This window comes from Actibacterium lipolyticum (genome assembly GCF_900184935.1).
Classification (GTDB): Bacteria; Pseudomonadota; Alphaproteobacteria; order Rhodobacterales; family Rhodobacteraceae; genus Actibacterium_A; species Actibacterium_A lipolyticum.
Genome location: NZ_FXYE01000004.1, coordinates 57,672 through 113,828, shown reverse-complemented (window position 1 = coordinate 113,828; position 56,157 = coordinate 57,672). Strand labels below are relative to the sequence as shown.

Genomic DNA, 56,157 nt, shown 5'->3' with positions numbered 1-56,157 from the left:
TGATAACGACCGTCTGAACATTCTGGCCAAATATACGTTCCTGTATGACATGGCCGGGCAGACAGTGAACGGCGTTGCCAACTCTGGCCCGCTGCAGCGCAGTCATGTGTTCAGCTTGGACGGCAGCTATGACCTGTCGCCGAAATGGACGCTGGGTGGCAAGATCGGTGGCCGTTTCTCTGAACAGGCGGCATCCGGAACGAACTCCTTCCAAAGCAACGATGCATGGCTGGCAACGGCCAACGTGCGCTACCACGCTGTGCATAACTGGGATGTTCTTGTCGAAGGCCGCGCCCTGCGCGCTCAAGACATCGGAACAACCGAATATGGCTTGGTTGCCGCCGTTTATCGCCACGTCGGGGACAACGCAAAAATCGGTGTCGGCTATAACGCCGGTTCCTTCTCGGACGATTTGCGTGATGTTGTTTACGACGACAAAGGCTTCTTCATTAACGCTGTTCTGAAGTTCTAAAATCACGACGCGCCCGCAAGGATGCGGGGGCACCGTCGGCAGGCTTAACCTCAAACCGCGCAGTTTCATGCTGCGCGGTTTTCTATTTGTGCCCGGTGTCTGTGCTTGACAGTCGTGAAGAGATATCATCTCATCATACCAGTTGACGCGGAGGAGAAGACGATGGGCCAAAAACTGGCGCTTTTGGGTGCGGGCGGAAAGATGGGGGTGCGCAGTGCGACGAACCTTCTGAACACCGACTTTGACGTGGCCCATGTGGAAATTTCGGACGAAGGACGGGCCCGGCTGAAAGACGCGATCGGGGTTGATTGCGTTGATCTGGACACGGCGCTGGAAGGGGCCGATGTGGTTCTATTGGCCGTCCCGGATACGGCGATCAAGGCCGTTGCGGGCGCGATTATCGACAAGGTGCCAAGCGGCGCGATGGTGGTTTGCCTTGATGCGGCCGGGCCGTTTGCGGGCCATTTGCCCAACCGCGATGATGTCAGCTATTTTGTGACGCACCCGTGCCACCCGCCCATCTATAACGATGAAACAACCGCCGAAGGGCGCAAGGATTACTTTGGCGGGATCGCCGCGCAGCAGGGCATTGTTAACGCGCTGATGCAGGGGCCGGATGAACACTATGCCTTGGGCGAAAAAGTTGGGCGCGCGATTTATGCCCCCGTCGCACGCAGTTATCGCGTGACCGTCGAACAAATGGCGTTGTTAGAGCCGGGCTTGTCCGAAACTGTCTGCGCTTCGTTGTTGGACGTGATGCGCGAAGCGATGGACGAAGTCGTCGCCCGTGGCGTGCCAAAAGATGCCGCACGGGATTTTCTGTTGGGGCACATGAACATCTTGGGTGCTGTGATCTTTGACGAAATTGACGGGGTGTTTTCTGATGCCTGCAACAAGGCGATCACGTTCGGCAAACCGATGCTGATGCGGGATGACTGGAAGCGCGTGTTCGAACCCGACGAAATTGCGGCGAGCATTCAGCGTATTACCTGAATGTTAGACCGTGTCCGGAATGCTGGCAGAACGATCCAAGTGGATGGCCATAACCTTGGCCGCCGCTTCGGCGTCGCCTGCGGCGATGGCGTCAACGATGTGGGTGTGTTCGGCCAGCGTGGTATCTTCGTTGCCCGACCAATGCAGCAGGGTGTTGTGGTGCTGAAAAATCCATTTCAGCATAGCATCTGCCAGCGCCGAGATGATCGGGTTGCCGGAAATCGCCATGATCCGTGCATGAAAGGCCATGTCGGCGGCGACAAACGCGGTAACATCCGCGCGCGCGTCCGTTTGTTGTTGAACCAAGTCCCGCAGATCGGCGACGTCCTTTTCGGTGCGGCGGGTGGCGGCGACGCGGGCAAGCCCGACCTCAAACATTTTGCGGGCTTCTTTAAGGTGGTCCAGGTTTTCTGGTGCCACGGACAGCAGCGTTTGAGCTATACCGTCCAGTTGTTGCACCGCTGTTTCCGGGGTCAGCGCGTTCACCCGGCTGCGTTCGCCGTGGCTGACGGTGATCAGGCCCATGTTATGCAACGCCTGAAATGCCTCGCGCACGGCGGGGCGGCCAACGCCCCAGCGATCCATCAGTTCGCGTTCCGACGGAAGGGGGTCGCCCGCGTTCAGCTCGCCGCTGCAAATCATGGCGTGCAGGCGATCAAAAATCGCGTCCGACAGTTTGCGCCGTGTGATCCGGTCAGGGCTTGCGCTTGGCATTGTGTCCTCGGGGTCAACTTTGTTGCCGCTGGTATGATGAGATAACACATGACAGGTCAAGAGCAGATAGGCCCCCCCGTTCTGGCATGGCTGGGCGACGATTTCACCGGCGCCGCCGCCGTGATGGAGGTGCTGGCCTTTTCCGGTTTGCCCGCCGTGTTGTTCTTGGAACAGCCAAGCGGTGAGCGGCTGGCCGCGTTTCCCGGAATGCGCGGGATCGGCATCGCAAGTATGGCGCGAACTCAATCGCCTGAATGGATGGATGAGCACTTGCCGCCCCTGTTCGACGCGCTGGCGGCGACGGGTGCGGAGTTGGTGCAGTACAAGGTTTGTTCGACCTTGGATTCCGCGCCCCACGTGGGGTCGATTGGCCGCGCGATGGATATTGGCGCGGCACGGTTTGGCGGTGCGGTGCCAATCTTGGTCGCGGCCCCGCAGATGCGCCGGTATCAGGTGTTCGGGCAGCTTTTCGCGGGCACTGATGCGGGGGTGTTCCGGCTTGACCGTCACCCGGTGATGGCCCGCCATCCCGTTACCCCAATGGCCGAGGCTGAAGTTGCCCGCCATCTGTCGGCGCAAACCCCCATGCCGATCCGCTGTTTGGATGTGGAAATGCTGCCCGACCGGGCGCGCGCGGATGCCGCTTTGGTTGAAGGGCAGGGCGTGACCATCGACCAGATGACCCCGGCGGACGAGGCGGCGGCGGGCCGATTGTTATGGGAACACCGCGGCGCGAACCGGTTTATCGTCGGATCACAAGGGACGGCATACGCCTTGGTTGCGCATTTCCGGGCCTTGGGATTGTTGCCAGATGACGCGCCGGTTCAAGGCATCGGACGGGCGGAAAAGATGGCGGTGGTGTCGGGGTCAGTCTCTCCGACGACGGCAGATCAAATTGAGTGGGCCTGTGAAAATGGGTTCGAAGGGATCCCGTTTGACGTACTTGCGGCCTGTGGCAAAGGCCTGCACGCGGCCGAGGATACCGCGATTGTAGCGGGCCTTGCCGCCCTCAAGGCCGGGCGTGTGCCGCTGATATTCACCGCCAAAGGGCCGGATGACCCGGTGGTATCACAGCTTCGCCAAGCGGCAGGCGATGACATGGCCACGGTCAACGATCGGATCGGCGGGGCCTTGGGCCGTGTGCTGGGTGCGCTGATATCGCGGGGTGGGTTGGACCGTGCCGTGGTTTCGGGCGGCGATACTTCGGGTCATGTGTGCAAAGCGCTTGGGATCGACGCGTTGACCGCACTTGCGCCAACGATCCCCGGTGCCGCGATTTGCAGGGCACATGCAGACGGGCCGATGGATGGGCTGACATTGGCGCTGAAAGGCGGCCAGATGGGCAGCCGCGACTATTTTGGGTGGGTTCAAGAAGGGGGCGGCGCACGATGACTCGGCTGCAAGCAACATATGATATCGAAAGCCCGCTTGGCATTGCCCATGCGGCGGCAGTGATCGCAGGGGAACAATCCACCGGCACGTTCATCCGGCTGGCGGCGGAAACCGACGCCCTGCGCGACCGATCCGCAGCGCGGGTAGAGGCGGTTGAGGTGACGGCAACGTCTGCCCGCCCGGCGCTTCCGTGTCGGTTGAAGGGCGACAGTTACGAACGGGGTAGGGTGACGATCAGCTGGCCGGTTGAAAACTTCGGCCCATCGCTGCCCAACATTCTGGCGACCGTCGCGGGCAACCTGTTTGAACTGGCCGAGGTTTCGGCGATCCGGCTTCTATCGCTTGATATTCCAGACAGCATTGCGGGCGCATGCCCCGGCCCGCAATTCGGCATTTCCGGAACGCGGCGGTTGATGGGGGTGGAAACCGGCCCGATGATCGGCACCATCGTAAAGCCCAGTGTTGGGCTTTCGGCACAGGAAACCGGCGATCTGGCCGGTGATCTTGCCCTTGCTGGGATCGACTTCATCAAAGACGACGAATTGCAGGGCAACGGCCCGGCTTGCCCGTTAGAGGATCGCGCCAAGGCCGTGATGCAGGCGCTGGACGGTGCCGCGCAAAAGACCGGGCGCAAGGCGATGTATGCGTTCAACATCACGGACGAAATCACCGACATGTGGCGGCATCTAGAGATGTTGGAAAAGCTGGGCGCGACCTGCGCGATGGTGTCGTTGAACTCCATCGGGTTGGCGGGGCTGCGCGCGGTGCGGGATCGCAGCCCGCTGCCGATCCATGCGCATCGCAACGGTTGGGGGCTCGTGTCGCGTTCGCCCGATATCGGGGTCGCCTATCCCGCGATGCAAAAGCTGTGGCGGCTGGCAGGGGCGGACCATCTGCACGTCAACGGGCTGGCCAGCAAATTCACCGAACCTGATGACGTTGTGGCCGAAGCAGCGGTTTCGGTGCAGGCACCGGTCAGCGACGGTGCGGCGCATCAGGCGTTGCCGGTGTTTTCGTCCGGCCAAACCGCGTGGCAGGTTGGCCCGTCGGCGGATGTGCTGGGTAACGATGATTTTCTGATCTGCGCAGGCGGCGGCATCATGAGCCACCCTGGCGGCCCCGCCGATGGCATCACCAGCCTGCGCCAAGCCGCAGAGGCGCACCGGCTGGGCCTTGATGTAACCGAACACGCGAAACAACGCCCCGAACTGGCCGCCGCGCTGGCCACATTTAAGGGGGCGGTTACACGCGGTTGACACGGGCGGGTTTTGCCACGACAAGATGGTATACCATTTAACGGAGGAGTTGCCCGCATGACCGCTACGCTCGCTATCGGCCCGTATAACCAGTCCGAGCGCCCGGCGCTGGAAGAGTCATTCAACGCCCATGTCGTGGCTGACCCGTCCGAAGCGGCGGGGATGGACCCGGCCGCGCGCAGCACGATCAAGGCAATCGCCTATAAGGGTCATCTGCCTTTTGGCGGGGCTGAAATGGACCTGTTCCCGAACCTTGGGCTGGTCGCAAATTATGGCGTGGGTTACGACGCAATCGATGTTGACGCGGCGAATGCCCGCAACATCCGCGTCACCAACACACCGGACGTTTTGAACGATGACGTGGCCGATTTGGCCATCGCCATGTGGATTTCGCAGGGGCGCGAAATGCGTCAGGCAGAGGCATGGGTGCGCGACGGTAAGTGGGCCAGTGACGGGGCCTATCGCCTGAACCGCAAGGTAAGCGGCGGCAAGGTCGGCATCATGGGTATGGGCCGGATCGGGCGCGACATTGCCGACCGTTTGGCCGCGTTCAAGACCGATGTGCACTATCACGCGCGCAGCGAAAAGCAGACGCCGGGTTGGACGTACCACGCTGACCCTGTGGCGCTGGCAAATGCGGTTGATTTCCTTTTTGTGGCTCTGGTCGGTGGGTCCGCCACTGAAAAATATGTCTCGAAAGAGGTGATCGCCGCGCTTGGGAAGGATGGCGTTGTCATCAACATTTCGCGCGGAAGCACGATTGACGAAGACGCGTTGTTGGATGCGTTGGAAATCGGTGCAATCGCCGGTGCAGGGCTGGACGTGTTCGTGGGGGAACCCGATTTGAACCCACGTTTTCTGGCGCTGGACAACGTTGTTTTGCAACCGCACCAAGGGTCGGGCACCGTGGAAACGCGGGCCGCCATGGCCAAGTTGCAGCGTGATAACGTGGCTGCGCACTTGGCCGGTGGCGACCTGCTGACGCCCGTTAACTGACGGGTTTGTCGTCCTCTAGGTAATAGCGGACGTTGTCTTCGAAACTTTCATCGGCGGTAAGGCCAAGGCGTTCGGCCTTATCCGCGTGAATGTCCCATTTCCAGCCTGAAACGATGCGTTTGATTTCGGGCTGGGGATCCCAACGGATCAGTTTGGCGGGCTCAGGCCCTGCGACTTTGGTCATCGCGTCGATCAGTTGCCCGATGGACCATGTGCGCCCCGGCATCTGCATAACGCGGTTTTCACCCAGATCATCGGCGTTCAATTCGGCCCCTTTAATCAGGTTTTCAACGCATTTGCGTGGCGACAGGTAATAGTGCAGGAAATCAGGCTCGACTGGGCAGATTGCCTCTTGCCCGTTCAGAGGTTCGCGCAGGATCGACGACATAAAGCTGGACGCCGCCCGGTTCGGTTTGCCCGGACGCACCGAAATGGTCGGCAAGCGGAACCCGCGCCCATCGACGAACCCTTTGCGGGAATAGTCGTTCAACAAAATCTCGCCAATCGCCTTTTGCCCGCCATAGGATGTCTGCGGGTTGGGGTAGGAGTGATCGCCCAGCGGATCCTGCGCCTCGCCACCATAAATCGCGATGGAGGAAGAGAAGACCAAGACCGGGTTCGTACCCAGTTTGCGGCACCGTTCCAGCACGTTGTAGGTGCCGAAAAGGTTGATATTCATCCCGGCCTCAAAATCCTCTTCGGCGTGGGCGGAAACGATGGCGGCAAGCAGATAGATAACGTCGGTGTCTTCGGTGATCGTCTGCGCGACCGAAGCGGTATCAGCAATGTCGCAGCGGGTGGTTGCAACGGGGAACGTGGCCTCCACCGGGGCGGGGTCATTGATGTCGGCCAAGGTCAGGCTGCTGATCGGTTTTCCACGTAACGTGCCCTTCGCGGCCAGCGCATGGGCCAGCTTTTGGCCAACGACACCGCCGCCGCCTATGATCAAAATGTTCATCTCTCTCCCTCTTCGTCTTAGTCGCCGGGTGGCAGTAATTTGCCCGGATTCAAAATATTCTGCGGGTCAAGCGCGGCCTTGATCGCCCTCATAAAGGGCAACGCGGTGCCGTGTTCTGCTTGCATGTATTTCTGCTTGCCCAGCCCGATGCCGTGTTCACCGCTGACAGTGCCGCCAAGGCGCAGCGCGGTTTCGGCCAGGGCTTTGGAAAACGACTCGGCCCGGGCCATTTCATCGGCATCGTTGGGATCAACGCAGATGCCCGCGTGAAAGTTGCCGTCGCCGACATGGCCAACAATGGTGCTGGTCAGGCCATGGCGCACCGCGTCGTCCTGTGCCTGAACCACCGCCGTCGCAAGCTGTGAAATTGGCACGCACACATCCGTCGGCCACAGGTGTTTCCCTTTGCCCAACGCCGCACTTGCGTAATGCGCTTTGTGCCGCATCGCCCACAGCGCGGTACGGTCTTCGGTGGTGGTTGCCTGCTCCCAGTTGGTCGCGCCGAAATCGTCGGCAATTTCGCGAAAGCTTTGCGCCTGTTCGGCGGTTCCGGTGGGGGTGCCGTGGAATTCCAGAAACAAGTGCGGCTTTTCGGGCAAGCCGGCGTTTGCATAGGCGTTAAAGCCGCGCACCATCATGTGATCCAACAGTTCAATCCGCGCCATGGGCAGGCCAGACTGGATGGTCAGGATCACGCAATTGACCGCGTCTTCGACGTTTTCGAAACGGCAGGTCGCGGCAAGCGTGCTTTCGGGAATACCCTGAAGCCGCAGCGTCAGTTCCGTGATAATCCCCAGCGTCCCCTCAGACCCCACCAACAGATGCGCCAAATCATACCCGGTGGAGCTTTTGCGCGCCTTTGATCCAGTGCGAATGATCGACCCGTCGGCCATCACGGCCTCCATCGCCAAGACGTTGTCGCGCATCGTGCCATAGCGCACGGCGGTGGTTCCGCTGGCCCGCGTTGCCGTCATCCCCCCAAGCGAGGCATCGGCACCGGGGTCGACGGGAAAGAACAGGCCCGTGCTGCGCAATTCTTCGTTCAGCGCCACGCGGGTCAGGCCGGGCTGTACGACGACGTTCAGGTCTTCGTCATTCACGGCCAGAACGCGGTTCATCCGGTTCATATCAAGGCTGACGCCGCCTTGCGTCGCCAAATGCTGCCCCTCAAGCGAGGTGGCGGCACCCACAGCCACAACAGGGCAGTGATGGGCGGCGCAGATGCGGACGATCTGAGAAACCTCTTCGGTGGTTTCGGGATAGGCGACCGCATCTGGCGGCGTGTCGGGGTAATAGGTTTCGTTGCGGCCATGTTGGGCGCGGTCGGCGTCGCTGGTGACAAAACGGGTGCCAAGAAGGGTGGCCAGTTTGGTCGCGGCCTCGGGTGCGATCATCGTTGTATTCCTGCGAAAAGTGCCAAGGCAACGACGGCAAGCATCGACGCGGCCATGAAATAGTTGATGCGCCGTTGCGCAGCGTCGCTCAGGTTCAGCCGGTGCAAACTAGCCCCGGCCCAAAGCCAGCCAAGGTGGATCGGAATCCAGATGATGTTCACGATCAACAGCTTGGCGATCACCTCGAACCCAAGGTTGTCAGGCGCGAAAGGAAAGCCGGTGAAAAGGGTTGTGTTCACGGCGTAACTCTTTGGATTGATCGCCTGCAAAAGGATGCCTGCGCTGATGCCGGGGGCGATGGTGGCGGCGATAAAGGCGATTTTCGATCCGGCAAAGGCAATCCGCGCTGCCAGGTACAAAAGATAAAGGATCGATGCGCCCATCAGAACCCAGCGAATTACCGGAACGGAAAGCACAATCGCGGCGACACCGGTGATGACGCCAAGCGCCACGGCGTTGGTGCCGATGAACAGCCCCACAAGGTATTTAAGCCCTGCGCGAAACCCAAAACCCGCACCCACACCAGCCGTTGAAAGCACGCCGGGTCCCGGCGTGCCGATCAGGAATAAAACGGCCAGCGCGAAGGTAATCACGAGTCAAACACCAGCTGCACCTTCATCGCCCGGCTGCGGTCGCATGCGGTGGTGAAGGCCTTGGCATATTCGGCCAGCGGGAAGCTGTGGGTTAGCAGGGGGGACACGTCGATTAACTGTTTCTGCATCATCTGAACGGCCAGCGGAAAGGCGTCGTGGAACCGGAACGAACCCTTTAGGGCCAGCTCTTTCGCGGTGATCTGCATCATCGGAAGGGACATGTCGCCAGATAGGCCAAGCTGTATCACCTGACCACGGGGCCGCAGCGCGCCGATGCCTGCGGTCAACGCGGTCTCGGCCCCTGAACACTCAAACAGGATGTCCAAGCTGCCCTTGCCGGTGCTGTATTTGGCCAACGCATTGGGGTTTTCGGCGGTGTTCAGGACGACATCAGCGCCGACTGATTGGGCGATCTTTAACCCGGCTGGCGCAATGTCGGTGGCGATAACTTCGCCTGCCCCGGCGCGGCGGGCGGCAAGGATTACAAGGATGCCGATCGGTCCGCATCCGGTGACCAGAACACGGCGGCCAAGCATGTCGTCAGCGCGCGATACCGCGTGCAGCGCTACGGCAAGCGGTTCCGCCGTGGCGGCCTGTGCCGCGGTCAGCCCGTTGGCGATTACACATTGGCTGGCATCCGCGATCAGGCTTTCGCGGAACGCGCCCTGAATGTGGGGGAAGGGCATCGCCGATCCGTAAAATCGCATGTTTAGACACTGGTTTGGCAATCCGCGCAGGCATTCGGCACAGGCGGAACAGGGGCGCGATGGTGACACCGCGACCAGATCGCCGATGGCCAAATTTGATACGCCTTCGCCCAGTTCCGCAACTTCGCCTGAAACTTCGTGGCCAAGGATCATCGGTTCGCGCAGTCGCACCGCGCCAAAGCCGCCGTGGTTATAATAATGAAGGTCCGATCCGCAAATCCCCCCGCGGCGCATCTTGATGCGAACCTGACCGGGTGCAAGGGCATCAACGGGCACGTCTTCAAGGCGCAGATCACGGGCTGCGTGGGCGAAAAGGGCTTTGGTCACGGTTGTCCTTTCGGCGAGGCTTGCATCGCCACTCAAATGGTATACCATTTCATCAAGGCGGTTCCGGCGGGTTTTGTCAATGCCCGACACGGCAACGCATTTCAGGGAGAGAGAATGGACCTTTTCAATTTGACGGGGCGGACGGCGCTTGTGACGGGTTCCTCGATGGGGATCGGATTTGCCTTGGCACGGGGGCTGGCACAGGCCGGTGCGCGGGTTGTGCTGAACGCGCGGAACGCTGACCGGCTGGCCGAGGCCGCAAAGACATTGCGCGACGAAGGCGCGCAGGTTGATACGCTTGTCTTCGACGTGACCGATGCCGAAAGCGTGCGCAAAGCGGTCGATGATTACGACGCGCAGCACCCAATCGATATACTGGTGAACAACGCCGGGATGCAGCATCGCGGCCCGCTTGAAGATTTTGAGGTTGAGGCGTTTGACCGCCTGATGCGCACCAACGTGAATTCAGCGTTTTATGTCAGCCAAGCGGCGGGTCGGCACATGATTGAACGCGGGCAGGGGCGGATTATCAACATCGCCTCGGTCCAGACGGCGCTGGCCCGGCCGGGGATCGCGCCATACACCGCGTCAAAGGGCGCGATTGCGAACCTGACCAAGGGCATGGCGACAGATTGGGCCAAGCATGGGCTGAACTGTAACGCCATCGCGCCGGGGTATTTCGACACTCCGCTGAACGCGGCCTTGGTCGCGGACCCGGACTTTTCCGCATGGCTGGAAAAACGCACGCCCGCCGGGCGCTGGGGCAGGGTGGAAGAATTAGTGGGGGCCTGCATTTTTCTGTCGTCCCCCGCATCAAGTTTCGTCAACGGCCAGACCATTTTCGTGGACGGGGGCATTACCGCAAGTCTTTGAGGGAGAGAAAAGATGGGCGATCTGAATATAGGTTTCATCGGTGTTGGTTATATGGGCCACGGTATGGCCAAGAATTTGGTGCAAAAGGGGTATCCCCTTTGGATCAAGGGCAACCGCAACCGAACGCCCGTCGATAGTTTGGTCAGCATGGGCGCGACCGAGGTGAAGACGCCGCGCGAAATGGCCCAAGTCTGTGATGTCATTCACCTGTGCCTTTCAAATTCCCCTCAGGTAGAGGCAATCATGCGCGGCCCTGACGGCATCTTGGCGGGCGCGCGCGACGGGTTGATCGTGATCGACACGACAACGGCTGACCCGACATCGACAGACGCGCTGGCCCAAGAACTGGCTGAAAAAGGCGGAACGCTGGTGGACGCCCCGCTTGGCCGCACCCCGAAAGAGGCAGAGGCCGGAACGCTGGACGCCATGGTGGGTTGCGACGATGCGACCATGGCCAAGGTCAAGCCAGTGCTTGAATGCTGGGCGGGCAATATCACCCACGTCGGGCCGACGGGCAGCGGCCATAAGATGAAGCTGCTGATGAACTTCATCTCGATGGGTTATGCCTCTTTGTATGCCGAGGCGACGGTGCTGGGCGCCAAGGTCGGTATCCCGCCCGCCAAAGTGCGCGAGGTGATCGGATCAAGCCGCCTGTCGAACGGGTTCTTTGAAACGTTCATGACCTATGCGGTGGAACGCGATCGCGAAATCCACAAATTCACGATTGCTAACGCCGCCAAAGACCTGCGGTACGTCAATGCGATGGCGGATGCGTCTGGGATCACGACCATTATGGCCGGGGCGGCCAAGCACTATTTCACCCATGTCGAAGGGATCGGAAATGGCGGCGACTATGTCCCGATGATTACCGACCATGTCGGCCGTCTGAATGGGCTTGATATGGAAGAGGAAGCCAAAAAGGGGCGCGACTGATGCTGAGCTCTGCGCAGAAGGCGTCTTATGACCAGAACGGGTTTTTGATGGTCGAAGATGTGGTGACGCCGGATCAGTTGAAACGGATGCAGGATGTGACGGCGGGGCTTATCGAAGCCTCGCGCCACATTTCGCAAAGCGACGATGTTTATGATCTGGATAAGGGGCACAGCGCCGAAACGCCGCGTCTGACGCGTATCAAGCTGCCGCATAAACGCGACCCGGTTTATCACGAGGTGCTGACCCAATCGGGCGTTACGCAGGTTCTGAACGATCTGTTGGGGCCGGATACGACGCTGATTACGTCGAAGTTGAACACCAAAGCGCCAGGTGGCGGGGCGGCGGTGGAATGGCATCAGGACTGGGCGTTTTACCCGCATACAAACGATGACCTGCTGGCCTTCGGCCTGTTGCTAGAGGACGTGGAGGAGGATAACGGCCCCCTGATGGTCATCCCCGGAACCCACAAAGGGCCGGTGCTAAGCCACCATGCGAACGGAGTTTTCTGCGGGGCGATTGACCCGGATGATCCGTTGTTCGAACCCGAAAAGGCGGTAACCCTAACCGGTAAGGCGGGCAGCATGTCGGTGCATCATGCCCGGGTATTGCACGGCTCGGCCCCGAATGTTTCGGATCGCGCGCGCAAGATCCTGTTCTTTGAGGTTGCCAAGGCGGATGCGTGGCCCATTCTTGGGGCCAGCAGCTATATCCATGCCCTTGGTCAGCGGCGGTTCTGGGATGACTTGCAAGATCGCACAATCACCGGTCAACCATGCCTGACACCGCGGTTGGAAAACGTGCCCGTCACCATGCCGCTGCCTCCGGCGAAGGATAACACGTCGATCTTCAAGATGCAGGAATCGGGCGGCGCGAAAAGCGCGTTCACCTAATCGATGATCACGGCGCTGCCGTCGGCCAACATCTGTTCGACCAAGGGCATGTCGGCGGCACCGGATTTTACCTTTGCCTCCAACGCATCTTCGGCGGCTTGAACGTTGGCAAGCTGGGCGATGACGGCTTCGATGCGGTTGAACGGTACGACAACCACGCCGTTGACGTCGGCCACGACGATGTCGCCGCTGTTGACGGTCTGGCCGCCCACAACCGCGCCGAAACCGACCCGGCCCGGGCCGTTGGAATAGGGCGAATTCGGGTTCAGCCCGGTGCACCACGCAGGCAGGCCTACCTCGGCTATTCCTTCGTAATCCCGCATTGGGCCATCGGTCACGAACCCAGCCGCGCCTTTGTTTTTCAACATGCCCATGAACTGATCCCCAGCGGCCGAGCAGTTGGCCCCGCCGCGCACGGCCGACACGATCATGTCGCCCGCCTGCATGATGTGAACCGCGCCCATGGTCGCCAAAATCTCTTCTGGTCCGTTGTCAGCGACCAGCGCGACGCCGACCGCATGTGGGGGAAGGTCGGGACCAACAGGGGCGATCGCCGTGTCCATCGCGCCGCGCCCGTCCATTGCATCGCAAATAAAACCGGTGGGAAGGTTGCGAAATGCATCGACCTGCGCCGGGGTGGGGCGCGCGAAATTGCGACGGATCGTCAGGCGAATTGGTTCTTCGATCATGGGATGGCCCTTATGGATTCTGACGCGCGCGCAAGAACAGGCGCATATAGGCCAGCCCCGACGCGGTGGACTGACAGCGCGATTTTTGCATCGCAATTTCCTCGCCCGGAATGTCAGACGCGGCGATGGAAAGTTCCTCAATCCGGTCGCATTGGATCAGGCTTGAAAGCAGATCGTATTTCGTTTCGATCTGCGCGACGGCGGCCAACGTCTCATCCGCGTCGGCGACGAAAGATTGGATGCGGCTGCCAAGCGCGCCTGACCAGCTATCTTTTGCGTTGTTAAAACAAAGCGTTGCAACGGCGGGTGTTTCCTGTGCGTCGATCATGCACAGGCTTTGCGCGGCATCGATACAGGGGGCGGGGTTTGTGTTGTCGGTGACCGCTTTCGCAAAGCAAGCTTCGGCATCGGCGATATCTACCTGCGCGGATGCTCCCGACGATATGAAAAAGGCCGCCATCAAAAGTCCGATCCGATGTAACATGCCAGCCCCTATTTGATTTCTCTTGCATTTGGTATACCAAATTGACAGCTTACGACAAGAGCCTGCGCTATCCGCTCAGGGGAAGGGGGAGAACACCATGTCAAACACGCGTGCAAACAAACGATTCCGGTCTCAGGAATGGTTCGACAACCCCAACAACCCCGGCATGACCGCGCTGTATCTGGAACGATATCAGAACCAGGAATACACCCGCGGCGAATTGCAGGGCGAACGGCCGATCATCGGGCTGGCGCAAACGGGTTCCGACCTTGCGCCGTGCAACAAGATCCACGTTTTTCTGGCCGACCGGGTTAAAGCGGGCATTCGCGACGCGGGCGGGATTCCGATGGAATTTCCGGTGCACCCCATTCAGGAAACTGGCAAACGGCCAACGGCGGCTTTGGATCGGAACCTTGCCTATCTGTCGTTGGTTGAGGTGCTGCATGGTTATCCCATCGATGGTGTGGTGCTGACCACCGGCTGTGACAAGACGACCCCGGCCATGCTGATGGGCGCTGCCACCGTGGACCTTCCGGCGATTGCGCTGAACGGTGGCCCGATGCTGGATGGTTGGTGGAAAGGTAAACGCGCCGGGTCTGGTACGATCATCTGGGAAAGCCGCCGTTTGCTGGCCGAAGGCGAGATCGATTATGACGAATTTATCAGCCGCGCCTGTGCCTCGGCCCCTTCGTTGGGTCACTGTAACACGATGGGCACCGCCAGCACGATGAACGCCATGGCCGAGGCGTTGGGCATGACCCTGACCGGTTCGTCCGCCATCCCCGCGCCGTTCCGTGAACGAATGAATATGGCCTATGAAACGGGCCGTCGGATCGTTCAGATGGTGCTGGACGATCTGAAACCATCCGACATTCTGACCCGCGCCGCGTTTGAAAACGCGATTGTCGTGAACACTGCCATCGGTGGGTCCACCAACGCGCCGCCCCACCTTCAAGCCATCGCACGCCACGCAGGCGTCGATCTGACCGTGAAGGATTGGGAGACTGTGGGCTTTGACGCCCCGCTTTTGGTCAACATGCAGCCTGCCGGTGAATTCCTTGGCGAAAGCTTTTACCGTGCTGGCGGTGTGCCAGCGGTGATGGGTGAATTGGCCAAGGCAGGTCGGTTAAAGGGTGACGCGCTTACGGCGACGGGTCAGACGATGGCTGAAAATCTGGACGGATGGGAAAGCGAAGACACCAACGTGATCCGCCCGGTTAGCGACCCAATGCGCGAACGCGCCGGGTTCTTGGTGCTGTCGGGCAACCTGTTCGATTCAGCGTTGATGAAAACCTCGGTTATTTCGCCTGATTTCCGTCAGCGGTTCCTGTCAAAACCGGGTGCCGAAGGCATTTTTGAAGGCCGTGCCGTGGTTTTCGAAGGGCCCGAGGATTACCACGACCGTATCAACGACGACAGTCTTGGCATTGATGACGAAACCGTCCTGTTCATTCGCGGCGTTGGGTGCGTTGGCTACCCCGGTTCCGCCGAGGTGGTGAATATGCAGCCGCCGGACGCGTTGATCCGCAAAGGCATCAACCACCTGCCCACTGTGGGCGATGGGCGGCAATCGGGTACATCGGAAAGCCCGTCGATCCTGAACGCCTCGCCCGAGGCTGTGGTGGGTGGCGGCCTTGCCCTGTTGAAAACGGGTGATCGGGTGCGGCTTGATCTTAACGTCTCGACCCTTGATGCAGTGGTGGATGATGCGGAATGGCAGGCCCGGCGCGATGCTTGGGTCGCGCCCGAGATCAAACACCAGACCCCGTGGCAAGAAATCTATCGCACGCATGTCGGCCAATTGGCCGAAGGTGGCTGCCTTGAACTGGCCACGGCGTATCAGCGCATCGCGGGCGATTTGCCGCGCGATAACCACTAAGGAGAATTCCGATGCCATCGATTATTATTACCGGCGCTGGCAGCGGCGTAGGCCGCGCCACGGCAAATGCATTTATCGAAGCTGGCTGGCAGGTTGGGCTTGTTGGCCGCCGCGAAGGGCCCTTGGCTGAAACCGCGGGTGACAGTGACGCGCTGTGCCTGCCCTGCGATGTGACGGATGAGGCGGACGTTGACGCCGCCTTCGCCAAGGCCGCCAACCACTGGGGCCGCATTGACGCGCTGTTCAACAACGCAGGTGTCAGCCTTGGTGGCGCGCCGATTGATGAACTGGCCGTGGCTGACATTCGCAACCTGTTGGACGTGAACGTAATGGGGGCCTTCATCGCCGCACGTGCCGCGTTTGGGCAGATGCGCAAACAGGACCCTCAGGGTGGGCGGATCATCAATAACGGGTCGGTGTCTGCCTATGTGCCGCGCTGGGGTTCGGCGCCTTACACGGCGTCCAAACATGCGATCACCGGGCTGACACGTTCGCTTTCGTTGGATGGGCGCCCGTTTAGCATTGCTTGCGGGCAGATCGACATCGGTAACGCGCTGACGGACATGGCGGAAAAGATGACCAAGGGCGTGCCACAGGCCGACGGGTCAACGGCAATTGAACCTGTGATGGATGTGAAGCATGTGGCCAATTCGGTGCTGCAAATGGCCTCGCTTCCTCTAGAGGCGAACGTGCAGTTCATGACCGTCATGGCAACCAACATGCCCTATATTGGGCGCGGATAACCGGCAAACGGGGGGCGGCAAATGGAAGGTCAAGTTGCGGTTGTGACCGGGGGCGCGCAGGGCATCGGCTTTGCCGTTGCTCAGCTTTTGGTCAAACGAGGCGTGCGGGTTGTAAGCTGGGACATTGACCCAGCGAACGATGCCGCAATGGCCGGGCTGAATGGCAAGGGCACCGCGATTGAATGCAACATTGCCGACCTAGCATCGGTTCAGGCGGCTTATTTGGCGACCTGTGATCAGGTCGGCGTTCCAACGATTGTTGTGAACAGCGCCGGGATCGCGGGCCCCAACGCGACCGTCGAAGATTACGACATCGACGCCTGGCACAAGGTGATCGACATTAACCTGAACGGCACATTCTATGTGAACAAAACCTGCGTACCCGGGATGAAATCACAAGGGTATGGCCGCATTGTAAATGTCGCCTCTATCGCCGGGAAAGAGGGGAACCCGAACGCCTCTGCCTATTCCGCATCGAAGGCTGGGGTGATCGGGCTGACGAAATCGCTGGGCAAGGAACTGGCCGGGTTGGATATCGCGGTGAACTGCGTGACACCTGCCGCCGCCCGTACCCGCATCTTCGATCAGATGAGCCAAGAGCACATCGACTATATGCTTTCAAAAATCCCCCGTGGCCGGTTCTTAGAGGTCGAAGAGGCCGCAAAAATGATCGTGTGGATCGCGTCCCCTGAAAATTCGTTCACCACGGGCGGGGTGTTTGACCTGTCGGGTGGTCGCGCGACGTACTAAGCGCCAATCGCGAACCGTTTCAACATCGCCGGGTCAGGCGTGACGCCAATACCGGGTGCGTCGGGCACCGCCACACGTCCCGAGCGCGCGACTTGCCCCTGAATGTCCAATGGGGTGGTCAAAAGCTCATCGCGGAATTTGTTATCGGTGGTGTCGAATTCCAACATCGGCTCTTGTGGGTGCAGCCCGCCGGGCAGGGGTGGCATCGCGGCAAGCAGTTGTAGGTTCGTCGCCACGGCGACCGCTGACCCCCAGACGTGGTTGATAACAGGCGTGAAATGCGCGTGGCACAGCGCCAGCACCCGCAAGTATTCGGATATTCCGCCAAGCGCGCAAACCTCTGGCTGAGCGATGTCGAGCCCGCGGTTTTCAAGGATCGCACGCCAGCCCCAGCGGTTAAATTCAGCCTCGCCGCCTGAAATATTCACGCTTAGCCCCGCACGAAGGTCGCGATATCCATCCAAATCTTCGGGCGCGACGGGTTCTTCGAACCAATAGGCGCCCAGTTCATCTAACGCGCGGCCAACATAGAAGGCGTCGGGCGTGTTGTAGCAGTGGTTGGCATCCACCATGAAATCGAAATCGGGGCCGATGCCGTCGCGCACAGCGGCGCAAAGTTTCACGTCATCGCGTGCGCCCAGCCCAACCTTCATTTTGGTGGCCGCAAAGCCCATGTCGCGGATCGCTGCGGCCTCGTCCTTGAAGCGTGCGATGTGGTCGGCAAGGCTTTCACGTTTCAGCATCATCCCATAGCCATATGCCGGGACAGAGGTGCGATGCGCGCCGCCAATCAGCTTGTGCAATGGCAGCCCGGCAACCTTGCCCGCAATATCCCACAGCGCAATATCGACGCCCGAAAGAGATTGCAGCGGCATCCCCTTTTGCCCGTGATCTCGCATCAGGTTGTAGGCCTTGTGCCAGATCACATCCCGATCAAGCGGGTCCATCCCAAGGATCATCGGCTGAATGACCCCTTCGACGATGCCCTTGTTCGCAACCGCAATCGCGCCAGGGCCAAAACATTCGCCCCATCCGGTGACGCCTTCGTCGGTTTCAACCTTTACCAGATGGGCGGTTCGCTTGGCGTAATACTGCTGCGAATATCCCAGCTCATCGGGCATATCATATTGAAGAACATGGCTTTTAACGCGTGTGATCTTCATCTTGGATGCCTTTCGAAACAGTGGTCTGGGGTTAAATCCGCGCTGCGTAAAAACGAAATCATCTTCACGCTTAGCTGCTTGGCTTGCAAGTTTTTTTGGTATACCATTTTTCACGATCAGAGTGGGGGGAGCACATGGCAAACACGACAGTTGCGATTTTTGGCCTTGGGGCGATGGGGTTTGGCATGGCTGGCGCGTTGGTTCGTGCGGGGCTGACAACGCATGGGTATGACGTAAACCCAGATGCCGTGGCGCGCTTCCGTGCCGCTGGTGGGGCTGAGGGCGAATTTGACGATGTCGCCGCAACTTTGGACGCTGTTGTTGTGGTTGTCGTGAACGCGGCGCAAACGGAATCTGTGCTGTTTGGCGAAAACGGGATCGCTTCGCGCCTGTCGCCCGGCACTGCGGTTGTGATCTGCGCGACGGTTGCCCCGGAATTCGCCCGTGAAATGGCGCGCCGGTGCGAAGAGCTGGGCCTGCACTACCTTGATGCGCCTGTTTCTGGCGGCACGATCCGCGCGGGCGATGGCTCGCTTTCCATCCTTGCCGCGGGTTCGCCCGCTGCATTTGAAAAAGCTGGCCCTGCGTTGGAGGCGATGTCTGAAAAGGTGTTCGACATGGGCGATCAGGTTGGGGCCGGGTCTTCGATGAAGGCGGTCAACCAGATGCTGGTCGGCATCCAAATCGCGGCCATGGCCGAGGCGATAACCTTTGGCATCTCGCAAGGCGTCGAACCTGCAAAATTCCTAGAGGTGATCCGCCAATGCGCGGGCACCAGTTGGGCGCTGGAAAGCCGCGCGCCGCATGTGATTGCAGGCGATTACACACCGCTAAGCGCGGTTGATATCTGGCCCAAAGACCTTGGGATCGTTCTTGATATCGCCAAAGACGCGAAGTTCAGCGCGCCGATCACGGCGGCGGCGTTGCAGCAATATCTGGCGGCGTCGGGTTCCGGTCTGGGGAAAGAGGATGATGCGGCGGTGGCAAAGGTTTATGCCCGCAACGCTGGTCTGACCCTTCCGGGCGAGGGCTGATCCATGGCTCTATTTGGCGCGATTGCCGATGATTTCACCGGCGCGACAGACCTTGCCGGGTTGCTGGCCCGCAGTGGTGCGCGCGTTTCCCTGCGTATCGGCGTGCCCGACGGCCCCGTTGACGCCGCCGCCCCGTTCGAGGTGATTGCCCTGAAAATCCGCACCGTGCCGGTTGCGGAAGCCGTTGAACAGGCGCTGGCGGCTTTGGAATGGTTGCAGCAGGCCGGGGCCAGCCGGTTTTTTTGGAAATACTGTTCCACCTTTGATTCAACGGCGGAAGGTAACATCGGACCGGTGGCCGAGGCTTTGATGGCGCGGCTTAAGGCGGATCAGACCATCTATTGCCCGGCTTTTCCGGAAAATGGCCGCTCGATCTTTATGGGCAATCTGTTTGTCGGGCAGCAGCCATTGGCCGAAAGCCCGATGCGCAACCACCCCCTGACGCCGATGCGCGACAGCAACTTGATGCGGCTTCTGGAACCTCAGGTCACCGGCGATGTCGGCTTGGTGGACCGCTTGACGGTCGCCAAGGGGCCGCAAGCCGTGCAGGGCAAGTTGGCGGATTTGGGTGCCCATGTGATCGTAGATGCCGTTGCGGATGAAGACCTGACAACCATCGCGACCGCCTGTCAGGACATGCCGTTGATGACGGGCGGCAGCGCAATCGCAATGCCTTTGCCCGACCTGTACCGGGCGGCGGGCGTGTTGGATGACGATGGCGGCAACGCTGCGTGGCAGGTTCCGGAGGGTAACGGCCTGATCCTTTCCGGATCGTGTTCTGCGATGACGCAGGCGCAGGTCGCGGCCTATTCGAAGACTGCGCCGTCCTATCAACTCGACCCGCTGACCTTGGCGCGGGATGGTATTCAACCGGTGTTGGACTGGCTGGTGCAGCAATCCGGCGTACCCCTGATCTATGCCACCGCTGCCCCCGATGCCGTTCGTGCCGCACAAGAGGCATTGGGCCGCGAAAAAGCGGGCGCAATCGTCGAAGATGCACTGGCGGAAATCGCGTCTGCGGCGCTTGGTAACGGTGTGCGCCGGTTTGTTGTTGCGGGGGGCGAAACCTCGGGCGCGGTGACGCAGGCGTTAAAGGTTGATCGGCTTGATATCGGGCCAGAAATCGCGCCGGGCGTGCCGTGGTGTTTTTGTAAAAGCGGCAAAACCCCGATTGCCTTGGCGTTGAAGTCCGGCAACTTTGGCGACGAAGGCTTCTTTGCCACCGCCCTAGAAAAACTGGATAAGATATGAGCACCGACGCCACCCTGCGGGAGCTGATCTGCACCCTGGCCAAATCGATGTTTGACCGTGGCCTGACTGGCGGATCCAGCGGTAACATTTCGGCCCGGACAGCTGATGGCGGGCTGTTGGTTACGCCGACTGGGTCTAGCTTTGGCCGGTTGGATCCGGGGCGGTTGTCGTTGTTCGATGCGCAAGGTCGCCATGTTGGCGGTGACAAGCCGACCAAGGAAATGCCGCTGCACAGTGCGTTTTACGAAACGCGCAGTACGGCAGGGGCGGTGGTGCATCTGCATTCGTGTCATTCGGTTGCCCTATCGATGCTGGAAGATACCGATCCAGATAATTTCCTGCCTCCGCTTACGCCTTATGCAATCATGAAGCTGGGTAAGGTCAAGCTGCTGCCCGTGTTCCTGCCCGGTGATCCGGCGATGGGGGATGCGGTGCGCGGGTTGGCGGGCAAACGCAGCGCGGTGATGCTGGCCAACCACGGGCCGGTGGTCGCGGGCAAGGATGTCGAAGCGGCCTGTTACGCCATCGAAGAATTGGAAGATACCGCGCGGCTGGCACTGTTGACGCGCGGCCTTCCGCGCCGAGCGCTAAGCGATGCCCAGGTCCAAGATATCGTCACGCGTTTCGACGTGGATTGGGAGTAAACGCATGAAAACCATTCGGTTGTCAGACGTTGATAACGTGGTGACGGCGGCGGTTCCGTTGCAAGTAGGCGACGATAGCGCGGCAGAGCTGATCTCGCGTGGCCACAAGATGGCGACCTGTGACATCGCCAAGGGCGAACCGGTGCTGAAGTATTCGACCGTGATCGGCTATGCGTCCAAAGACATCGCGGCGGGGTGCCATGTGCATACCCACAACCTTGAATTCCGCGCGGTCGATGTCGCCTATGAATACGGCACCAACCTGCGTCCGGTTGCGCCTGCGGAAACGACCGACACCTTCATGGGCTACCGTCGCGCGACAGGGCGGGTTGGAACGCGTAACTATATCGCTGTGCTGACAAGCGTGAATTGTTCAGCTACCGCGGCCCGTCAGATCGCGGCGCATTTCACGCCCGAGCGGTTGGCGGCCTATCCCAACGTTGATGGCGTCGTTGCCTTTGTGCATGGCACGGGTTGTGCGATCGGCGGCGACGGCACCGGGTTTGAGGTGTTGCAACGCACCCTGTGGGGCTATGCCCGCAATCCGAACTGCGGGGGCGTTCTGCTGGCCGGGTTGGGGTGCGAGATGATGCAAATCGACTGGTTGGTGGAGGCTTACGGCCTGACACCCGGTCCTTTGTTCCAGACGATGAACATTCAGGATGTGGGCGGGTTGCGCCGCACCGTGGAGATGGGCATCGACAAGATCAACGCGATGCTGCCTGTCGTGAACGACGTTAAACGTGAACCTTGCCCCGCCGGCGAACTGATGGTCGCACTTCAATGCGGTGGGTCGGATGCGTGGTCGGGGATCACTGCGAACCCCGCCGTTGGCTATGCTTGTGATCTGTTGGTTGCGCAGGGCGGGACCGGCGTTCTGGCCGAAACGCCCGAGGTTTACGGCGCCGAACACCAACTGACTGCCCGCGCAACCAATCGCGAAACCGGCGACAAACTGATCGACCTGATCCACTGGTGGGAGGATTACACCGCGCGCAATCGCGGCTCGATGGATAACAATCCAAGTCCGGGGAACAAAAAAGGCGGGCTGACCACGATTTTGGAAAAGTCCTTAGGTGCGGTGGCCAAGGGTGGCACGACGCCGTTGATGGGGGTCTATAAATACGCCGAACCAGTTACGGCCAAGGGTTTCACCTTTATGGACAGTCCCGGATATGACCCCGCATCCGTCACGGGGCAGATCGCCAGCGGGTGCAACTTGGTGTGCTTTACGACAGGGCGCGGGTCGGCCTTTGGCGCAAAGCCGTCGCCATCGATGAAGGTCGCGACGAATTCGGAAATGTTCAACCGATTGTCCGAAGATATGGACGTGAACGCCGGGCGTATCTTGTCCGAAGGGGCCTCTGTCGAAGAGGTGGGCCGCGAGATTTACCAGATGTGGCTGCGCATGGCGTCGGGTGAACAGTCTAAGTCTGAACAGCAGGGGCTGGGTGATTATGAATTTGTGCCGTGGCAAATCGGGGCGGTGATGTGATGCGGTTTTCAGCGAACCTTGGGTTTTTGTGGGCGGATCGCCCGTTGCCGGATGCCATTCGCGCGGCCAAAGCTGCCGGGTTTGACGCGGTCGAATGCCATTGGCCCTATGACTTTCCTGCCACTGATGTCGCCGCTGCATTGCAACAGACTGGCCTGCGAATGCTGGGCCTGAATACCCGTCGCGGGAACCCCGGTGAAAACGGTTTGGCGGCTTTGCCCCGTCGCGGGTCAGAGGCGCGCGCGGCTGTAGACGAAGCACTGGCCTATGCCGCCGCCACGCAGACGGCGAATATCCACGTGATGGCCGGCTTTGCCGAGGGGCCAGAGGCCGAAGCGGCATTTATCGAAACGCTGCGCTATGCGTGTCAGCGGGCGAGCGACAGGACGATTTTGATAGAGCCGCTTAACCACTATGACGCGCCGGGGTATTTCCTTTCGACGACCACGCAGGCCGAAACGATCATCGAAAAGGTTGGCGCACCGAACCTGAAACTGATGTTCGACTGTTATCATGTGCAGCTGATGGAGGGCGACGTGACCCATCGGTTGGAACGTCTGTTGCCGCTGATCGGGCATGTTCAGGTGGCGTCGGTCCCCGACCGTGGCACCCCTGATCATGGAGAGTTAAACTTCCCCCACATCTGGCAAACGCTTGACCGCTTGCAATGGTCCGCGCCCGTAGGCGCGGAGTATAAGCCGGTGGGCGACACGGATGCATCGCTGGGGTGGATGTTAGCCGTCTAAGAATGCCTTTTGCGCATCGCGCAGGGCAAAAATGTCTTTGTCATCAACGATCTCGACGTCATCGAGGCTGACGATCTGGTCCTTCACGATCGGCTTTTTCAGCTTGATGTGATGGGCAAGGCCGATGGGCAAGGCGTTGTGCTTGGCCGACAACTTCGCCGGAATCGCCTTAGCCCAGACTTTGAATCCTCCCTCGCCGTCAAGGTATTCCCCTGCTGCGAAATCCGCCTTGGCCGTGGCCACAGCATCGCCGCGCCAGCGGGTGGAACTGCCCGTTGCCTCGCCCCGTAAGCAGGCCGACAGGACTGAGACACTTGTCTCAAGACCAATAAGGTGGAAAGGGCGCCACATCGAACCGTACCAACCCGATGGGTCGGTCAGCAGGCCGTATTGTTCGAAACAGGCGCGGGTGTATTCATCGGGGGCTTTGAAGGTGACGAACATTCCGTATTGGATGTTGTTCAGAACCACGCGCCCGTCCGGTTCGCGGCTGGCGGCGATGTCGACAAGGCCGGGTTTGGCCATCCTCCCACCCTCGCTTTCGGGGCGGAACACGGTGGCGAGGTCTTGAAGGCCGGCCGGGTGAAACGCCAAGCCATCGTCGGGGCAATCCATGCCGGTGGCATTCGCGACCGCGGCCATTTCAATTGCCGCTTTGGTGCCATCGGTGAACGAATTGTACATCTTGGGGTTAAAGTCGCCTGCGGCCACTTCCTCATCGCTCCACCCGAAATAGCCCCAGACGGTATCGGGGGTGGAATAACGATAGGGCGGAGCAAAGTTCATGCCCTTACCGGCGGCGACCAGTTCAAAGCCACAGGAATGGACCCAATCCACCAGTTCACAGATCGCGGCGGGTTGGTCACCATAGGCCATCGAATAGACCACGCCCTGCTTCGCGGCCCGGTCGGCCAGAACAGCACCGCACAGCACGTCGGCCTCTACGTTGACCATAATAACGTGTTTGCCGGCGTCGATGGCGGCAAGCCCGTGGCGCGTGCCTGCAAGGGGGTGGCCGGTTGCCTCGATTATGCATTCGATGGCATCGCAGGCCAGAAGGTCGGCGGCGTTATCGGTGACGCAGGTCGTGCCGTTTTGCACCGCGTCCGTCATCGACGTTGCGCTGTATTGCGCGGCGTCCCAACCGGTGCGGTTTAGGGATGCTTTGGCCTTTTGCACGTCCAGATCGGCAATGCCGACGATGTCATAGCCTTTGATGTATTTCGCTTGCGCCAAGATCATTGATCCGAACTTGCCAGCGCCGATCAGGCCAATGCGGATGGGCCGCCCTGCGTCGTGACGCGCGGCCAGAAGTGACGATAAATTCATTGCTCTCCCCCCGATTAATTGGGGTCAGGCTAGCATGGCTTTTGGGGGCTAACATTGAAGCATTTCTTAAGAGATCGTTAAGTTATTTTGATTGATCTGGTGGCGATCAAGTGGTCCCCTAATCCAACTAAATTTTGGGGGGATCATGAATACCGCAACACCAAAAGGTGGATCAAACGTCAGCCTTGCACGGCGGGCTTGGGCAATCCGGCGCAATGCTTTGCGCATGGGCGAGGTTCAGGGCCAAGGCTATATCGGTCAGGCACTTGGCGTCGCAGATGTGCTGGCGGTTTCGTATTTTCACGCGCTGAACTATCGCGCGGCAGAGCCAGAGTGGGAAGGGCGCGACCGGTTTCTTCTTTCGATCGGCCACTATGCCATCGCGCTTTACGCAGCGATGATCGAAGCCGGGATTTTGCCCGAGGATGAGATCGGCACCTATGGCATGGATGACAGCCGGATGCCGATGTCAGGCATGGCGGCCTATACGCCGGGGATGGAAATCACTGGCGGTTCGTTGGGCCACGGGCTGGGTATCGCCGTTGGGATGGCGCTGGGGCTGAAGCGGAAGAAGAACCCCGCGTTCGTTTACAACATGCTGTCGGACGGCGAATTGGGCGAAGGGTCCACGTGGGAGGCTGTGATGTCTGCCGTTCAGTGGAAGCTGGATAACCTGATTGCCATCGTCGACTTCAACGATCAGCAGGCCGACGGCAAAACCACAGCGGCCTTGGCGAACGTTCCCGAAGCTGGCCGTTGGTCGGCCTTCGGTTGGTTCGCGCAAGAGGTCGACGGTAACGACATGGACGCCGTCGTTGCCGCCTTTGACGCCGCTCGCGCCCACAAGGGTGACCAGCCGCGCGTGATCATTTGCAACACCAAGATGTGCAAAGGCATCCCGTTCCTTGAGGACCGCGAAATCACCCATTTCGTGCGCGTTGAACCCGAAGAATGGGCCCGCGCTTTGAACATTCTGGACGAGGGAAAACCACAATGAGCGATCAAGAACTTTCCCGTCGCAGCTCCAAATACACCCCGCGCAAAGCCCCCGAGGGGGAGCGGTTGGCGACCTCGGCCATGATTGCCTCGCTTGATTCAGAAGGGCGTGACACGATTGCTGCGCCCTTCGGTCACGCGCTGGTCGATATGGCGAAAGACCGGGACGACATCGTTGGGTTAACGGCGGATCTGTCGAAATACACGGATCTGCACGTCTTCGCCAAAGCCTATCCCGACCGGTTTTACCAGATGGGCATGGCAGAGGCGGTGATGGTGTCTGCCGCCGCGGGTCTGGCCCGTGAAGGGTTCACGCCTTTTGCCACGACCTATGCGGTTTTTGCCTCGCGCAGGGCGTATGATTTTATCATCATGGCGATTGCCGAAGAAAACCTTCCCGTCAAAATCGTATGTGCCTTGCCGGGGCTGACCACGGGCTATGGCCCCAGCCATCAGGCGACCGAAGATCTGGCCATCATGCGCGGGATGCCGAACCTGACGATCATTGACCCATGTGACGCGGTCGAAATTGATCAGGCCACCCGCGCCATCGCGGACCATCCCGGCCCCGTTTATATGCGGCTTCTGCGGGGACAGGTGCCCAACGTTCTGGGCGAATACGGGTATCAGTTCAAAATGGGCAAGGCCCAGATGCTGCGCGATGGGCGCGATGTGCTGTTCGTGTCGTCGGGCTTCATGACGATGCGGGTTCTGGACGCGGCGAAACAGTTGCAGGCGGATGGCGTAGATTGCGGCGTGCTGCACGTGCCGACGATCAAACCGCTGGATGTTGAAACCATCGTGGCCGAGGCAAGCAAAAGCGGGCGTTTGGTTGTGACTGCTGAGAACCATTCTGTCACCGGCGGGTTGGGCGAGGCTGTCGCCGCAACGCTGATGCGGGCGGGTGTGCATGTGCCGTTCCGCCAGATCGGTCTGCCGGATGCGTTTTTGGACGCGGGCGCATTGCCCACACTTCACGATCAATACGGAATTTCTGTCGATGCGGTTACCGCGTCGGTCAAATCCTGGCTGTAAGGGAACGACATGAAACTGCTTGAGGGTAAGACCGCAATCATCACCGGCGCCGCCAGCCCACGCGGGCTGGGCAAAGCCACCGCAATGCTTTTCGCCCAACACGGCGCGCGCGTTGCGATCCTTGATCTGGACGTTGACGAAGCGGCCGAGGCTGCCGCCGACCTTCCCGGCGAAGGCCATGTTTCGCGCGTGTGTGATGTGACAGACAAAGCCGCGTGTGAGGCGGTCGCCGCTGATCTGATCAATGCGTTGGGCGCGGTCGATATCTTGGTGAACAACGCCGGGATCACGCAGCCATTGAAGTTGATGGATATCGCGCCGGAAAACTATGACGCGGTGTTGGATGTAAACCTGCGCGGCACGCTTTATATGTCTCAGGCGTTGATCCCGCATTTGCGGTCGCGGGGGCAGGGGTCAATCGTCAACATGTCATCCGTTTCTGCGCAACGCGGCGGCGGCATTTTTGGCGGACCGCATTATTCAGCCGCCAAGGCGGGTATTCTGGGTCTGACCAAGGCGATGGCACGTGAACTGGCCCCGGATGGCGTGCGTTCAAACGCCATTTGCCCCGGCTTCATCGCCACTGACATCACCGCCGGAAAGCTGACGGATGAAATGCGTGCGCAAGTGTTGGAAGGAATTCCAATGGGCCGCGCGGGCACAGCGGATGATGTTGCGGGCTGTTGCCTGTTTCTGGCGTCAGACCTGTCGGCCTATGTGACAGGGTCCGAGGTCGACGTAAACGGCGGTTCGCTTATTCACTGATTTGGCGGGTGAAGGGTTTGCGTTTCGGGCGTAATGTCTGTGGTGCAAAGCCCATGTTTTGAAATCAAGGCCGCAACCTCTGTTTCATGGGTTGCGGCCTGTTTTTCGGCCCAATCCAGAAACAGCCGCACCGGGCGGCGTTTGGTGAAACGCGCGGGGCACAGCGCCCAATATGCGGGAAAACGCAAAACCGGGATGTCGGGCGTGACGGGCACCAACCTTCCCTCGGCCAGTTCGGCACTGGCAAGGGCTAAGGATTCCAACACCACACCGGCCCCATCAAGGGCAAGTTGGATCGCCATAGAGGATCGATCCATCAAAATGGTTTTGCGGTTCGCGACGGTGGTAATGTTGTTGTGCCACAGCCAATAATCCCATTGGGTTATTGCGCGCGCGCTGTCGATCAGACGCGCGGTTGAAAGGGGATCATCGGCGGGCAACCCGGCAAGGTAATCAGGGCTGGCCAGTGGCAGAACATAGTCATGAACCAGCGGCTGCGTGTGCAGGCCTTTCCAATTTCCGGTGCCATACCGAACGTCTAAATCCATAACCTCGCGGTCGAAATCCGTGGGGTCGGGGGCGGCGTCGACGCGCAGATCCCAATCTGGATATTGGGCGACAAAATCAGACAGGCGCGGGCCAAGCCAGCGCACCCCAAAGCTGGGTGAAACCCGCAGGTTCAGCCGCCGGGCGGTGCGGGTGCGGCCAAGGTTTGCCTGCGCATCCGTTATCATGCGCAATGCGGTTCCGACGGTCTGGGCCAGCAACTCACCCTCTAACGTCAGGGTCAGCACGCGGCCCGTGCGACGGAACAGTTTCACACCAAGCTGCTGTTCCAAAAGTTTGATCTGCTGACTGACCGCCGAGGGCGAAACCGAAAGTTCCTCTGCCGCGCGCGAGATGCTTCCGCGCCGCACCACCGATTCGAAATAGGGCATTGCGTTAAGGTTCGGCGTGCGTGGCATTAGATGGCTACTTTCCGCCCGCGTCAGCACCGTTCGTTGCGGCGGCAATTTCCTGTTCGATCACATGGGAAATGTCTTCGGCAAGGCGATCAAGGTGGATGCCAATGGCCACGCGGATTGCGTGTGGATCACGTGCCTTTAGGGCGTCGACAATCAATCCATGATGATCAATCACGCGTTCCCGGTTGCGGCGTTTTACTGCGGCCAGAAACCGTGCGCGCCATAGCCGCGCAAGAAATGTTCCATGGATTTCAGCAAGGGGCTGATTGTGCGCGGCTTGTGCAATTGCGGTATGAAATTTCATGTCGGTTTCGAACATGTCGACGGGATCGGCCGTCTCGAAATCTTGCGACATTTCGTCGACAATCGCTGAAATGGCTGCAATTTCGGCGTCTGTGGCACGTTCACACGCCAATTCGCCCGACAGCTTTTCAACCGACAACAAAACTTCAACTTCGTCCGAGATTTGTTTGACCGAAGGCATCGACACAATCGGGCTGCGTGCGGGGCGGAGTTCGACCAGACCTTCCTTTGCTAAGATACGAATCGCTTCTCTTAGCGGGGTGCGGCTGACCCCCATTTCGGCTGCGTTGTCGCGCTCTTTTATGGATGCGCCGGGGGGTAATTTTCCGCGAAGAATATCGCGGCGAAGTTGGCCGGCAATCTGTTCCGCAAGGTTCTTTTCCATCATTCGAATGGGGTCCGTCCGTGATTGATCCCGATGCCTTAACCCGCCCATGGCATAAGGTAAATTTGGTATACCGAAATTTATTGATTGTCGAGGTTCTACTCGTTATCGTCAGGGAAGATGGTATACCATCTGAGTTCACGCCGTAGGAGGTGGTGTGGGATTTGAAAGGTTGGTCGAAAAAGACCGACACAGGGAGGATAAAAAACAATGAAAACGAAATCACTTTTAATGTCTGCCGCAGCTGCGACCATGCTGGCGGTGCCAGCGCTGGCGCAAGAAACGACGCTGCGTATTCAGACGCACTACGCAACTGAGCATCCAACAGGCAAGGCGATCGCCACATGGATCGACGACATCCAGACAATGTCCGGCGGCAACATCGCGATCGAGATGTTCTATTCGTCGTCTGTTGTTGCGACGGTTGAAACCTTTGATGCGGCCATCAACGGCATTCTGGATTGCGACATGACAGGCGGTGCTTACCAGACCGGTAAGAACCCTGCGTTCCAATTCGTGGGTGACCTGATGGGTGGCTACGACACACCGTGGCAGATGCTGTCTTGGCTGTATTACGGCGATGGCCTTGCCGCAGCGCAGGAACTGTATAACGAACAGAACATGCAGCTGATCGGCTGGTCTGTATACGGTCAGGAATCCATGAGCTCGTCTGCCCCGATTGCTGGACCTGAGGATCTGAAGGGTTGGAAATTCCGTTCCCCACCCGGCATGGAAACAGAAATCTTCGACGAACTGGGCGCTTCCCCAATCGTGATGGACTTCACCGAGATCTTTACCGCGCTTGAAACCGGTATCATCGACGGTGCCGATGCATCCGGTCTGGCGAACAACGTTGGTCTTGGTCTTTACGACATCGTTAAGCACGCCACTTACCCTGGCTTCCACTCGATGCCAGCTGACCACCTGGCGTGTAACAAAGACGTCTGGGATGGCCTGAGCGAGCAGAACCGTCGCATCATCGACACCGCAATGCAGAAGCTGACGCTTCACATCGGTCTTGCGAACCTGAAGGCAAACGCCGAAGCCGCAGCCAAGCTGCAAGCTGAAGGCATCACCCTTTACGACTGGTCCGCAGAAGACCGTGCAGCATTCCGCGCTGGTGCGCGCGTTGCATGGGAACGCTGGGGTGACAAGAACGAGCAAGCACGCAACATTCTTGAAAGCCACAAGGCATATCTGGCCCAACTCGGCCTGCAATAAGCGAACGTTCCGGCCATCTATGGTGGCTTTTTGACGACAACAAGCGGGCCCCACGGCGCGGGCCCGCTTTCTTGAACGTACAAAACGGAACGTTTGCAGGTGGGGAGGCCTGAAATGAACACAAATTCCTTATGGCTTGGGCGAATGCGCGGCCCAGTCAAAAATGCGATGATCGGTTTCATCGCGCTTTCAGCGCTTCTTTATCTCTGGCTTCTCGCTCAGCAATTTCTTGTCGAAGATGCCTATGGCATGTTCGAAATGATCCGCCCCGCAGGGCGCCCTTTGGTGCAACTGGCACTGGCCAGCTTTGGCTTGGCGCTGTTGTTCGGATCACTGTTCCTGTCGGACACGAAAGGGGCGATTGAAAGCGAACCGGACGGTTTCTTTGACCTTGTGTCCATCGTTCTGGGACGCATGGCGATGGTTATGGTCGCCTTCGTCGTCCTGGTGATGTTTTACGAAGTCGTCTCGCGCTATGTCTTTTCCAAGCCCACGCTTTGGGCAAATGAGCTATCCCTTTGGGTCGCCTCGTTCGTGTTCCTGCTTGCCGGTCTTTACGCCATGCAGCAGCGCAGCCATATCCGGATTTACATCATCTATGACATGATGCCGCGTTGGATGCAGAAAGTATCGGATACGATCTCTGTTCTGCTGATCGTTGCTTTCACCTTCTCGCTTGTTTGGGGCGGTTATACCGATGCCAAGAACCGCTTTATGCGGATGGAGACCTTCGGCACTGCGTGGGATCCACCCATTCCGGGCATCATCAAGCCAGCGTTGCTGATCATCGTTGTCTTGGTCTGTATCCAAGCCGTGTCAAACCTGATCGCGGATTGGAACAAAGAAAAAGAACACCACACCCCAATGGACGAAATCGACGAAGTCGAGATCGAAAACATCCGTCGCACACTTGAGGAGAAGTGATCGTGGTCGATATCGGCACCCTTAGTCTTATCATTCTCCTGGGGATGTTTGCCTTGTTGGCAATCGGCATGCCGCTGGGGTTCGCGTCTGCGTTCCTTGCGGTTGTCACCCTGATGTTGAAGTTTGATGCATCCCTTCTGTTCGGTGACTTCGGCCGCGGCCCCTTGTCGGTGCTGGGGCAGGCGGTTTACCGGCAGATGACGAACTATGTTCTAATATCTGTCCCGTTATTTATCTTTATGGCGGCATTGCTGGAACGATCTGGCATCGCAAGGGATATGTATTCGTCACTGAACGTCTGGCTTAGCCGCACGCGTGGTGGCATCGCGATTGTGACCTCGATCATGGCTGTGATCATGGCCGCCATGTCGGGCATCATCGGGGGCGAGGTGGTTCTGTTGGGCCTTATCGCGCTGCCGCAGATGTTGCGCTTGGGCTATGACCGCAACCTTGCAATCGGCACGATCTGTGCGTCGGGTTCGTTGGGCACGATGATCCCACCGTCGATCGTTCTAATCTTCTATGGTCTGGTCACGGAAACCTCGATCAAGGCGTTGTTTACGGCGTCGTTCTTGCCCGGTTTCATGCTGGCGACGTTCTTCATCCTGTACATCGTGATCCGTACGCGGATGAACCATTCGCTTGCGCCACTTCCACCGGCAGAGCCGGGTGACCCAGACGGCAGCGACAAGGGCCTGATGTTCCTTGGCTTCCTGTCCAAATTCACACTGTGGGCGGCAGGCGTGTTGTTCGCGCGGGCTGTGTTCTTTACCCTGACCGGCGCCAATGCCGTGCGCGAGGGGCAAGATCCAATCCCACTGGGCATGGTCACGGACATCCCATGGATTATCGGGACGTTTGCCTTTGCGCTGATCCTGATCCAGTTCGTTGTCGGCCGCGAGCGGACGTCGAAGGGCTGGGAAATGGGTAAGGGCCTGATCGCGCCGATCATTGTGATCGGGGTTGTTCTGGGCTCCATCTATGGCGGTATCACGGGCATTACCGAAGCTGCGGGTATGGGCGTTGTCGCTGTGTTCGTCATCGGCCTTGTCCGGCGCGAAATGACCTTTGACATCGTGTGGGACAGCCTGATGCGCACGTTGCTTTCCACGGGTACGATCATCTGGGTGACCATCGGTGCGGCGGCCCTTGCGGCGGCGTATACGCTGGTCGGTGGGCCGACTTACGTGGCCAACCTGATTGTCGGGGCCGAACTGCCGACAATGGGCATTATCCTAGTGATGATGGTCGTGTTCCTGATCATGGGTATGTTCATGGACTGGGTCGGCATCGTGTTGCTGATTATGCCGGTGTTCCTGCCAATCGTCGTTCGCCTTCCAGCGGAAGAGATTGGGTTCTTGGGCCATGTTGATCCACGCTATATCCCGATTTGGTTCGGTGTGGTGTTCTGTATGAACATGCAGGTCAGCTTCTTGTCGCCGCCATTTGGTCCGGCTGCGTTCTACCTTAAATCAGTGGCTCCGCCCGATATCTCTCTTACGGATATCTTCCGCGGGTTCCTGCCGTTCATCGCGCTTCAACTGTGTGCGTTGTCTGTGCTGCTGATCTGGCCGCCAATTATCACCATCTTCTTATAGGTGATACATGGCACGCATCGAAAAAGTCCGCGCAGACCATTACCTGATCCCGCTTCCGCGTGTGTTGGAAGACAGCATGCATGGCGCAATGGCCGGGTTCGAGGTGGTGACTGCGCGGGTTATCGATGCAGACGGGGCCGAAGGTGTTGGATACACCTTCAGCTGCGGTGTGAATGGCGGCGCAATTGCCGACATTCTGGGCCGCGAAATGGCTCCGCGTGTGAAAGGCCGCGACGCCGACCTGATCGAAGCGATCTGGAAGGATATGTGGTGGGCCTTTCACTATGGCGGACGGGGCGGGCCAACAGTGTTCGCCCTGTCGGCGCTGGATATGGCGCTGTGGGATTTGAAAGCAAAGCGCGCCAACATGCCGCTGTGGCGGTTGCTTGGCGGGTTTGATCCCAACGTGCCCTGTTATGCGGGCGGTATTGATCTGGATCTGACAGCGGCAGAGCTGATCGACCAGACCCACGCAAATTTCGCCAAGGGGCACCGGGCCATCAAGATGAAGGTGGGCCGGGATCGCATGTCAGAGGATGTCGCCAAGGTTGCCGCGATGCGCGAAGCTTTTGGTGACGACCTGCCGCTGATGGTTGATGCCAACATGAAGTTTACCGTCGATGGCGCGGTTCGGTTGGCCAAGGCCTTGCAGGGGTTTGACCTGACTTGGTTCGAAGAGCCTATTCCACCCGATGACCCGGCCGGTCACGCGCGCATCTTACGCGATGGTGGTATTCCGATTGCCAGCGGGGAAAACCTGCGCACGGTTTGGGATTTCCGCACAGCCATCGAAGGTGGGGTAACTTTCCCCGAACCTGACGTGACCAACTGCGGTGGCGTCACTCCATTCATGAAAATCGCCCATCTGGCCGAGGCATTTCACCTGCCTGTCACCAGCCACGGCGCCCATGACATCACCGTTCAGCTTTTGGCAGCATGTCCGAACCGATCCTACCTAGAGGCGCATGGTTTCGGGCTGGAAAATTTTGTGGAGGATCCACTTGAGATCCGCGACGGTTTTGCGATCGCTCCGGAACGGCCCGGCCACGGGGTCAATTTTGACTGGGGCAAACTGGAAAGTGTACGCGCATGAGACTAACCCAAGCCCAACACGAACAGTTCGAAAACGAAGGCTATCTGGTTGTTCCAGATGTCCTGCCCACCGACCTTTTGGAACGTGTGCGTGCGGAATACAGTGATCTGCTGGATCGCCTTTACGCCGATTGGCATGCCCAAGGGCGGGTGCCCGCGCCACAGGGCGATTTCTTTGAAAAGCTGCTGACCAGTTATAAGGCGGGCTGTGATTGGTTCCAGCCGATGGATATTTCCCTGCCGGGTGATGAAATCGCGGCGGATTGCCCCTTCCACTTTGGCCCTGCGGTGTTCGACATGGTGACCAATGCGGGGCTGTTGGATCTGGTCGAAGATCTGATTGGGCCAGAAATCACATCGAACCCGATCCAACATGTTCGGCTGAAGCCTCCATCGGTCACTTTGGATAACGAAGAAGCGCGCGCGCACATCACGGCAACCGACTGGCACCAGGACCGCGCTGTCGCGCTGGAAGAAAGCGACAGCACGCAGATGGTGACCGTTTGGCTGGCCATCACGGACGCAACCCTTGAAAACGGATGCCTGCAAGTGATCCCCGGCCGTCCGCAGATGTACCCGCATTGCCCAAAAAAACAGACGGCGATTGCCGACGGCTGTCTGGACCTGAGCAAAGCGACGCCTTTGCCGGTAAAGGCAGGCGGCGCGGTCATTTTCCACCCGCTGACACCCCATGCATCGCGTGACAACACGTCTGAAAAATTCCGGTGGTCATTCGACATTCGTTATAACGTCAGTGGTCAGCCAACAGGCCGGTCGCATTTCCCCGAATTTGTTGCTCGTTCTGCCGCCAACCCCGGTGCTGGGCTGGATGATTGGCAAGAATGGCGTGGCATGTGGGAAGACGCGCGCGCGGCCTTGGCCCAGAAGGCACACATCCCGATTCATCGTTGGACCTCTGACGCACCAGCGTGTGCCTGATGCTGAACACCGTGAAACAGATTACCGAAGGGCGAAGGCGCTAGCCAATGTCACACCCCGTTGCCCCCAGAGAAGAGCGTACGGCACTGGGCCTTGCGGCAATGGCCGGGGCGGTTTTCTTTTTCACCATGATCGACACATCGGCAAAATGGCTGGTCCTTGCCGGACTGCCCGCGTTGCAGGTGGTGTTCGCGCGTTACTTCATGCATTTCGCAATGTCGGCGGTGATCTTCCTGCCGCGTGAAGGTTTGGATGCCATCCGTTCCAACGCCCCGCGAAAACAGATTTTGCGTTCGGTGTTTTTGTTCGGAAGCACTGCGTTGAATTTCACGGCGCTTAGGTACCTGCCGATCACCGTGACGACGACGATCATGTTTGCCGGGCCGATTGTGGTGACCCTGCTGTCGATCCCGATTTTGGGCGAAAAGGTAGGCATTCACCGCATCGTGGCCGTGTGCGTCGGCTTTTTCGGGGTGCTGTTCGTGATGCAGCCTTGGGGCGAAGGGTTTCACCCGGCGATGTTCCTGAACCTTGGCGCGCTTTGCCTTGCCTCTTTGTACTTCGTCATGACCCGCTTGTTGGCCGGGATTGAAAGCAACGCAACAAGTCAGCTTTGGGCCTCGGGGTTGGCGACGGTATGCCTTGCGCCGTTTGCGTTCTCTGTTTGGGTATGGCCGGATACGGCGGGGTCGTGGGCATTCTTTTTCCTGATCGGGATATTCGGCGGCACAGGGCATATCCTTGTCACCTCTGCGCATCGCTGGGCCGAGGCGTCAATTCTTGCGCCGGTGATCTATATCCAGATCATTTTGGCCGCTGTGTCCGGGATCGTTTTTTTTGACACGTGGCCAACCATTTGGACGCTTGGCGGCGGGCTGATCATCATCGCGGCTGGCACCTATATCTGGCATCGCGAACGGCAAAACCGCCGCCACGCTGGCCCAAAGATCGCGCCGCCTTAGGGGCTGGTGCGACGATCACAGAAATTCGAAACACAAGATTGGGGTCCGGCGGACCTTTGACAGGAGGATGAATATGGGACGGCTTACTGGCAAACGCGCCCTTGTGACGGCAGCGGGGCAGGGTATCGGACGGGCAACTGCATTGGCTATGGCGTCGGAAGGCGCGCAGGTTTTTGCAACCGACGTGAACGAAGCCGCGCTAGAAGGTCTGGATGGCGACGGGATTGAGGCATTCGTACTGGACGCGCGCGACACAGACAGCGTGAACAAGGGCGTGGCGCGGGCACAGCCTGACGTGCTGTTCAACTGTGCCGGCTTCGTGCATCACGGCACGGTCTTGGACGCCACAGACGACGAATGGGATTTCGCGTTTGATCTTAACGTCCGGTCGATGTTTCGCACCATCCGCGCGGCACTTCCGGGCATGTTAGAACGCGGGAACGGTTCGATCATCAACATGTCTTCGGCCTGTTCCAGCATCATCGGTGCGCCGAACCGGTTCATCTATGGCACCACCAAAGCGGCCGTAATCGGCATGACGAAATCCGTCGCGATCGATTATATCACCAAGGGCATTCGCTGTAACTGCATCTGCCCCGGCACGGTTGAAAGCCCCAGCTGGCATGACCGCGTAAAGGCATTGGGCGAAGAGGTTGGATCGTACGAAGAGGCGCTGAAGCAATTCGTTTCGCGCCAGCCCATGGGCCGCGTTGCCAAAGCAGAAGAGATTGCCGCACTTGTTGTGTACCTTGCCAGCGACGAAAGCGGCTTTACCACCGGGCAGCCACACGTGATTGATGGCGGCTGGTCCGGCTGAACAGAATTCTGAAGAAAAGGAAAGACTATGAAACTACTGCGTTTTGGAGATGCCGGAGCCGAAAAACCCGGAATGCTGGACGCTGAGGGCGGCTTGCGCGATCTGTCGGGTGTTGTTGGCGATATTTCGGGCGATGTGCTGTCGGACGAAGGGCTTGCCAAACTGCGCGCGCTGAACCCTGCTGACCTGCCATTGGTCGAAGGCAACCCGCGCCTTGGCCCATGCGTGGGTCAGATCGGCAAATTCTGCTGTATCGGTCTGAACTATTCCGACCACGCGGCCGAAACAGGTGCGGCGATCCCTGAACATCCGATTTTGTTCATGAAGGCCAGTTCCGCCGTGGTGGGGCCGAATGACGATGTGATGATCCCACGCGGATCGACCCACACTGATTGGGAGGTCGAACTGGGCGTGGTCATCGGCAAAGCCGCCAAATACGTCAGCAAAGAAGACGCGCTGGACTATGTTGCGGGCTATTGCGTGATCAATGACGTTTCAGAACGCCACTATCAGACACAGCTGACCGGTCAGTGGACCAAAGGCAAAAGCTGCGACACCTTCGGCCCAACCGGCCCATGGCTGGTCACACGGGACGAAGTAAGCGACCCTCAGAACCTGGCGATGCATTTGGATGTGAACGGCAAGCGTATGCAGACCGGGCACACCAACACGATGATCTTTACGGTTGCCGAAATCATCGAACACCTTAGCCATCTGTTCACGCTGCATCCGGGCGATGTCATCTCTACCGGGACGCCTCCGGGTGTTGGGATGGGGATCAAGCCTGAACCCGTATACCTGAAGAATGGCGATGTAATGGAACTGTCCATCGAAGGGCTTGGCACACAACGTCAGAACGTCGGTCAGGACGCCTAACATATCAACTGGCTTGCGGGGGCTGTTTAGCTTCCGCAAGCCGCTAATATGACCAATGAAGAGACAATTATTTACATAACATATCTTACCAGCAACTTGAGCCTAGCCGCCTTTGTTCTTGCCCGTGGTTTCGCGTGGCGCCAGTTTACAGGCAAGCTCGATCCGTCGAACAGGCAAACGAATGTCGGTTTCTAGGTACTTTGCGGATTCGCATATCAGGTCGAGTGACAGCGCGCCGACCGCCTGCATCGGAATGGCGACCGACGTCAGCGGTGGGGAAAGATACTCCCCCTGTGGAAGGCCATCGATCCCAATAACCGACATGTCGTCGGGAACCTTGAAGCCCGCCTGATTAAGCGCAACAAGCGCGCCAGCCGCCAGAATATCCCCAGCCGCAACAACACCAGTGAATTCCAAACCGTCTTTAAGCGCCTTATGAATCGCGATTTGCGCAGCCTCGGCTGTCCAGTCGGCGGCCTCGACAACAAGGTTTGGGTCGAACCGCGCGCCCATCACATCTTGCCAGCCCTCTTGGCGGCGCTGGATGGTTCTGCGGCCCGATTTGGTTAGAAACAAAATGCGTTCGTGGTTCAGATCGACAAGGTGCTTGGTGGCCATCGCTGCGGCGGATCTGTTGCACGGCGAAACCGAACTAAGCAGCATTTCAGGGTCGTCACCGTTCACCAGCGTCACCGGGCACGCCAAGTTTTGCGCAAAATCCAACAGCGCGTCGTCAACCGTTAGCAACAGCACCCCTAGAAAATCGTCCGAGGCAACTTTGTCGCGAAGTTCGGAATTCGGGTCCGACGATTGGAACGTGTAGTTTTCGATCTGGATATTCAACTTTTGCGCGCGATCACGCAGCCCTTCCAACACGTACATGGTGAACTGGCTTCGCTGAAAATCGATCATCGCATCATGCGATGCAGCAAGCAGTACCTTATGCCCGATCAGGTTCTGCGGCACGCGGTAATTCATCTCTAACGCTGCGGTGCGGATGCGCGCGGCCACGTCGTCACGCACGTATCCGCCACCCGAAAGAGCGCGCGATACGGTCGCCGTGGATACGCCAACCTGTTTGGCAATGTCGGCAATGCGGGTGCGTTTAGTTGATGCCATCAGATTCTCTCAATGCACAAGCTTTATGCAATAAAATTACAGATTGCGCAATTAGTTGCATGTTGTATCCCGTTTGCACAGGGGGATTTATGAATACAGCTTCACCAAAAATGCCTTTTCCAATGCACGCCGTGCTTGATCAGCTGGTAACCGGACTGACGCACCTGTCTGACGAAGGCCGCTTTGACGAGCCTAATCTTGACGGAACCGCGGGCGATTACATCAGCTTTGACAGTTGGGAATGGCCGCAGGGCGTTGGCCTTTTTGGGATCGCCCAATTGTGGGAAGCGCGGGATTACAGTGACGATCTGGGTACGCTTTTGAAAGAGTGGTACGCGAACGCGATAGCAAAGGGCCTGCCCCCTCAGAATGTGAACACAACTGCGCCGATGCTTGCGCTGGCTCTTTATTGGGACAAAACGCGGGACCCGGCACATGGTCGTGTGCTGGACGACTGGGCGAACAAGCTTATGGCAACCGGCGCACGGACCGCGTTCGACGGCTTTCAGCACGATGTTTCCGACAAGCTTAACGATGGTGAAATCTGGGACGACACACTGTACATGGTCGCGCTTTTTCTGGCGGCTTATGGGCAGGCATCCGGTCGGCGCGAATTGGTTGATGAGGCCGAAAAACAGTTCCTGCTGCACACCCAGTTCCTTGCGGATCGTGAAACCGGTCTGTGGTTTCACGGCTGGACCTTCAACGGCCGCCACAACTTCGCAAATGCACGTTGGGCGCGCGGTAATGCGTGGATCACCGCCGGTATCGTTGATCTTTTTGCGCTTGCCGAAGTGTCTGGATCTGTCCGCGGGTTTTTGGCCGAAGTCCTGAAGGATCAGGTCAACGCGCTGTTACCGCTGCAAGACAAAAGCGGCATGTGGCACACCCTGTTGGATGAACCCGACAGCTATCTTGAAACCTCGGCGACGGCAGGAATTGCTTATGGGCTGCTAAAGGCCGCGCGACTGGGCATCGGCCCGTCCAGCTGGAAAGACGCCGGGCTGCGTGCGCTTAACGCTGTTGTTGCATCCGTTGATGAAAATGGGGTCGTGCAGGGCGTCAGCTACGGCACGCGCATGGGCCACGACTTGCAACATTATCGCGACATCTCGATCGAGCCGACAGCATACGGGCAATCCCTTGCAATCCTTGCCCTTGTCGAAGGGTGCCGCGCATTTGAAACCGAAGGACAACCACAATGACGATGATGCAAAGATATGGCGCGGGGCCGGATCAGATTGATGCGATGAACACGCCCGCCTTGCGTGATAACTTTATGGTCGAAGGGTTGTTTACGCCCGGCAAAATCGTCTTTGCGTATTCACATTTTGACCGAATGATCCTTGGCGGCGCTGTGCCAACAGAGACCGCACTGGAATTCGGTGATGGTGCTGAAATCGGCACACCATTGTTTTTCACGGCCCGTGAAATGGGCGTTGCAAACTTAGGCGCCGGCGGTTGGATTGACGTCGACGGAACCCGGTATTCGCTGGCCAACCGTGATGTTCTTTATATCGGTCGTGACGCGGAAAAGATCACACTTGGCAGCGACAACGCCGACAACCCGGCCAGGTTCTATATGAATTCGGTTCCTGCCGGGGTTTCGATTGCGCATCGTCTGATCCGTAAATCCGAAGCCAAGGTTTTGGAACTGGGCGAAGCGGCAAGAAGCAACGCGCGTTCGCTTGCGATGTATATCCACCCCGAAGTTGCGCCATCGTGCCTGTTGTTGATGGGTATCACGGACCCGGCGCCCGGCTCTATCTGGAACACCATGCCGCCGCACCTGCACGAACGCCGGATGGAGGCTTATTGCTATTTCGACCTAAGCGAAGAAGACCGTGTGATGCATTTCATGGGTCGCCCGGAAAACACGCGCCATCTGGTGGTTGCAAATGGTGATGCTGTGCTGTCGCCGGCGTGGTCATTGCACATGGGCGCGGGCACCGGCCCCTATGCGTTTGTGTGGGGCATGACCGGCGAAAACCAAGCCTACGGCGATGTGGATCCCGTTGCGATTAAGGATCTGCGTTAACATGACCCTGACCGCGAATGATCCATTGACCTATTGGCAGGTCACACCATTGAACGAGGCGCTGTACGATGTTGCAGACGCGCCAATGGAAGGGGAAATGGATTCGACCTTTTTCCTGACCAAAGACAAAAACATCATCCCGCACACCTACCCATGCCGGACGGCATATATTGCCGAAGCGCGGGATAAAGAACCTCGGCCCCAGGGGGCGCCTGACTGGTCGCTTGCGCGCAACGTGTTGCCAATGGGTTCGCCCAAACTGGATTTGTCGGGCTTCTGGTTTCGCGCAACCCGCGTATCCGGCTGGGCACGTACCGCGATTGACGCTGATGCGGATGGCACCGCGCGGTTGTCATTGTCGGTCTGCGGCGCAGCCGTGGCTTTCGTAAACGGTGAAAAGGTCGGCTGGCTGGCCCCAGCAACTCGTAACGCCACGGCAGAGGTGACGTTTGATGCGCCCCTAAAGGCGGGCAAAAATGAGATCACCATCTATTTCGATGATCTGGCCGAACGGGATGCGGTTATCCCAATCTCGTTGGTGTGGCTTTCCGGCCCGACGTCCAAACAGGGCCTTCCATTCAACGCAGACCCGCAACTGGTGCGGGGCGTCGAAGCGACCTTCGAAGCGATGCATTTGGATCGCAACAACTATGACGACGCTGAAATCTGGTTGCAGCTTCCCGTGGCGTTCTCGGTTGATACGCAGCTTTCTGTTCGGGTCGCGGGGCATTTCATGTCACATGACCAACAGGTGTTTTCGTTAGAGGTGCCTGCGGGCCAAGGCCGCGTATTGTTGTGCCATTCATCCGACCTTCCCGCGGATTATCGGTATTTCCATATCGCCGTCAGCGTGGACGATTTCGTCACGCAGGCGACCCTAGGCGCAGAGATCAGCCACCGAAGCGCACTGCCCCCCCCCGCCGACACCCTAGACGCACGCATAGAAGAGGCATTGGCTTGGGTCGCGGAAAACGCTGAAACCGATACCGAACGTGCGGTCGCGTGCTTGGCCCGAGGCACAGAAGCGGATCTAGAGACTGCATCGGCGATCATCACCCACGCCCTGCCCGCGATCGAAAACTGTTGGGACTGCGCCGACTTCGCGCTTGTTCCGCTGTTGTGGGGGCGCATCATTCATCCAGAACGGCTGTCCAGTGCCCTGCGGGAACGCGTTGATCAGGCCATCCTGACCTATCGCTATTGGATGGATGAACCGGGCAACGATGTTCAATGGTATTTCTCGGAAAACCACGCACTGCTGTTTCACACCGCCGCCTATCTGGGGGGCAACCTGTTGCCGGATGCAACCTTCCAACGGTCGGGCCGCAAGGGAACCGAACAGCGTGACGTAAACCGCGACCGGTTGATGGCATGGTTTGATCATTTCGAAAGCGTCGAGATGGCCGAATTCAACTCGGCCCCCTATTTCCCGATTGACCTGAAGGGGATGACCGCTTTGTTCGCGCTGGCACCTGATCAAGACATACGCGCCCGCGCCCAAAAAGCCATCGCGCGGTTGATAGAACTGGTCGCGAATTCGGCCCATCATGGTGTGATTACGGCCGCGCAGGGGCGCAGCTATCAGCATTCGCTTTGTGTCACTGATACGCTGGAACTAACCGGAATTTCGCGGCTTCTGTGGGGCAAAGGGGCGTATGGGGCGCATGTGAATTGCCTGCCGCAACTGGCGCTTTGCCTGCGGGATTACGGGCTAAAGCTGCCTGACCTAACAGGCCGCGCGTGCTGGGCAGCCAATGACGCGCAAGAGTGGATGTATTGCCAAGGGCAGAACGCGTTTGCGCATCTTTATCATTACAAAACCGCAGATACCGCAATGGGGTCGGCCGCGACGTATCGTTGGGGCGAATGGGGTTATCAAGAGACGTTGATCCATGCCCGTCTGGGTCATGATCCACGCGCGCAAGTGTGGGTCAATCATCCGGGCGAATTGATTCAATCGGGATATGGGCGGCCATCCTATTGGGGTGGGTCGGCTAGCGTTCCGCGCGTTCAGCAATATCGCGATCTGGCCGTTGTGTTGTTTTCAGGTCAGGCCCCGCAACCCAATTTCACACACTGCTGGTTCCCGACGGCCTGCTTTGATCAGTGGCGTTTGTCAGGCAACCGCGCCTCGGCGGTTTCAGGCAATGGCATGATAACGCTTAGCGCGTCTGGCCCGCTTGAATTGCAAGAACAAGGGGCATCTGCGGGCAACGAACTGCGCCTTGATGGGCATGATGGCCTTTGGGTTCTGCGACTGGGTCAGGGCCACGATCTGGATGGGTTTGAGGCGCGTCACAGTCTTTCAGTTGATCGGGCGAACGATGGCACCTTGCACATCAATGACCCCGAATATGGGTTGGTCACGTTCCACCCCGATGGCCGCGTAGAGGCCGAAGGGCGCGTGCTGAACCCCAAGGGTTGGTCCCTTTCAGGAACCCGAACAATTCTGCCGTTGCAAAGCGACAAAGAGCGCCGCGTTGGCTGAAACTGGCATGGGAGTGCCGCACTAGACGAAATTCAATGGGAGGAAGAATGATGAAAGAGAAATTTTACAAAGGCCTAATTGCGACGGCCCTTTCGACAACATTGTTGTCAAGCGCCGCATTCGCCGAAGAAGTGCGCGTCATGTGGTATTCTGACGGCGTCGAAGGCGAAGTCATGAGCGATCTTCTGGACCGTTTCATGGAGAAAAACCCAGATATTGACGTCATTCTGGACAATGTCGCCTATCAGGTCGTTTCCGAACAATTGCCAATCGCGCTAGAGGCAGGCAACGGCCCAGACATCGCACGGGTTACCAACCTTAAGGCGCAATCAGAACACTGGCTGGATCTAACCCCCTATGTCGCCGATCCCGCCTATTGGCAGGAAAATTTCGGCGACAAGGCTGACTGGATGCGCCCCGACGGTTCGGACGCGATCACGGGCTTTATGACACAGCTGACGCTGACCGGCGGTTTCGCCAACGCGACGCTGTTCGAACAGGCAGGCGTCGCCCTTCCCGGTGCCGATGCAAGCTGGGATGACTGGGTTGCGGCAAGCGCTGAAGTTGCGAAAAGCCAAGGTCTTGTTGCGGCCTTCGCTCTTGATCGTTCCGGCCACCGGTTGAGCGGGCCGAACGTCAGCTTCGGTGCGAATTACATCGCGGCGGATGGCACCCCTGCCCCCATCGACGATGGCGTGAAAGCATTCGTCACCAAGATGGTGGAATGGACGAACGGCGGCCAAAACTATCGCGATGTTTGGGTCAGCGCGGCAGGCTCTTCATACCGCGCCGCGGCCGAGGATTTCATCAACGCTCAGATTCCATATTACTATTCAGGAAGCTGGCAGATCGCCAACCTGGCAACCAAAATCGGTGATGACTTTGACTGGGTTGCCACGGGCAGCCCCTGCGGATCCGACGCATGTTCGGGCATGGCCGGTGGCGCGGGTCTTGTTGCGGTCAAATACACGAAGCAGCCAGAGGCCGTTGGCCGCGTGATGGACTACCTTGCATCCGAAGAAGTGGTGCGCGAATTCACAGAGCGAACGTTATTCTTGCCAGCGCATAAGAACGTCGTCGCAAGCGGCGGGCTTAACTTCGACACCGACAGCGATCAGGTGAAAGCCGCGCTTTCAGCATTCGTAGAGGCAAGCGGGAACGTTGCGCCAAACGCGGCGGCCCTGCCGGCGTGGAAATGGGCGTCGGCCTATTACGGTGCCTTGGTGACACGCACCGGCCAAGCGATGGCGGGCGAGCTTTCGCTGGACGAAGCTTTCGATCGGATGAATGCTGATATCGCAGAGCAAGTGGCACAAGAAAACCAATGATATCCAACGAAAAAACTACGATCGGCGCGGTTCTTTCCGCGCCGGTCCGTTGGCTCGCTGAAGCGATCGACATACCGATGCGCTGGTGGCAAGGGATTGCCGGTCGTCCCGGTATGATTTCGTTCTTCCTCATTCCGAATTTGCTGATCTTTGGAATGTTCGTGTTGGTGCCGTTGTTCATCAACATCGTCTATTCCGTGACAGGCGGAACCGAGCTGTTTTTATCTGACCGCAGCTATGTCGGCGGCGCGCATTTCAACCGTCTGCTTGAATGCGAAAACCATTTTAACCCGAACTCGTGCCGCGAAGATCTTTTCTGGATCGCGCTGTGGAATACGATCAAATTCGTGTTCACGCAGGTTTCGGTGATGATCGTCTTTGCTGTGATTACGGCCCTGATCCTTAACGGCAAAATCCGGGCGCGCGCGTTTTGGCGGGCTGTCTTCTTTTTCCCGGTGCTTTTGTCGCCCGTCGTTGTCGGCCTGATCTGGCAGTGGATGCTGCAGCGGCAGGGCGTCTTCAACTTCATTCTGTTTCAGTTCGACGCACAGGCCATTAACTGGCTGACCGAACGCACATGGGCGTTTGGCGCGGCTGTGGGCGTTTCAATTTGGGCCCATGTCGGGTTTTACGTGCTGATCTTGCTTGCCGGGCTGCAAGCAATTCCGCGGGATTTGTACGAGGCCGCCGAAATGGACGGCACGCCCCCCGCACGCGCGTTTTGGCGCATCACTTTGCCCCTGTTGTGGCCCAACCTGTTGGTTGTCATCGTGTTGGCCCTAATCCGCGCCGTTCAGGTATTTGACGAAGTATATGTGCTGACGGGCGGTGGCCCCGGCACATCAAACCTTTACCTGACGCAATACATCTACGAAGTCGGCTTTGCATCCATCTTACGAAATCCTGGCCTCGCGTCAGCGGCGTCGTTGATCATGGCAAGCATTTTGGTGGTGTTGACCCTTGCACAACTAGGTCTGACCCGCTGGAAGGACAAGAAATGAAGGCCATAACCTTTCTGACCCGCCGTCGCGGCGGGGATACGTGGCATTGGACCGATGTAGTAACGTTTGCGTGGCTTGGGTTTGGCCTGATAATCATGTTTGGCCCCGCGATTTGGCTGGTCATGTCATCGTTCAAATCGCCCGCTCAACTGGCCGAATTCCCGCCGACCATCCTGCCCTATGTCTCGGAAACGGTCGAGGTGCCGGTCAAAGGCACGATGAAAGAACTGCCGCTTTATACCGTCACCACAGAAGGCGAAGCCCCCCGCGAACTGGCCGAAGTTAGGCGCGTTGGGATCATCGCCAATATGGTCGACCCGGCAGACCCTGAAACCGTAATCAAAGTGAACATCAACGACCGCACCCCGGTTCGGCGCGTTGGCTTGGCCTTGGAAAACTATGCAAAGCCGCTGCGCGATTTCAATTTTGGCCTGTACCTGTGGAATTCGGTTTTCGTGACCGGCGTGGCGACAATCATCACTTTGATCACCAACTCGATGGCCGCATTTGCCCTGTCGAAATACGACTTCCGGGGCCGCAACGCGGTGCTTTTGTTGATCGTGGCGACACTAATGATACCGATTTCGGTGAACATTGTTCCGCTCTATTCGGTGGTGTCATCACTGGGGCTGTTGAACTCTCTCTGGGGGGTGATCTTACCGACCGTGGCCACGCCAACGGGCGTGTTTCTGCTGCGCCAATACATGCTGACGATCCCGGACGAGCTGTTAGAGGCCGCAAGGATGGACAAAGCCAGCGAGTGGCAGATTTACTGGCGTATCATCCTGCCACTTACCGCCCCTGCCCTTGCGGTTCTGGCCATTTTCTCGGTGGTTTGGCGCTGGAACGACTTTTTGTGGCCCCTCATCGTGCTTAGCCGAAAAGAGCTGTTCACGCTTCAGGTTGGGCTGAACACATTCGCAGGCGAACTTAACGTGCAGTGGCATTTCATCTTGGCGATGACCGTCGCAACGATGATCCCGGTCGTCTTGGTGTTCGTGTTTTTGCAACGCTACATCACCGCAGGCATCGCCGGCACCGGTTTGAAATAGAGGAAGACGAATGGGACGCATCAGACTGGAAAGCCTGCGCAAAAGTTATGGTCAGGTCGAAGTCCTCAAGGATATCAACCTTGAGATCGAAGAAGGCGAACTGGTGGTCTTCGTTGGGCCGTCGGGCTGTGGCAAGTCCACGTTGCTACGCCAGATTTCGGGGCTTGATCGGCCCACCTCGGGCAACATCTTCATCAACGAAAATGATGCCACAAACGTCAGCGCGGCGGATCGCGGGCTGGCGATGGTGTTCCAAAGCTATGCGCTTTATCCGCATATGACGGTTCGCCAGAACCTGGCCTTTGGTTTGCAAAATGCCAAAATGCCAAAGGCGGAAATGGATGAACGCATTTCGGCCGCCGTTGAAATGCTTGAGATTGGCCCGCTGCTGAAACGCCGCCCCGGCCAGCTTTCGGGCGGGCAGCGCCAGCGGGTGGCGATTGGCCGTGCCATCGTGCGTGACCCCACCGCGTTTCTGCTGGATGAGCCGCTGTCGAACCTAGACGCCGAGCTTCGCGTTTCAATGCGCGCAGAGCTTTCTGCGCTGCACGCGCGGCTGGGTGCCACGATGATCTATGTGACCCATGATCAGGTCGAGGCAATGACATTGGCCGACCGGATCGTCGTTCTGCGGGCGGGCAAGATTGAACAAGTCGCACCGCCGATTACCCTGTTTGAAAAACCGGTCAATAAATTCGTCGCGGGCTTCATCGGGGCGCCAAACATGAATTTCCTGACGCTTGACGATGTTCAGCCGGTATTGGGCAACGTCGGGGTTCCTGCGGGCGCCACCATGACCGGCATCCGCCCGCAACACCTGTCGCCTGCCGAAACCGGGTTGGACATGACCGTTACCTTGGTCGAAGCCTTGGGAACCGAAACCGTCATTCACGGCGTTCTTGGGTCGGGGGCGACCATTTTGGTCACCGTTCCGGGCCACGTGAAAACGTCAAAAGGTGAACATATGACGCTTAACGTGGACCCTGCGCATCTGCACTTTTTCGACGCCGATGAGTTGCGCGTCGAGGCAGCATAGGCTTGGAAACACCAATGAATAAGTTTTCGCTAAACGGGCGCGTCGCCTTGGTGACTGGGGCCAATACCGGGATTGGTCAGGCCATTGCGGTTGAAATGGCAAATGCGGGCGCGCATGTGATTTGCGCGTCGCGTTCGGGCTGTGGCCAGACCTTGGTCAAAATCCCGGGTGCTGAAGAACTGCATCTGGATTTTGCGGATCCGATGGCGGCCAAAGACGTCTTTCAGAACCGCCACGTGGACATTTTGGTCAACAACGCGGGCATCATCCGGCGCGATGATGCCGTTGATTTCACCGAAACCGACTGGGACGAGGTGATGGATGTGAACCTGAAGGCGCTGTTTTTCACGTGTCAGGCCTTTGGCCGTGCTGCGCTTAAGCGTGGCTCTGGCAAGATCGTGAACATTGCATCGCTGTTGTCGTTTCAGGGCGGAATCCGTGTGCCAAGCTATACCGCCGCAAAACACGGCGTGGCGGGGGTGACAAAACTGTTGGCGAATGAATGGGCGGCAAAAGGGGTAAACGTGAACGCGATCGCACCTGGTTATATCGCCACGAACAACACTGAAATGCTGCGCGCAGATCCGGCACGTAACCAAGCAATTCTGGAGCGTATCCCCGCTGGCCGTTGGGGCGATGCGGAAGACATCGCTGGCGCAGCGGTGTTTCTGGCCTCGGATGCGGCGCGGTATGTCCATGGCACCGTCTTAGCCGTCGATGGTGGTTGGTTGGCGCGATAACCAAGACGACCCGCCCAGTGTCTCTGCTATTCTGTCATGCGGGGTTTTCATCGGGATTGGCGATGGTAAGGCTAATCTCATGCGCTGAAAGCGCATCAAGTGCCTGATCAGAGGGCGCAGCATCGGTGATCACGGCATCGAATTCCGAAAGGTCCGCGAAAAGGTGCATCGCAGTGCGGTCAAACCGGGCGTGGTTAACCAGCAAACAGGTTTTGGTCGCGGCATCCATCATCGCCCGCTTAGAGCGCACAACGTCATCATCCATATGAAACACCTGCGTTCCAGACACGGCCGGAACCGATAGAAACGATATATCCGACCGTAGGCGGCGCAGGTTTTCTTCGCATAGCACACCGAAAAACCCGTTGAACTTGGCCGAATACGCGCCCCCCAACGTGATAAGCGAAATACCCGATTCACCCTTTAGGGTGTCGATGATCGCAGAGTTGTTCGTAATGACCGTCAGCGGTCGGCGTTGCGGCAACAATGCGCCCAGCACAGCGGCCGTGGAACCGTCATTGATCATCACGGTCATGCCCGGTTCGATCAATTCCAACGCGGCGTGTGCCATCACGGCTTTTGCCGCCCCGCCCTGACGTTCGCGAAACCGAAAATCGCTTTCAAACTGGGTGCCTGCGTCAATCGTGGCCCCGCCGCGTATTTTACGCAGAACGCCTGCGGCCTCTAGGTCATCCAAGTCGCGGTGGATCGTCATTTTCGACACAACAAAGCGATGCGCCAGATCATCAAGGTCAACCGCACCCTGTTCGACCAACAGATCCATAATCGCTTGTCTGCGTTCGTCACGTTTCACGCCAAATTCCCTTCGGTCCGTCTGTGTTGAGCGCACAATGGCCAATTTCATTCTAACATTCCACAACACATATCAACATCTATTGTGTGTTTTTGTTATTTTTTCTTGTTATAAGTGCGCTGGTAGCGCTATCGAAAGGCAACAAGAGGAGATGAGATGTCAAAACCTTCACCCCATGCCGCCTTCGTCGCCGAAAAAGCAGCGATCGACCCAACGAACTTTGCGCTTGCGAACTGCATCCGTGCTTTGGCCATTGATGCCGTTCAGGCCGCCAACTCTGGTCACCCCGGTGCGCCAATGGGCATGGCGGATGCCGCGACGGTGCTTTTCCGCAATCACCTGAAATTCGATGCTACCAACCCCGACTGGCCCAACCGTGACCGTTTGGTTCTATCGAACGGGCACGCATCCATGCTGTTGTACGCGTTGCTGCACCTGTCGGGTTACGAAGACATGACACGCGAGCAGATCAAGAATTTCCGCCAACTCGGCGCAAAAACTGCGGGCCACCCAGAATTTGGGCATGCGCAAGGCATTGAAACCACAACAGGGCCACTGGGTCAGGGCATCGCCAACGCTGTGGGTATGGCCATTGCCGAAAAGGCGCTGGCCGCAGATTTTGGCGGCGATATTGTTAATCACAGAACCTATGTGTTTTTGGGCGACGGCTGTCTTCAAGAAGGCTTGGGCCAAGAGGCGATTTCGCTGGCCGGGCACCTTGGGCTGGGCAAGTTGATTGCGCTGTATGACGACAACGAAATCACCATTGATGGCCCGACATCGGTTTCATTCTCGGAAGACGTTCCAGCACGGCTGGCCGCCTGTGGTTGGCATGTGCAAGCCGTGGATGGCCATGATGCGGATGCGATTGATGCAGCCCTGGCCGCAGCCCGCAACGAGGGGTCGAAACCGTCACTGATCGCAATAAAGACCGTCATCGGGTTCGGCGCACCCACAAAATCTGGCACCGCCAGTTCGCATGGCTCCCCCTTGGGCGAAGACGAAGCTGCCAAGGCGAAAGCCATCTTAGGCTGGAGCGCCGACCCGTTTGAGATCCCTGCCGAGCTGGCTTTGGAATGGCATCAAATAGGCGCGAAAGGGACCAGCGACCGGCAGGCTTGGGAAGGCCGCTTTGATGCACTGCCCAGCACACAGCGCGATGAATTTGCGCGGCGTTTGGCGGGCGACTTGCCCGAAGGGTATGACGCCGCGGTACAACGCGCCCGCCAAACCCTTTTCGATGCCCCCCAAAAAGTTGCAACACGTAAGGCCAGCCAGCTGGCGTTGGATGCATTGGCACCCTGCTTACCAGAACTGATCGGCGGTTCGGCGGATTTGACCGGGTCGAACCTGACCCGCGTTGATGCGGTCGACACCCAGTTCACCGCGCAAAAACCGGGCCGTTACATCGGCTATGGCGTGCGGGAATTTGCAATGGCCGCCGCGATGAACGGCATGTGTACCCATGGCGGTTTGATCCCCTATGGTGGCACTTTCCTTGTCTTTTCCGATTATGCTCGCAACGCGATCCGCTTGTCTGCCTTGATGGAGGTCGGCGCGATTTATGTGATGACACATGACAGTATCGGACTTGGCGAAGATGGCCCAACGCACCAGCCGGTGGAACACTTGGCCTCTCTCAGGGCCATCCCAAACCTGAACGTATTCCGCCCGGCCGATGCGATGGAAACACTAGAATGCTGGGATATCGCCATTCGGTCCCGCAAAACGCCATCTCTCTTGGCTCTGTCGCGTCAAGGGGTGCCGCAACTGCGCACCGAACGCGGGGATAAGAACCTGTCTGCCAAGGGTGGCTATGTCATCAAATCCTTCGGCGCGTCGCGTGACATCACGCTTTTGGCGACGGGCACAGAGGTGTCGCTTGCCGTCGAAGCCGCGCAGGACCTAAACGAACAGGGTCTGGGCGTCGCGGTTGTTTCGATGCCCACCTGGGAATTGTTTGACGCTCAGGATTTCGCGTACCGCGCTGAAGTTCTTGGATCGGCCCCTCGTATCGCGATCGAGGCCGCCGGGAAATTCGGCTGGACCCGCTACGTAGATACCGAAGACGACGTTATCGGGATGACCGGCTTTGGCGCCTCTGGCCCGGCTGACGCGCTGTATCAGCATTTCGGCATCACCAAAGACGCCATCATCGCACGCGTAAAAACACTGACGAACACGTAAGGAGACGAATATGAAATTCTTCGTAGACACGGCAATCATCGAAGACATCAAAGAGTTGAACGACTATGGGCTGTTGGATGGTGTAACCACCAACCCCTCGTTGATCGCCAAGTCGGGCCGTGATTTCAAAGAAGTTGTCGCCGAAATCTGCGGCTTGGTTGATGGCCCGGTTTCGGCCGAAGTCGCATCGATGACCTATGACGGGATGATCGCCGAAGGCGAACATCTTGCGGCCATCGCAGATAACGTCGTGGTGAAATTGCCGCTGACCCTTGATGGGCTAAAGGCCTGCCGCTACTTCAATGCCAAAGGAATCAAGACCAACGTAACGCTGTGTTTTTCCGCCAATCAGGCTCTTTTGGCGGCCAAGGCGGGCGCAACTTATATTTCGCCCTTCGTCGGTCGGTTGGATGATCTGAACATTGATGGGATGGAGCTGATCGCCGACATCCGCGCGATTTACGACAATTACGGCTTCACAACAGAAATCCTTGCCGCATCTATCCGGTCGGCAAATCATGTGAAGGAGTCCGCGATCGCGGGCGCGGATGTCGCAACGATTCCGCCCAGTGTCATCAAAGGCTTGGCCAACCACGTTCTGACGGACAAGGGCTTGGATCAGTTCGCGAAAGACTGGGCCGCGACAGGCCAGTCCATCCTGTAAGGATCAAAACCGCGCGGCATGTTAGTAAACATATGTTACATGGTAATTGCCATATTGGCGTGCCATGTAACATTTTAATTGCGCGGAACGACCCCCTCCCCTAATATTGGGCATCCAATCGGGAGGGGCAGCATGTACGCGCAGATGGTAAAATCCACAGGCCACGGGGTTAAACCGTTGGACGAGATGGACCCGCAAGAACGTGCCTTTCAGGAACGCATCGACGCGGGCGATAAGATTGAGCCCAAAGATTGGATGCCCGACGGGTATCGCAAGAACCTGATCCGCCAGATCGGCCAACACGCCCATTCCGAAATCGTTGGCCAACTGCCCGAAGGCAACTGGATCACCCGCGCGCCCACGTTGGAACGTAAGGCCATTTTGCTGGCCAAGGTGCAGGATGAGGCCGGGCATGGCCTCTATCTGTATTGCGCCGCCGAAACCCTTGGCGTGTCGCGCGATGAACTGACCCGGATGCTGCTTGATGGAAAGATGAAATACTCCTCCATCTTCAACTATCCGACCCTGACATGGGCCGATATGGGCGCGGTTGGCTGGTTGGTGGACGGCGCCGCGATCATGAACCAGGTACCGTTGCAGCGCACATCGTACGGCCCTTATGCCCGCGCGATGGTGCGTATCTGCAAAGAGGAATCGTTTCACCAGCGTCAGGGCTTTGACATCATGATGAAGATGGCAAACGGCACAGACGCGCAGAAAAAGATGGCGCAGGACGCGCTGAACCGGTTCTGGTTCCCCTCGCTTATGATGTTTGGCCCGTCCGACAAAGACAGCGTTCATTCGGCGCAATCCATGGCGTGGCGGATCAAGATGAACACCAACGACGAACTGCGCCAGAAGTTCGTCGATCAAACCGTTCCACAGGCTGAATACCTTGGGCTGACAGTCCCCGACCCCGATCTGCGCTGGAATGATGAAACCGGCCAATATGATTTTTCTGAACCGAATTGGGATGAATTCTTTGACGTGATCAGCGGCAATGGCCCGTGCAACACCGAACGGCTGAACACCCGCAAACAAGCGTGGGATGATGGTGCATGGGTGCGCGACGGGATGCTGGCCCATGCCGCCAAACGCAAATCTCAAGGGATCGCAGCACAATGAGCAACGCACCTGAACTCCCCCTGTGGGAAGTGTTTATTCGCGGCCAGCATGGCCTGTCGCACCGCCATGTCGGAAGCCTGCATGCCGCCGATGCCGAAGCCGCCCTGAAAAATGCGCGCGACGTTTACACCCGCCGGAACGAGGGTGTTTCCATCTGGGTGGTCGAGGCCGCGCAGATCACCGCATCAGCACCGGGCGACAAAGGCCCGTTGTTTGAGCCCGCCAATTCCAAGGTCTATCGCCACCCGACGTTTTTCGACATTCCCGATGAAATAGGGTCGATGTGATGTCGGACGGCTTGTTTCAATTCCTGCTGCGCATGGGTGACAACACGCTGGTGCTGGGCCACCGCATTTCAGAATGGTGCGGCCAAGCGCCGGGGCTGGAGGAAGACATCGCACTGGCCAACACTGCGCTTGATCTGATCGGCCAGACCCAAATGTGGCTTGGCTATGCCGCCGAGGTAGAGGGCGCGGGGCGCACCGCCGATGATCTGGCCTTTTTGCGCGACGTCTGGGATTTTCGAAACCTTCTGATGCTGGAACGCCCCAATCTGGATTTCGGTCACACCATCACACGACAGTTCTTTTTTGATGCGTTCCACGTCCTACTTCTGACCCGGCTTCAAGCCTCATCCGACGCGCGCGTGGCCGAAATTGCGGCCAAGTCGGTGAAAGAGGCGGCGTATCACCTTGAACGCTCGGCCGATCTGGTGATCGCGCTTGGCGATGGCACCGACGAAAGCCACCAACGGATGCAAAGCGCCGTGGACCTGTTGTGGCCCTTCGCTGGCGAGATGTTCGCAGCCGATGACGTGGACAACGCCATGGCCGCCGCAGGTATCGCGCCCGACCCGGCCAGCCTGCGCGCCGAATGGCAGCGCAAGGTTGATCAGGTGATGGCCGACGCCACGCTGACCCTACCCGAAAGCCAATTCGCCCATCAAGGCGGCAAAACCGGCCGACAGCACACAGAACATCTGGGGCATATGCTGGCCCAGATGCAGTGGCTGCAACGGGCGTATCCCGGCGCGACGTGGTGACATGACCCGCCCCGATATCCCCACGATCTGGCGATGGCTAGACCAAGTTCCCGACCCGGAAATCCCGGTGATTTCGGTCGTCGACCTTGGCATCGTTCGCGATGTGGCCTGGAATGGTGACGTGTTAGAGGTCGCCCTGACGCCCACCTATTCCGGGTGCCCCGCGACCAGCATTATCAACCTTGATGTCGAAACCGCCCTGCGCGCGCGCGGCATCGACAAGATCACGCTAAAGCGTCAGCTTTCACCGCCGTGGACAACCGACTGGCTTAGCGACAAAGGGCGGGCGCGGCTAACGGATTACGGCATCGCCCCACCGCAACCCGCAGGCGGGCCGACCGCGTGCCCGCATTGCGGCGACGCCGATGTCGAACGCATCAGCCAGTTCGGATCAACCCCCTGCAAGGCGCATTGGCGCTGCAAGACCTGCCTGGAACCCTTCGACTATTTCAAGTGCATCTAAGGAGGCACAATGGCCCGTTTCCACCCGCTGACCGTGACCGACGTGCAAAAAACCATTCGTGATGCTGTGGTCGTGACGCTTGCGCCCCCGGCTGGCGCTGATTTCGACTTTTTGCAGGGCCAATACCTTACCTTTCGCAAAGATTTCGATGGCGAAGAGCTGCGCCGCTCTTATTCCATCTGTTCGGGGCTGGATGACGGCGTGCTGCAGGTTGGTATCAAAAAGGTTGATGGCGGCGCGTTTTCGACATGGGCGAACGACAACCTGAAACCCGGCGATACGCTTGAGGCGATGCCGCCGATGGGCAATTTCCACACGCCCATAACGCCTTTGGCCACCCATCACTATGTCGGCTTTGCGGGTGGGTCGGGCATCACGCCGGTGCTTTCGATCCTGCGCACGGTTTTGACGCGTGAACCAAAATCGCGGTTCACGCTAGTCTATGCCAACCGCGCGGTGAATTCGATCATGTTCCGCGAAGAGCTTGAGGATCTGAAAAACACCTATATGGGCCGCCTTGCCGTCATTCACGTGTTGGAATCTGACAGTCAGGACATCGACCTTTTCACCGGGCGCGTGGATACCGAAAAATGCGGCCAGCTGTTCAAGCAATGGATCGATGTTTCCACAATCGACACGGCGTTCATTTGTGGGCCGGAACCGATGATGTTGGGCATTGCTGATGCGCTGGTCGATCATGGGATGGCCAAAGATCAGATCAAGTTTGAGCTGTTCGCAAGCAACCAACCGGGCCGCGCCGCACGCCCCGCTGTCGCGCTTACCGAAGCCGACGGCACGCACGAAACACTGGCCCGCATCAAGCTGGACGGGGCAAGCCGTAGCTTCGCCATGCCAAAAGACAGCACCGTGTTAGAGGCCGCATTGGCCAACGACATCGACGCACCGTTCGCCTGCAAGGCGGGTGTCTGTTCTACCTGCCGTGCCAAGGTTATCGAAGGAGAGGTAGAGATGATGGCAAACCACGCCCTAGAGGATTACGAGGTCGCGCGCGGATATGTGCTGACCTGCCAATGTTATCCGATCAGCGACAAGATCGTGCTGGACTATGACCAATAGGGTTACAACCCTTGCACGCCGTCCAGCACCATGTTGCTAACCAGTTTGGCATAGTCCATCCGGGCCTTTTCGTCGGCACTACGGTTCCACATGTAAAACCAGTTCATCATCCCGAAAACTGACATCGTGGCAGAGCGAAGCTTGGCCGCGTCGGTGCCGAACACCTCGGGCGCGACGGTGCGCATGATCCGGGAAAGGTGCCGGATCAAATCACGCTGATAGCCGCGCAAAATGTCCTGACGGTCGGCTGGTAGCGCGTCTAATGCCATCGTCTGAAGCCGGTGTTCATGATCGGCCCCCTGATAGGCCAACAGCACCTCGGACACGGTGGCCCTTAGCTGGTCGGGCGCGGAAAGCGTGGCGATGTTCAGCCCGCAAATCCGATCGCGCAGCGCCATCA

The 56,157-nt window shown here is 58.6% G+C and carries 56 protein-coding genes (2 of these 56 running past the window's edge); 42 read left to right on the top strand and 14 right to left on the bottom strand.

Features of this window, described 5'->3' with window-relative positions; all coding sequences use genetic code 11:
- Together COL8621_RS18160 and COL8621_RS18155 are read left to right on the top strand one after the other, a co-directional pair.
- A protein-coding gene (locus tag COL8621_RS18160; protein ID WP_141137917.1) for an RHS repeat domain-containing protein crosses the window boundary here: on the top strand, positions 1-472 show its final stretch. 2,945 nt of this gene lie to the left of the window's left edge; 472 of the gene's 3,417 nt are visible here — the last part of the coding sequence; the start codon falls outside the window, past its left edge; it ends in the stop codon at positions 470-472.
- A 162-nt stretch (positions 473-634) separates the two neighbouring features.
- The gene (locus COL8621_RS18155) at positions 635-1,465 is read left to right on the top strand and encodes a phosphogluconate dehydrogenase C-terminal domain-containing protein (protein WP_093968840.1); all 831 of its coding nucleotides are present in this window, start codon (positions 635-637) and stop codon (positions 1,463-1,465) included.
- Between the two features lie 3 nt (positions 1,466-1,468).
- Here the strand turns inward: COL8621_RS18155 and nanR are convergent, their stop codons facing one another.
- Positions 1,469-2,179, bottom strand: coding sequence for a transcriptional regulator NanR (gene nanR, locus COL8621_RS18150; RefSeq protein ID WP_093968852.1), 711 nt, complete (start codon positions 2,177-2,179; stop codon positions 1,469-1,471).
- A 48-nt stretch (positions 2,180-2,227) separates the two neighbouring features.
- Here nanR and COL8621_RS18145 point away from each other — a divergent pair, with 48 nt between their 5' ends.
- The 3 genes from COL8621_RS18145 to COL8621_RS18135 are packed head-to-tail and all read left to right on the top strand — an operon-like array spanning position 2,228 to position 5,823.
- Positions 2,228-3,571: a four-carbon acid sugar kinase family protein gene (locus COL8621_RS18145; protein ID WP_093968839.1), complete on the top strand. Its 1,344-nt coding sequence runs from the start codon at positions 2,228-2,230 to the stop codon at positions 3,569-3,571.
- A complete protein-coding gene (locus tag COL8621_RS18140; RefSeq protein WP_093968838.1) occupies positions 3,568-4,827 on the top strand; it encodes a ribulose-bisphosphate carboxylase large subunit family protein in 1,260 nt (419 codons plus the stop codon). Before COL8621_RS18145 ends, COL8621_RS18140 begins: the two co-directional genes overlap by 4 nt.
- A 57-nt stretch (positions 4,828-4,884) precedes the next feature.
- Positions 4,885-5,823, top strand: coding sequence for a 2-hydroxyacid dehydrogenase (locus tag COL8621_RS18135; RefSeq protein WP_093968837.1), 939 nt, complete (start codon positions 4,885-4,887; stop codon positions 5,821-5,823).
- Here the strand turns inward: COL8621_RS18135 and denD are convergent.
- The 4 genes from denD to COL8621_RS18115 are packed head-to-tail and all read right to left on the bottom strand — an operon-like array spanning position 5,816 to position 9,802.
- On the bottom strand, positions 5,816-6,781 hold the full coding sequence (gene denD, locus COL8621_RS18130) for a D-erythronate dehydrogenase (protein ID WP_093968836.1): 966 nt from the start codon (positions 6,779-6,781) through the stop codon (positions 5,816-5,818). The two genes, COL8621_RS18135 and denD, sit on opposite strands and share 8 nt — an antisense overlap.
- Before the next feature lie 17 nt (positions 6,782-6,798).
- The gene (locus tag COL8621_RS18125; RefSeq protein WP_093968835.1) at positions 6,799-8,175 is read right to left on the bottom strand and encodes an FAD-binding oxidoreductase; all 1,377 of its coding nucleotides are present in this window, start codon (positions 8,173-8,175) and stop codon (positions 6,799-6,801) included.
- Entirely contained in the window at positions 8,172-8,768 is a 597-nt protein-coding gene (locus COL8621_RS18120; RefSeq protein ID WP_093968834.1) for a LysE family translocator, read from the bottom strand. Before COL8621_RS18120 ends, COL8621_RS18125 begins: the two co-directional genes overlap by 4 nt.
- A complete protein-coding gene (locus COL8621_RS18115; protein ID WP_235823945.1) occupies positions 8,765-9,802 on the bottom strand; it encodes an L-idonate 5-dehydrogenase in 1,038 nt (345 codons plus the stop codon). The genes COL8621_RS18120 and COL8621_RS18115 overlap by 4 nt, the downstream gene beginning before the upstream one ends.
- 114 nt (positions 9,803-9,916) lie before the next feature.
- Here COL8621_RS18115 and COL8621_RS18110 point away from each other — a divergent pair, with 114 nt between their 5' ends.
- From COL8621_RS18110 to COL8621_RS18100, 3 genes are read left to right on the top strand one after another with little or no spacing between them, the layout of a single operon-like run.
- Positions 9,917-10,675 carry an SDR family oxidoreductase gene (locus COL8621_RS18110; protein ID WP_093968833.1) on the top strand — a complete coding sequence of 253 codons (759 nt, stop codon included), beginning with the start codon at positions 9,917-9,919 and terminating at the stop codon, positions 10,673-10,675.
- 12 nt (positions 10,676-10,687) lie between these two features.
- Positions 10,688-11,608, top strand: coding sequence for an NAD(P)-dependent oxidoreductase (locus COL8621_RS18105; RefSeq protein WP_093968832.1), 921 nt, complete (start codon positions 10,688-10,690; stop codon positions 11,606-11,608).
- Positions 11,608-12,498, top strand: coding sequence for a phytanoyl-CoA dioxygenase family protein (locus tag COL8621_RS18100; protein WP_093968831.1), 891 nt, complete (start codon positions 11,608-11,610; stop codon positions 12,496-12,498). Before COL8621_RS18105 ends, COL8621_RS18100 begins: the two co-directional genes overlap by 1 nt.
- Here the strand turns inward: COL8621_RS18100 and COL8621_RS18095 are convergent.
- Positions 12,495-13,187 carry an RraA family protein gene (locus COL8621_RS18095; protein ID WP_093968830.1) on the bottom strand — a complete coding sequence of 231 codons (693 nt, stop codon included), beginning with the start codon at positions 13,185-13,187 and terminating at the stop codon, positions 12,495-12,497. The two genes, COL8621_RS18100 and COL8621_RS18095, sit on opposite strands and share 4 nt — an antisense overlap.
- A 10-nt stretch (positions 13,188-13,197) precedes the next feature.
- A complete protein-coding gene (locus COL8621_RS18090; protein WP_141137916.1) occupies positions 13,198-13,671 on the bottom strand; it encodes a hypothetical protein in 474 nt (157 codons plus the stop codon).
- A gap of 97 nt (positions 13,672-13,768) precedes the next feature.
- On the opposite strand from COL8621_RS18090, the gene COL8621_RS18085 reads away from it, so the two are divergent.
- Genes COL8621_RS18085 through COL8621_RS18075 form a run of 3 tightly spaced genes read left to right on the top strand, consistent with a single transcriptional unit; the run spans position 13,769 to position 17,043 of the window.
- Entirely contained in the window at positions 13,769-15,550 is a 1,782-nt protein-coding gene (locus tag COL8621_RS18085) for an IlvD/Edd family dehydratase (RefSeq protein ID WP_093968828.1), read from the top strand.
- Between the two features lie 11 nt (positions 15,551-15,561).
- Entirely contained in the window at positions 15,562-16,293 is a 732-nt protein-coding gene (locus COL8621_RS18080) for an SDR family oxidoreductase (RefSeq protein ID WP_093968827.1), read from the top strand.
- Between the two features lie 21 nt (positions 16,294-16,314).
- A complete protein-coding gene (locus COL8621_RS18075; protein ID WP_093968826.1) occupies positions 16,315-17,043 on the top strand; it encodes an SDR family NAD(P)-dependent oxidoreductase in 729 nt (242 codons plus the stop codon).
- On the opposite strand, the gene COL8621_RS18070 is transcribed toward COL8621_RS18075, so the two are convergent.
- Positions 17,040-18,206, bottom strand: coding sequence for a mandelate racemase/muconate lactonizing enzyme family protein (locus tag COL8621_RS18070; protein WP_093968825.1), 1,167 nt, complete (start codon positions 18,204-18,206; stop codon positions 17,040-17,042). The genes COL8621_RS18075 and COL8621_RS18070 overlap by 4 nt on opposite strands.
- A 134-nt stretch (positions 18,207-18,340) precedes the next feature.
- Here COL8621_RS18070 and ltnD point away from each other — a divergent pair, with 134 nt between their 5' ends.
- From ltnD to COL8621_RS18045, 5 genes are read left to right on the top strand one after another with little or no spacing between them, the layout of a single operon-like run.
- Positions 18,341-19,240 carry an L-threonate dehydrogenase gene (gene ltnD, locus COL8621_RS18065; RefSeq protein WP_093968824.1) on the top strand — a complete coding sequence of 300 codons (900 nt, stop codon included), beginning with the start codon at positions 18,341-18,343 and terminating at the stop codon, positions 19,238-19,240.
- 3 nt (positions 19,241-19,243) lie between these two features.
- Entirely contained in the window at positions 19,244-20,491 is a 1,248-nt protein-coding gene (gene otnK / locus COL8621_RS18060; protein WP_093968823.1) for a 3-oxo-tetronate kinase, read from the top strand.
- Entirely contained in the window at positions 20,488-21,135 is a 648-nt protein-coding gene (otnC, locus tag COL8621_RS18055) for a 3-oxo-tetronate 4-phosphate decarboxylase (RefSeq protein WP_093968822.1), read from the top strand. The genes otnK and otnC overlap by 4 nt, the downstream gene beginning before the upstream one ends.
- A 4-nt stretch (positions 21,136-21,139) precedes the next feature.
- Positions 21,140-22,630, top strand: coding sequence for a UxaA family hydrolase (locus tag COL8621_RS18050; protein WP_093968821.1), 1,491 nt, complete (start codon positions 21,140-21,142; stop codon positions 22,628-22,630).
- Complete coding sequence (locus COL8621_RS18045) at positions 22,630-23,376, top strand: hydroxypyruvate isomerase family protein (protein ID WP_093968820.1); 747 nt, start codon at positions 22,630-22,632, stop codon at positions 23,374-23,376. Before COL8621_RS18050 ends, COL8621_RS18045 begins: the two co-directional genes overlap by 1 nt.
- Here COL8621_RS18045 and COL8621_RS18040 read toward each other — a convergent pair.
- Positions 23,365-24,705: an NAD(P)H-dependent oxidoreductase gene (locus tag COL8621_RS18040; RefSeq protein WP_093968819.1), complete on the bottom strand. Its 1,341-nt coding sequence runs from the start codon at positions 24,703-24,705 to the stop codon at positions 23,365-23,367. The genes COL8621_RS18045 and COL8621_RS18040 overlap by 12 nt on opposite strands.
- A 145-nt stretch (positions 24,706-24,850) precedes the next feature.
- Between COL8621_RS18040 and COL8621_RS18035 the strand changes: the two genes are divergently transcribed.
- The 3 genes from COL8621_RS18035 to COL8621_RS18025 are packed head-to-tail and all read left to right on the top strand — an operon-like array spanning position 24,851 to position 27,501.
- Positions 24,851-25,702, top strand: coding sequence for a transketolase (locus tag COL8621_RS18035; RefSeq protein ID WP_093968818.1), 852 nt, complete (start codon positions 24,851-24,853; stop codon positions 25,700-25,702).
- Positions 25,699-26,736 (top strand): transketolase family protein, encoded by a 1,038-nt coding sequence (locus tag COL8621_RS18030; RefSeq protein WP_093968817.1) that lies wholly within the window; start codon positions 25,699-25,701, stop codon positions 26,734-26,736. Before COL8621_RS18035 ends, COL8621_RS18030 begins: the two co-directional genes overlap by 4 nt.
- A 9-nt stretch (positions 26,737-26,745) precedes the next feature.
- Positions 26,746-27,501, top strand: a complete 756-nt coding sequence (locus tag COL8621_RS18025; RefSeq protein WP_093968816.1) for an SDR family NAD(P)-dependent oxidoreductase — start codon at positions 26,746-26,748, stop codon at positions 27,499-27,501.
- On the opposite strand, the gene COL8621_RS18020 is transcribed toward COL8621_RS18025, so the two are convergent.
- Both COL8621_RS18020 and COL8621_RS18015 read right to left on the bottom strand, forming a co-directional pair.
- The gene (locus COL8621_RS18020; RefSeq protein WP_093968850.1) at positions 27,495-28,466 is read right to left on the bottom strand and encodes a LysR substrate-binding domain-containing protein; all 972 of its coding nucleotides are present in this window, start codon (positions 28,464-28,466) and stop codon (positions 27,495-27,497) included. The genes COL8621_RS18025 and COL8621_RS18020 overlap by 7 nt on opposite strands.
- Positions 28,467-28,473: 7 nt before the next feature.
- Complete coding sequence (locus COL8621_RS18015; RefSeq protein WP_093968815.1) at positions 28,474-29,157, bottom strand: GntR family transcriptional regulator; 684 nt, start codon at positions 29,155-29,157, stop codon at positions 28,474-28,476.
- Between the two features lie 207 nt (positions 29,158-29,364).
- Here COL8621_RS18015 and COL8621_RS18010 point away from each other — a divergent pair, with 207 nt between their 5' ends.
- The 8 genes from COL8621_RS18010 to COL8621_RS17975 all read left to right on the top strand — a co-directional run bounded on the left by COL8621_RS18010 (position 29,365) and on the right by COL8621_RS17975 (position 37,583).
- On the top strand, positions 29,365-30,375 hold the full coding sequence (locus COL8621_RS18010; protein ID WP_093968814.1) for a TRAP transporter substrate-binding protein: 1,011 nt from the start codon (positions 29,365-29,367) through the stop codon (positions 30,373-30,375).
- Positions 30,376-30,489: 114 nt separating this feature from the next.
- Entirely contained in the window at positions 30,490-31,299 is an 810-nt protein-coding gene (locus tag COL8621_RS18005; RefSeq protein ID WP_093968813.1) for a TRAP transporter small permease subunit, read from the top strand.
- A gap of 44 nt (positions 31,300-31,343) precedes the next feature.
- Positions 31,344-32,897 (top strand): TRAP transporter large permease, encoded by a 1,554-nt coding sequence (locus COL8621_RS18000; protein WP_093968812.1) that lies wholly within the window; start codon positions 31,344-31,346, stop codon positions 32,895-32,897.
- A 7-nt stretch (positions 32,898-32,904) separates the two neighbouring features.
- A complete protein-coding gene (locus tag COL8621_RS17995) occupies positions 32,905-33,990 on the top strand; it encodes a mandelate racemase/muconate lactonizing enzyme family protein (protein ID WP_093968811.1) in 1,086 nt (361 codons plus the stop codon).
- Entirely contained in the window at positions 33,987-34,928 is a 942-nt protein-coding gene (locus tag COL8621_RS17990; RefSeq protein ID WP_093968810.1) for a phytanoyl-CoA dioxygenase family protein, read from the top strand. The genes COL8621_RS17995 and COL8621_RS17990 overlap by 4 nt, the downstream gene beginning before the upstream one ends.
- 47 nt (positions 34,929-34,975) lie before the next feature.
- Positions 34,976-35,890, top strand: coding sequence for a DMT family transporter (locus COL8621_RS17985; protein WP_093968809.1), 915 nt, complete (start codon positions 34,976-34,978; stop codon positions 35,888-35,890).
- Between the two features lie 67 nt (positions 35,891-35,957).
- Positions 35,958-36,707, top strand: a complete 750-nt coding sequence (locus COL8621_RS17980; protein ID WP_093968808.1) for an SDR family oxidoreductase — start codon at positions 35,958-35,960, stop codon at positions 36,705-36,707.
- A gap of 27 nt (positions 36,708-36,734) precedes the next feature.
- Positions 36,735-37,583, top strand: coding sequence for a fumarylacetoacetate hydrolase family protein (locus tag COL8621_RS17975; protein ID WP_093968807.1), 849 nt, complete (start codon positions 36,735-36,737; stop codon positions 37,581-37,583).
- 102 nt (positions 37,584-37,685) lie between these two features.
- Here COL8621_RS17975 and COL8621_RS17970 read toward each other — a convergent pair whose 3' ends face one another.
- On the bottom strand, positions 37,686-38,702 hold the full coding sequence (locus COL8621_RS17970; RefSeq protein ID WP_093968806.1) for a LacI family DNA-binding transcriptional regulator: 1,017 nt from the start codon (positions 38,700-38,702) through the stop codon (positions 37,686-37,688).
- An 89-nt stretch (positions 38,703-38,791) separates the two neighbouring features.
- Between COL8621_RS17970 and bglB the strand changes: the two genes are divergently transcribed.
- The 8 genes from bglB to kduD are packed head-to-tail and all read left to right on the top strand — an operon-like array spanning position 38,792 to position 48,385.
- Positions 38,792-39,907 carry a beta-galactosidase BglB gene (gene bglB, locus COL8621_RS17965; protein WP_207652100.1) on the top strand — a complete coding sequence of 372 codons (1,116 nt, stop codon included), beginning with the start codon at positions 38,792-38,794 and terminating at the stop codon, positions 39,905-39,907.
- Complete coding sequence (kduI, locus tag COL8621_RS17960) at positions 39,904-40,740, top strand: 5-dehydro-4-deoxy-D-glucuronate isomerase (RefSeq protein WP_093968804.1); 837 nt, start codon at positions 39,904-39,906, stop codon at positions 40,738-40,740. The genes bglB and kduI overlap by 4 nt, the downstream gene beginning before the upstream one ends.
- A 1-nt stretch (position 40,741) precedes the next feature.
- Positions 40,742-43,228, top strand: a complete 2,487-nt coding sequence (locus COL8621_RS17955) for a carbohydrate-binding protein (protein WP_093968803.1) — start codon at positions 40,742-40,744, stop codon at positions 43,226-43,228.
- A 47-nt stretch (positions 43,229-43,275) separates the two neighbouring features.
- On the top strand, positions 43,276-44,556 hold the full coding sequence (locus COL8621_RS17950) for an ABC transporter substrate-binding protein (RefSeq protein ID WP_235823944.1): 1,281 nt from the start codon (positions 43,276-43,278) through the stop codon (positions 44,554-44,556).
- Positions 44,553-45,557, top strand: coding sequence for a carbohydrate ABC transporter permease (locus COL8621_RS17945; RefSeq protein WP_093968802.1), 1,005 nt, complete (start codon positions 44,553-44,555; stop codon positions 45,555-45,557). Before COL8621_RS17950 ends, COL8621_RS17945 begins: the two co-directional genes overlap by 4 nt.
- Entirely contained in the window at positions 45,554-46,609 is a 1,056-nt protein-coding gene (locus tag COL8621_RS17940; protein ID WP_093968801.1) for a carbohydrate ABC transporter permease, read from the top strand. The genes COL8621_RS17945 and COL8621_RS17940 overlap by 4 nt, the downstream gene beginning before the upstream one ends.
- Before the next feature lie 10 nt (positions 46,610-46,619).
- Complete coding sequence (locus COL8621_RS17935; RefSeq protein ID WP_093968800.1) at positions 46,620-47,645, top strand: ABC transporter ATP-binding protein; 1,026 nt, start codon at positions 46,620-46,622, stop codon at positions 47,643-47,645.
- A gap of 14 nt (positions 47,646-47,659) precedes the next feature.
- Positions 47,660-48,385: a 2-dehydro-3-deoxy-D-gluconate 5-dehydrogenase KduD gene (kduD, locus tag COL8621_RS17930; protein WP_093968799.1), complete on the top strand. Its 726-nt coding sequence runs from the start codon at positions 47,660-47,662 to the stop codon at positions 48,383-48,385.
- Positions 48,386-48,419: 34 nt separating this feature from the next.
- On the opposite strand, the gene COL8621_RS17925 is transcribed toward kduD, so the two are convergent.
- Positions 48,420-49,199, bottom strand: a complete 780-nt coding sequence (locus tag COL8621_RS17925) for a DeoR/GlpR family DNA-binding transcription regulator (protein ID WP_093968848.1) — start codon at positions 49,197-49,199, stop codon at positions 48,420-48,422.
- 156 nt (positions 49,200-49,355) lie between these two features.
- Between COL8621_RS17925 and tkt the strand changes: the two genes are divergently transcribed.
- From tkt to paaE, 7 genes are all read left to right on the top strand, one after another.
- Complete coding sequence (tkt, locus tag COL8621_RS17920) at positions 49,356-51,386, top strand: transketolase (protein ID WP_093968798.1); 2,031 nt, start codon at positions 49,356-49,358, stop codon at positions 51,384-51,386.
- A 10-nt stretch (positions 51,387-51,396) separates the two neighbouring features.
- Positions 51,397-52,050: a fructose-6-phosphate aldolase gene (gene fsa / locus COL8621_RS17915; protein ID WP_093968797.1), complete on the top strand. Its 654-nt coding sequence runs from the start codon at positions 51,397-51,399 to the stop codon at positions 52,048-52,050.
- Positions 52,051-52,182: 132 nt separating this feature from the next.
- Entirely contained in the window at positions 52,183-53,175 is a 993-nt protein-coding gene (gene paaA / locus COL8621_RS17910) for a 1,2-phenylacetyl-CoA epoxidase subunit PaaA (RefSeq protein WP_093968796.1), read from the top strand.
- Positions 53,172-53,462, top strand: a complete 291-nt coding sequence (gene paaB / locus COL8621_RS17905) for a 1,2-phenylacetyl-CoA epoxidase subunit PaaB (RefSeq protein ID WP_093968795.1) — start codon at positions 53,172-53,174, stop codon at positions 53,460-53,462. The genes paaA and paaB overlap by 4 nt, the downstream gene beginning before the upstream one ends.
- A complete protein-coding gene (gene paaC, locus COL8621_RS17900; RefSeq protein WP_093968794.1) occupies positions 53,462-54,217 on the top strand; it encodes a 1,2-phenylacetyl-CoA epoxidase subunit PaaC in 756 nt (251 codons plus the stop codon). The genes paaB and paaC overlap by 1 nt, the downstream gene beginning before the upstream one ends.
- Position 54,218: 1 nt before the next feature.
- On the top strand, positions 54,219-54,680 hold the full coding sequence (paaD, locus tag COL8621_RS17895) for a 1,2-phenylacetyl-CoA epoxidase subunit PaaD (protein WP_093968793.1): 462 nt from the start codon (positions 54,219-54,221) through the stop codon (positions 54,678-54,680).
- Positions 54,681-54,689: 9 nt separating this feature from the next.
- Positions 54,690-55,757 (top strand): 1,2-phenylacetyl-CoA epoxidase subunit PaaE, encoded by a 1,068-nt coding sequence (paaE, locus tag COL8621_RS17890; protein ID WP_093968792.1) that lies wholly within the window; start codon positions 54,690-54,692, stop codon positions 55,755-55,757.
- Positions 55,758-55,759: 2 nt separating this feature from the next.
- Here the strand turns inward: paaE and COL8621_RS17885 are convergent, their stop codons facing one another.
- Positions 55,760-56,157 carry the 3' portion of a TetR/AcrR family transcriptional regulator gene (locus COL8621_RS17885; protein ID WP_093968791.1) on the bottom strand. Its footprint extends 199 nt past the window's final position, so the window shows 398 of its 597 coding nt (coding positions 200-597); its start codon lies off the right edge, out of view; its stop codon occupies positions 55,760-55,762.

Bases quoted from the DNA above. Each gene is read 5' to 3' on its own strand.
- COL8621_RS18085 (WP_093968828.1), top strand. From the start codon at position 13,769: ATGTCAAACACGCGTGCAAACAAACGATTCCGGTCTCAGGAATGGTTC.
- nanR (WP_093968852.1), bottom strand. From the start codon at position 2,179: ATGCCAAGCGCAAGCCCTGACCGGATCACACGGCGCAAACTGTCGGAC.
- COL8621_RS18075 (WP_093968826.1), top strand. From the start codon at position 16,315: ATGGAAGGTCAAGTTGCGGTTGTGACCGGGGGCGCGCAGGGCATCGGC.
- COL8621_RS18045 (WP_093968820.1), top strand. From the start codon at position 22,630: ATGCGGTTTTCAGCGAACCTTGGGTTTTTGTGGGCGGATCGCCCGTTG.
- COL8621_RS18005 (WP_093968813.1), top strand. From the start codon at position 30,490: ATGAACACAAATTCCTTATGGCTTGGGCGAATGCGCGGCCCAGTCAAA.
- denD (WP_093968836.1), bottom strand. From the start codon at position 6,781: ATGAACATTTTGATCATAGGCGGCGGCGGTGTCGTTGGCCAAAAGCTG.
- paaE (WP_093968792.1), top strand. From the start codon at position 54,690: ATGGCCCGTTTCCACCCGCTGACCGTGACCGACGTGCAAAAAACCATT.
- COL8621_RS18000 (WP_093968812.1), top strand. From the start codon at position 31,344: ATGTTTGCCTTGTTGGCAATCGGCATGCCGCTGGGGTTCGCGTCTGCG.
- COL8621_RS18025 (WP_093968816.1), top strand. From the start codon at position 26,746: ATGAAACTGCTTGAGGGTAAGACCGCAATCATCACCGGCGCCGCCAGC.
- COL8621_RS17970 (WP_093968806.1), bottom strand. From the start codon at position 38,702: ATGGCATCAACTAAACGCACCCGCATTGCCGACATTGCCAAACAGGTT.
- COL8621_RS18110 (WP_093968833.1), top strand. From the start codon at position 9,917: ATGGACCTTTTCAATTTGACGGGGCGGACGGCGCTTGTGACGGGTTCC.
- fsa (WP_093968797.1), top strand. From the start codon at position 51,397: ATGAAATTCTTCGTAGACACGGCAATCATCGAAGACATCAAAGAGTTG.
- COL8621_RS17950 (WP_235823944.1), top strand. From the start codon at position 43,276: ATGATGAAAGAGAAATTTTACAAAGGCCTAATTGCGACGGCCCTTTCG.
- COL8621_RS18100 (WP_093968831.1), top strand. From the start codon at position 11,608: ATGCTGAGCTCTGCGCAGAAGGCGTCTTATGACCAGAACGGGTTTTTG.
- otnK (WP_093968823.1), top strand. From the start codon at position 19,244: ATGGCTCTATTTGGCGCGATTGCCGATGATTTCACCGGCGCGACAGAC.
- COL8621_RS18080 (WP_093968827.1), top strand. From the start codon at position 15,562: ATGCCATCGATTATTATTACCGGCGCTGGCAGCGGCGTAGGCCGCGCC.
- paaB (WP_093968795.1), top strand. From the start codon at position 53,172: ATGAGCAACGCACCTGAACTCCCCCTGTGGGAAGTGTTTATTCGCGGC.
- COL8621_RS17945 (WP_093968802.1), top strand. From the start codon at position 44,553: ATGATATCCAACGAAAAAACTACGATCGGCGCGGTTCTTTCCGCGCCG.
- COL8621_RS18035 (WP_093968818.1), top strand. From the start codon at position 24,851: ATGAATACCGCAACACCAAAAGGTGGATCAAACGTCAGCCTTGCACGG.
- COL8621_RS18070 (WP_093968825.1), bottom strand. From the start codon at position 18,206: ATGAAGATCACACGCGTTAAAAGCCATGTTCTTCAATATGATATGCCC.
- otnC (WP_093968822.1), top strand. From the start codon at position 20,488: ATGAGCACCGACGCCACCCTGCGGGAGCTGATCTGCACCCTGGCCAAA.
- COL8621_RS17955 (WP_093968803.1), top strand. From the start codon at position 40,742: ATGACCCTGACCGCGAATGATCCATTGACCTATTGGCAGGTCACACCA.
- kduD (WP_093968799.1), top strand. From the start codon at position 47,660: ATGAATAAGTTTTCGCTAAACGGGCGCGTCGCCTTGGTGACTGGGGCC.
- COL8621_RS18040 (WP_093968819.1), bottom strand. From the start codon at position 24,705: ATGAATTTATCGTCACTTCTGGCCGCGCGTCACGACGCAGGGCGGCCC.
- paaC (WP_093968794.1), top strand. From the start codon at position 53,462: ATGTCGGACGGCTTGTTTCAATTCCTGCTGCGCATGGGTGACAACACG.
- COL8621_RS17975 (WP_093968807.1), top strand. From the start codon at position 36,735: ATGAAACTACTGCGTTTTGGAGATGCCGGAGCCGAAAAACCCGGAATG.
- paaD (WP_093968793.1), top strand. From the start codon at position 54,219: ATGACCCGCCCCGATATCCCCACGATCTGGCGATGGCTAGACCAAGTT.
- COL8621_RS17990 (WP_093968810.1), top strand. From the start codon at position 33,987: ATGAGACTAACCCAAGCCCAACACGAACAGTTCGAAAACGAAGGCTAT.
- COL8621_RS17985 (WP_093968809.1), top strand. From the start codon at position 34,976: ATGTCACACCCCGTTGCCCCCAGAGAAGAGCGTACGGCACTGGGCCTT.
- COL8621_RS18095 (WP_093968830.1), bottom strand. From the start codon at position 13,187: ATGATCGAAGAACCAATTCGCCTGACGATCCGTCGCAATTTCGCGCGC.
- COL8621_RS17935 (WP_093968800.1), top strand. From the start codon at position 46,620: ATGGGACGCATCAGACTGGAAAGCCTGCGCAAAAGTTATGGTCAGGTC.
- COL8621_RS18140 (WP_093968838.1), top strand. From the start codon at position 3,568: ATGACTCGGCTGCAAGCAACATATGATATCGAAAGCCCGCTTGGCATT.
- COL8621_RS18020 (WP_093968850.1), bottom strand. From the start codon at position 28,466: ATGCCACGCACGCCGAACCTTAACGCAATGCCCTATTTCGAATCGGTG.
- paaA (WP_093968796.1), top strand. From the start codon at position 52,183: ATGTACGCGCAGATGGTAAAATCCACAGGCCACGGGGTTAAACCGTTG.
- kduI (WP_093968804.1), top strand. From the start codon at position 39,904: ATGACGATGATGCAAAGATATGGCGCGGGGCCGGATCAGATTGATGCG.
- bglB (WP_207652100.1), top strand. From the start codon at position 38,792: ATGAATACAGCTTCACCAAAAATGCCTTTTCCAATGCACGCCGTGCTT.
- COL8621_RS18090 (WP_141137916.1), bottom strand. From the start codon at position 13,671: ATGTTACATCGGATCGGACTTTTGATGGCGGCCTTTTTCATATCGTCG.
- COL8621_RS17940 (WP_093968801.1), top strand. From the start codon at position 45,554: ATGAAGGCCATAACCTTTCTGACCCGCCGTCGCGGCGGGGATACGTGG.
- COL8621_RS17980 (WP_093968808.1), top strand. From the start codon at position 35,958: ATGAATATGGGACGGCTTACTGGCAAACGCGCCCTTGTGACGGCAGCG.
- COL8621_RS18105 (WP_093968832.1), top strand. From the start codon at position 10,688: ATGGGCGATCTGAATATAGGTTTCATCGGTGTTGGTTATATGGGCCAC.
- COL8621_RS18155 (WP_093968840.1), top strand. From the start codon at position 635: ATGGGCCAAAAACTGGCGCTTTTGGGTGCGGGCGGAAAGATGGGGGTG.
- COL8621_RS18135 (WP_093968837.1), top strand. From the start codon at position 4,885: ATGACCGCTACGCTCGCTATCGGCCCGTATAACCAGTCCGAGCGCCCG.
- COL8621_RS18125 (WP_093968835.1), bottom strand. From the start codon at position 8,175: ATGATCGCACCCGAGGCCGCGACCAAACTGGCCACCCTTCTTGGCACC.
- COL8621_RS17995 (WP_093968811.1), top strand. From the start codon at position 32,905: ATGGCACGCATCGAAAAAGTCCGCGCAGACCATTACCTGATCCCGCTT.
- COL8621_RS18030 (WP_093968817.1), top strand. From the start codon at position 25,699: ATGAGCGATCAAGAACTTTCCCGTCGCAGCTCCAAATACACCCCGCGC.
- COL8621_RS18015 (WP_093968815.1), bottom strand. From the start codon at position 29,157: ATGATGGAAAAGAACCTTGCGGAACAGATTGCCGGCCAACTTCGCCGC.
- COL8621_RS18010 (WP_093968814.1), top strand. From the start codon at position 29,365: ATGAAAACGAAATCACTTTTAATGTCTGCCGCAGCTGCGACCATGCTG.
- COL8621_RS18145 (WP_093968839.1), top strand. From the start codon at position 2,228: ATGACAGGTCAAGAGCAGATAGGCCCCCCCGTTCTGGCATGGCTGGGC.
- COL8621_RS18050 (WP_093968821.1), top strand. From the start codon at position 21,140: ATGAAAACCATTCGGTTGTCAGACGTTGATAACGTGGTGACGGCGGCG.
- ltnD (WP_093968824.1), top strand. From the start codon at position 18,341: ATGGCAAACACGACAGTTGCGATTTTTGGCCTTGGGGCGATGGGGTTT.
- tkt (WP_093968798.1), top strand. From the start codon at position 49,356: ATGTCAAAACCTTCACCCCATGCCGCCTTCGTCGCCGAAAAAGCAGCG.